This window comes from Pseudomonas chlororaphis, assembly GCF_001921865.1.
In the GTDB taxonomy this organism is placed as follows: Bacteria; Pseudomonadota; Gammaproteobacteria; order Pseudomonadales; family Pseudomonadaceae; genus Aquipseudomonas; species Aquipseudomonas chlororaphis_D.
Genome location: NZ_MSCT01000004.1, coordinates 171,658 through 223,034, shown reverse-complemented (window position 1 = coordinate 223,034; position 51,377 = coordinate 171,658). Strand labels below are relative to the sequence as shown.

Here is a 51,377-nt window from a genome sequence, read left to right as displayed (position 1 = left end):
CAATGGCGAATCCCATAAACACTGCGGCTGTCCGCAACTGTCCATTGGCTGCCATCGTCTTTGCGTGTGCGTCGTACGGACATCGAAGTCCCCTATAAAGAAGTCATAGAGCGCCACCCCGGTCCGGGGCTGGCGCAGTCTAAAGAATGAAAATGACGATTAGCCTGCAACGAGGCGATAGACCTCGTTTGCAACGCTGAGTTTAGAAACCGGTCATGAACAGGCTCTGTGAAAACCATGGCGACGACGGCAACCCTGAACGTTCGGGGCTGCATCAAGTCGGGGGTGGTCTTCACAGAGGCTGCTAGCCGCCGGACTTCTTCGCCTTGAAACCGTGCTTGACCAGCTCTGCCAAGAGTAGCTCGACATGATCACCCTGGATCTCGATGACGCCGTCTTTCAACGCGCCACCTGTGCCACAACGTTTCTTCAACGTGGTCGCCAGTTCCTTGAGCGCGTCCTCGGCCAACGGCACGCCGGTGATGGTCGTCACCGTCTTGCCACCACGGCCCTTGCTTTCGCGGCGCACGCGAGCGATGCCGTCGCCGGCAGGGATAACGGTTTGTTTGCAGATGCAGGCTGCCACCGGCTGGCTACAGTCCGGGCAATGTCGACCTGCGTCGGTGGAAAACACCAGGCCACCAAGGGCGGCGAAGGATGCGGCTTTTTTGGCCACCGGCAATCCTCTCGGGAGGACCAAAGACTGGTCGAAGCACATGGCCTGTGCCATCGACCGCGAAGCCCCACTCAGGCAGGGGCAGCGCTACTGGGCCGGTACACTTTGTAGGAGTGAGCTTGCTCGCGATGGACGTCAGCGATAACGCGTGCTTTCAGATAGCACCCATCATCCTTGCGTTCTTCGCGAGCAAGCTCGCTCCTACAAAAGCAAGCCGGCTCAGCTTGAAAAAGGTCGCGCAGTGTAACGGCAAAAAGCCGACTTGCTAAGAGCCAAACCGCGTCAATTTATGCAACTTTAACGACGTCGCGCCAGATAGCGTTGCAAGGCCGCCAGGGAGTCCGGGCAATAGGGCTTTTCGGTGATTTCGCGCATCACTTGGTCAATCGTGATGAAGCGCGCTTCCAGCACCTCTTCCGGCTGCAGGCGCAGGGGCCCGTCCCAGACCGCGGAAAAAGCCGAACACCAGAGGCGGTTGTCCGGATCCTCGAAAAAGAAATGGTCGTGGGCGGTCAACTCTACCCCGCTCACCCCCAGCTCCTCCTCCAGCTCGCGGGCCGCCGACTCGGCGTAACTCTCGGTAGCCTGCACCATCCCGCCGGCGGCCACGTCCCAGTAACCGGGGTAGATGGCCTTGCTCAGGGTGCGCCGGTGCACACACAGCTCGCCGGCGGAGTTGAACAGCAGGATATAGGTGCCGCGCCCGATCAGGCCGCGCTCGCGCAGCTCCGAACGGGCGATCGCGCCGAGCAGTTGGTCTTCGCCATCGACCCAGGCGATTTGTTCGGCATCGGAGGCCGCGCGGTGCGCGGCTTCATTGGAAGTGGCCACCATGAATCAACCCTGATTGAGCAACTGACGCAAATCGATGACCGCGGCGTTGGCCCGGGAAATATAGTTGGCCATGACCAGCGAGTGGTTGGCCAGCACGCCGAAACCGCTGCCGTTGAGGATCATCGGGCTCCACACCGGCTCCTGGGACGCTTCCAGCTCGCGGATGATTTGGCGCACGCTGACCGTGGCGTTCTTCTTGGCCAGCACGTCGGCGAAGTCGACCTCGATGGCGCGCAGCAGATGAGACAAGGCCCAGGCCTGGCCGCGGGCTTCGTAGAACACGTTGTCGATCTGCATCCACGGCGTTTCCACCACTTCTTCATCGACCTGCGGCGACTCGCCCGGCGCCGGGGTTTCGGTTTTCAGCGCGGTATTGAGCTTGACCCGGCCGACGCTGGCCGACAGGCGCTGGGACAACGAGCCCAGGCGGGTACCGACGTCGCCGAGCCAGTTGTTCAGGTTGTCGGCGCGGGCGTAGAACAGCGCGCTCTTCTGGTTCGGGTCGGACAGGCGCGCCTGGTAGCGGCTCAGGGAGTTGATGCCTTCCTGGTATTCAGACTCGCTGGACGGCAGCACCCAGCTCTTGTTGTCGAAGTTGAAGCGCGGTTCGGCCTTGGCCAGGTCGGCGTCTTCGGCGGACTGCGACTGGGAACGGGCGAAGTCCTTGCGCAAGGCGCGAGTCAGGTCGCGAACCTGCACCAGCACGCCGTATTCCCAGCTCGGCATGTTGTCCATCCACAGGCCCGGCGGGAAACGGTCGTTGGAGATATAGCCGCCCGGCTTGTTCAGCAGGGTGCCGGCCACGGTCTTGAGGGTTTCCACCGTGGTGTAGCCCACGACCATCTGCTTGCCTTCCTTCTCGGCGGCGATCTGCGCGTTTTGCTGGACCGGGAACAGCGCCGGCTCCTGGCTCCAGTACCAACCCAGGGCTCCAGCCACCAGCAGATACAACGCCAGCAGGGTACCCAGGGCACGGCTGAACAGCAGGCCGCCAAAGTAACTGCGGGTCGCCGACTTGGGTTCGGCGGCGCGATCCGGCGCGCGGTCTGCGCGGTTCTTCCAGTCCAGCATGGCTATATCCTTTCGATCACTTGGGTTCATCGGTTCGACCACAACCCGCCGCCATCGTGCCTCGGGCCAGGCGGATTAACGAGCTGTCCGCCCCACGGGCGCCACAGGCTGGCTGCACATCGAACGGCCACTATAAATGAAGCACAGTCTAGAGCCTATGCGACCAGTCGGTCGGGAACTGAATAAGGTCGCCTGGAAGATTGTTGACGTACGACACTCGTACATTTCATAAGAGGTGCTAGCATAGAGCCACCAGTCGATCTCAGCATGCACCCTAACTAGTAGTCAGGATATGACCGAGCCAGAAGACCCCAGCCGTGAGCGCCTCAAGCACCACTTTGCCCAGCGGGTCATTCATCAGGCCCGGCAGATCCTCGAGATCTGGCAGCGCTTGCAGCGCAGCGAATGGTCAACCGCCGACATGTCCGAACTCAGTGAGGCCAACCTGCGCCTGCTGCGTTTCGCCGAACGCTTCGAGCAACCCGAACATACCCAACTGGCCCGCAGCATCAGCGATTCGCTGAGCGCCGTGGACGCCAACCGCGGGCGCCTGAGCAGCGGCCTGATCACCGACCTCAACCGCCTGATGCAACGCCTGTCGCGCACCGGCCTGCGTCACGGCGACCAGCTGGAACAGACCTTCCTGCCGCCCCTGCGCAAGCCGATCTACGTGATGCTGCAAGATCACGATCGCGGCGAACGCCTGGCCAAGCAGCTGGAGTTCTTCGGCCTCAGTGCCCTGGCCCTGGACAGCATCGCCGCGTTCCGCTCCTCGATGGTCGAGCGCCTGCCCGCGGCGATCGTCATCGACGTCGATTTCTGCGGCAACGGCATGGGCCTGCGACTGGCCGCCGAAGCCCAGGAAGGCCTGGAGCAGAAACTGCCCTTGCTGTTCTTCAGCCTCCATGAAACCGACACCCCGACCCGCCTGGCCGCCGTGCGCGCTGGCGGCCAGGAGTTCCTCACCGGCACCCTGGAAGCCTCCAGCCTGCTGGAAAAAATCGAGATCCTGACCTGCGTCGCCCAGTACGAGCCTTATAAAGTGCTGATCATCGACGACTCCCGCGCCCAGGCCCTGCACACCGAACGCCTGCTCAACAGCGCCGGGATCATCACCCGCACCCTGATCGAGCCGATCCAGGCCATGGCCGAGCTCGCCGACTTCCAGCCGGACCTGATCATCCTCGACATGTATATGCCGGCCTGCACCGGCACCGAACTGGCCAAGGTGATCCGGCACAACGATCGTTATGTCAGCGTGCCGATCATCTACCTGTCGGCCGAAGATGACCTGGACAAGCAGCTGGACGCCATGAGCGAAGGCGGCGACGACTTCCTGACCAAACCGATCAAGCCACGCCACCTGATCACCACCGTGCGCAACCGGGCAGCGCGGGCGCGCAACCTCAAGGCGCGCATGGTCCGCGACAGCCTGACCGGGCTGTACAACCACACCCATATCCTGCAATTGCTCGAAGACTGCAGCTTTCGCGCGCGCCGCGAGAACAAGCCGCTGAGCTTCGCCATGCTCGACATCGACCACTTCAAGCGGGTCAACGACAGCCACGGCCACCCCATGGGCGACCGGGTGATCAAGAGCCTGGCGCTGTTTCTCAAGCAACGCCTGCGCAAGACCGACTTCATCGGCCGCTACGGCGGCGAGGAATTCGCCATTGTCATGCCCGACACCGACCTGGAATCGGCCTGTAAGGTGCTCGACGAAATCCGCCAGCGCTTTGCCGAAATCCACTACCCGGCCCAGCCGCATGACCTGTGGTGCACCTTCAGCGCCGGCGTGGTCGAACTGCGGGAAGACTCCGACAGCCTGATGATGGCCAGCCAGGCCGACGAAGCGCTTTACCGCGCCAAGGACGGCGGGCGTAACCGAGTCCAGGCGGCGCGCCATCAAAGCGCCACTTTTTCATCGGACCCCACCGATTCGGTCATAACCTTGTAATACAAACGCAATAAATTCAGGCGCTTACCATTCAAGTCGTTGGTAGACGCGATGCGCCTGAAGCTGCTGACCAATCTCAATACCCTGCTATTAGTTGCCGTGTGCCTGGCCTTGGGGGCGACGCTCTGGTGGTCGCAACGCGCCCTCGAACGCCCTTATCTATTGATGGAGCGCTACCTGGGCCTGTCCCAGCAGTTCCAGAACCAGGTGGCGCGCAACATCGATGACTATCTGGCCAGCGGCGACGCCCTGCGCCTGAGCAGCGCCAGCCAGGCCATCGAAACCCAGCAGGCCCAGCTCGGCGAATTGCCTGCGGAGCTGGCGCAAAGCCTGCGCCCGAGCCTGTCGGGCCTGGACGAGTTCAGCAAGACCGACCTGCTGGCCGCCGGCAAACTGGCCGGCGACCCGCAAGCCCTGCTGCTGCAAGCCGAGCGCGAGCTGGGCGCCAGCCTCGAACAACTGAGCCAGTACGCCACCGGCGCCGCCGGCAACCCGAATGCCGCGGCGTATCTGCCGTTGCTGCTGGGCGCCTCCCAGCACCTGGGCAAGCTGTCCCTGGCACGCGACAAGCTGGTGAGCAGCGGCCGCAGCGAACTGGCCGCCGATGTCGAGCGCGAAGTGGCCAACATGCGCGCCCAGGCCGAGCAGTTGGAAGCCCTGCCGCTCTTGGGCGTCGCCGCCAGCAACGCCTCGAATACCGACGACTTCGCCGCCATGATGGGCCTGGAAAACAGCGAAAAAACCACCGCCGAAGACGCCGGCATCGGCCTCAAGCGCGAGCTCAACAGCCTGCTCGGACGCTACCCCGCCGAGCTGAACCGCACCCGCGAACAGATCCAGAAACGCGCCGACCTCGGCACCGCCACCCACCTGAAAATCGCCGCCGTGCAGCAAGCCATCGCCGAACTGGAACCAACGGTGCGCGCCCAGCACGGGCAGATCCAGGGCGAAGTGCGGCTGATGCAGGGGCTGATGATCGGCCTGATCCTGCTGATCGCCTTGGTCATCGACACCCTGCAGCGCAGGCTGGCGCGGGTCTTGACCAACCTGGCACCGGCCCTGTCGACCTGGGCCGAGGGCGACTTCGGCCGCGACATTCAGTTGGGCCGGACCAACCGCGAACTGCATGACATCGAAGAGTCCCTGAACCGCCTGCGCGCCTACCTGGTGGACCTGGTGGGCACCATCCGGCAGAACGCCGAACAGGTCGCCGGCAGCAGCCGCGCCCTGGCCGACTTGAGCAGCGGCCTGCACAGCGGCGCCGAGCGCCAGGCCGGCGACACCGCGCAGATCCGCGATGCCCTCGGCGAGTTGGAGGCGACCATCCAGCAGGTCACCGGCGACGCCAGCCAGGCCGCCGACGCCAGCCGCAGCGCCGGGCTGGCGGTGCAACAGGGGCAGAAAGTAATCGGCCAGAGCCTGACCGGGCTGCACGCCCTGGTCGGCGAAGTGCAGGGCAACGCGCAGATGATCGAACAACTGGCCGAGGAATCGGCAACCATCGGCGGCGTGCTGACGGTGATCCGTTCGATTGCCGACCAGACCAACCTGCTGGCCCTGAACGCCGCCATCGAAGCCGCGCGAGCCGGCGAAATGGGCCGCGGTTTTGCCGTGGTCGCCGAAGAAGTCCGCTCCCTGGCCCAGCGCACCGCTGGCGCCACCGCCGAGATCCAGACCCTGATCGCCGGCCTGCAAAGCGCCGCGCGGCAATCGGTGGAGGGCATGCGCGCCCAGGTCGAACATGCCGAAGCCACCGCCGGCCAGGCCCAGGCCGCCGACGGCGCGCTGGATGAGATCGTCGGGGCGATCCGGACCATTTCCGACACCGCCATCCGCATCGCCGATGTCACCGCCCAGCAAAGCGGCGCGGTCAGCGAAATCCGCGACCACAGCGAACGCATCCATCAACTGGGCGGGGACAACCTGCAACGCATCGGCGAAGGCCGCGAACAAGGCGAGAACCTGCTGAGCCTCGGCGGCCAGTTGCACACCGCGGTCCAGGCCTTCCGCGTATAACCATCGCCCGACCCCGCCCCCAGGCTCGCTGGTCGCCACCGCCGGCGCTGATGTTTCTCGGCAAAGAACACGTAGAACGCAGCAATGTGCGGGTCATCGGCGAAATCGACGCGGCGAACTTCGCCGAACGCATTGCTTCGGCAAATGACCGGATTTAGTCACTTAGTCACACATTTAGGCTAAACATCGGTCATCGTGCTGCCTATTGCAGAGAACTGGACAGTCACAAAGGCTTTGCGGCATAGTCGCCGGGTTCTGATAACAGCACACTCGAATAACTGCGCGACAACAAGGAACAGCAGATGGCGACCCTACTGGTGCTTCACGGCCCCAACCTCAACCTGCTCGGCACCCGCGAACCGGGCGTCTACGGCGCGACCACCCTGGCCCAGATCAACCAGGACCTGGAACGCCAGGCACGCGAGGCCGGCCACCATTTGCTCTACCTGCAAAGCAACGCCGAGTATGAATTGATCGACCGTATCCATGCCGCCCGCGATGAAGGCGTGGACTTCATTCTGATCAATCCAGCAGCTTTTACGCATACAAGTGTCGCATTACGTGACGCGCTGCTGGCGGTGAGCATCCCATTCATCGAAGTGCATTTGTCCAACGTGCACAAACGCGAACCTTTCCGCCATCACTCCTACTTCTCCGACGTTGCGGTGGGAGTGATCTGCGGCCTTGGCGCCAGCGGTTACCGACTGGCCCTGGAGGCCGCCTTAGAACAGCTTGAACGACAAGCGACAGCTTGAACGACAAGTAATAAACGCCCCTGACCGACCCTTGGGAGTTGATGATTCATGGATATCCGTAAAGTTAAGAAACTGATCGAACTGCTGGAAGAGTCCGGCATCGACGAGCTCGAGATCAAGGAAGGCGAAGAGTCCGTACGCATCAGCCGTCACAGCAAGACTCCAGCCCAGCAATACTACGCACCGGCCCCGATGGCTGCTCCGGCCGCCGCACCTGCCGCTGCCGCTCCAGCCGCCGCTGCCGCCCCCGCAGCTCCGGCTGCCCCAGCGCTGAACGGCACCGTTGCCCGTTCGCCGATGGTCGGCACCTTCTATCGCAAATCCTCGCCAACCTCGCCAGCCTTCGTTGAAGTCGGCCAGAGCGTGAAGAAAGGCGACACCCTGTGCATCGTCGAAGCCATGAAGATGATGAACCACATCGAAGCTGAAACCAGCGGTGTGATCGAATCCATCCTCGTCGAAGACGGCCAGCCGGTTGAGTACGACCAACCGCTGTTCACCATCGTTTGAACCGCGGAGAGCCAACGATGTCTGCGAAGTTGGAAAAAGTTCTGATCGCCAACCGCGGTGAAATCGCCCTGCGGATCCTGCGTGCCTGCAAAGAGATGGGCATCAAGACCGTCGCCGTTTACTCCAAGGCCGACAAGGAACTGATGCACCTGGGTCTGGCAGACGAATCCGTCTGCATCGGCCCGGCTTCCGCCGCGCACTCCTACCTGCACATTCCGGCGATCATCGCGGCCGCCGAAGTGACTGGCGCCACCGCCATCCACCCAGGCTACGGCTTCCTCGCGGAAAACGCCGACTTCGCCGAACAGGTCGAGAACTCCGGCTTCGCCTTCATCGGCCCGAAAGCCGAGACCATTCGCCTGATGGGCGACAAGGTATCGGCCAAGCACGCCATGATCGCTGCCGGCGTACCGACGGTTCCAGGTTCCGACGGCCCGCTGCCGGAAGACGAAGAAACCGCCCTGCGCATCGGCCGTGAAGTCGGCTACCCGGTGATCATCAAGGCCGCTGGCGGCGGCGGTGGTCGCGGCATGCGTGTGGTGCACAAGGAAGAAGACCTGATCGCCTCGGCCAAGCTGACCCGCTCCGAAGCAGGCGCGGCGTTCGGCAACCCGATGGTCTATCTGGAGAAGTTCCTGACCAACCCACGCCACGTGGAAGTCCAGGTACTGTCCGACGGCCAGGGCAATGCGATCCACCTGGGCGACCGCGACTGCTCCCTGCAGCGTCGCCACCAGAAGGTGCTTGAAGAAGCGCCGGCCCCGGGCATCGACGAAACCGCTCGCCAGGAAGTCTTCGCCCGCTGCGTCAAGGCGTGCATCGACATCGGCTACCGCGGTGCCGGCACCTTCGAGTTCCTGTACGAGAACGGTCGTTTCTACTTCATCGAGATGAACACTCGCGTGCAGGTAGAACACCCGGTATCGGAAATGGTCACGGGCATCGACATCGTCAAGGAGATGCTGAGCATCGCCGCTGGCAACAAGCTGTCGTTCTCCCAGAAGGACGTGGTCATTCGCGGCCATTCCCTGGAATGCCGGATCAACGCCGAAGACCCGAAAACCTTCATGCCAAGCCCAGGCACGGTCAAGCATTTCCATGCTCCGGGCGGCAATGGCGTGCGCGTCGACTCGCACCTGTACAGCGGTTACGCGGTTCCGCCGAACTACGACTCGTTGATCGGCAAGCTGATCACTTACGGGGCCACCCGTGAGGAAGCCATGGCGCGCATGCGCAATGCGCTGGACGAAATCGTGGTCGACGGGATCAAGACCAACATCCCGCTGCACCGCGACCTGACCCGCGACGAAGGCTTCTGCAAGGGTGGTGTGAACATTCACTACCTGGAACACAAGCTGGCCGGTCAGCACTGATCGCACCGCCTGTATCGACAAGGCCGCTTTCGAGCGGCCTTGTCGTTTCTGGCGAAAACCTTGTAGGAGCGAGCTTGCTCGCGATAGCGATTATCGGGTAATGCCGGTAATGGCCGCTGCGCGGATCGCGAGCAAGCTCGCTCCTGCAGAGAGGCGGTGTCGGCACGCGGAAATGGCGCCTTCCATGTCGTCTTCTGCCTCCTGCTCGCGTAAACTTGCGCGCTTCTCGCAGCCCGCTAGGCTGCACACTACATATTTCAAAGGTGCCCGCCATGCCTTGGCTGCAAGTCCGTCTCGCCATCAGCCCAGAACAGGCCGAAACCTACGAAGACGCTTTTCTCGAAGTAGGCGCCGTATCGGTGACCTTCATGGACGCCGAAGACCAGCCGATCTTCGAGCCGGAACTCAACACCACCCCGCTGTGGAATCACACCCATCTGCTGGCCCTGTTCGAAGACGGCACCGAGGCCGCCAGCGTGCTGGCCCACCTCGAACTGCTGACCGGCAGCCCGCTGCCCGAACACCACAGCGAAGTGATCGAAGACCAGGACTGGGAACGCAGCTGGATGGACAACTTCCAGCCGATGCGCTTCGGCCAGCGCCTGTGGATCGTCCCGAGCTGGCACGCCGCCCCCGAGCCGGACGCGGTCAACCTGCTGCTCGACCCGGGCCTGGCCTTCGGCACCGGCACCCACCCGACCACCGCGCTGTGCCTGCAATGGCTCGACGGCCAGGACCTGAAAGACTGCAACGTGCTGGATTTCGGCTGCGGCTCGGGGATCCTGGCGATCGCCGCCCTGCTGCTGGGCGCCAAGCAGGCGGTGGGGACCGACATCGATGTGCAGGCCCTGGAAGCCTCCCGCGACAACGCCGGGCGCAACAATATCGCCGACGCGCTGTTCCCGCTCTACTTGCCGCAAGACCTGCCGCAGGTCCAGGCCGATGTCGTGGTCGCCAACATCCTCGCCGGCCCGCTGGTGTCCCTGGCGCCGCAGCTGTCCAGCCTGGTCAAGAGCGGCGGGCGCCTGGCGCTATCGGGCATCCTCGCCGAACAGGGCGAAGAAGTCGCCGCCGCCTATGCCCAGGACTTCGACCTGGATCCGATCGCCAATCTCGATGGCTGGGTACGCATCACCGGCCGTCGGCGCTAGAATGGCCGCCTGCATAAACCGGATCGCCGCATGACCGACAGTTTCGTCACCCAGTGCCCGCATTGCCAGACCAGCTTTCGCGTGAGCCACGCCCAACTGAGCGTGGCCCGTGGCGTGGTGCGGTGCGGTTCGTGCCTGCAGGTTTTCAACGCCGCTCGGCAGTTGCTCGAGCAACGCGCCAGCAAGGATGCGCCTCCCGCTCCGGCCAGTGCCGAGCCACCAGAGGCCGCCGAGCCTCAGGTTCCAGCGCAGCGCGCCATCAACCAGAAACAGTGGAACGCCGCCGAGCTGGACCTGGACAACCTCGACCTCGACGAGGAACTGGCCAAGCTCGAGCAACGGGAAATCCAGCCGACCAAGGCCTTCGGCCAGGAGCGCGCACCGCGGGAAGACAGCCTCAGCGCGCGCCGCGACCAGCCGGACGCCGATGAAGAACACTGGCCCGACGGCCTGTTCAGCCAGGCGCCAGGCGCCAGCGACGAACTCGATGAAAAACCCGGGCAGCCAGCCGCCGACCGGTCCGGGCGCACCGAACCCTCACTGTCGTTCAGCCTGGACGACCTGGAAGACGAACCCAAGGTGCCGTCCCTGCAGCTGGACGACCTGGAACCCATGCCTCAGCACGCTCCGCTGCGCGTCGACGAGCCCGACGACATCGAGCCGCCGGTCGCACCGGCACCGCGCAACAAGCGTGGGCGCAGCGAACCCGAAGCACCGGAGGCCGCGCTGCTGGAGCTGGAAGACGACCCGATCCAGCTGGACTGGCAAAAGCGCCGTTCGCCCTGGGGCCGCCGCCTGCTCTGGAGCCTGCTGATCCTGCTGGCCGCCGCCGGTCTGGCGGGCCAGTACATTGCCTATCACTTCGAGGAACTGGCCCGCCAGGACCAGTACCGCCCCTGGTTCCAGCAACTGTGCCCACAGCTCGGTTGCACCGTGCCGTCGAAGGTCGATATCGACCGCATCAAAAGCAGCAACCTGGTGGTGCGCAGCCACCCGGACTTCAGCGGCGCACTGGTGGTGGACGCAATCATCTATAACCGCGCGCCGTTCTCCCAACCCTTCCCGCTGCTGGAGTTGCGCTTCGCCGACCTCAACGGCCAACTGATCGCCAGCCGTCGCTTCAAGCCCGGCGAATACGTGAAAGGCGAACTCGAAGGCGTGTCGGAGATGCCGCCGCAGACGCCGATCCATATCGCGCTGGACATCCTCGATCCGGGCCCCAAGGCCGTCAACTACAGCCTGAGCTTCCACTCGCCCGAGTGAAGCGCCCCGCCCGACCAGAGGCCATGCTGGATTGACGGCGGTTTTCTGACTGCTGCGCGGTGGACCAAACCGTTGGCAATAACAGAATAACTGTTCAGATTTTATCCAATTCAGCCTTTATCCGGTCATCGAGAGCGGGTATCATGCCAACCCTTTTTCGAACTCTCATGATCCGGCCCCACAACAGGGAAGTCCTATGTCGGCGGTACGCATCGGCCCATATACATTGCACAACGGCTTGATTCTCGCCCCCATGGCGGGCGTCACCGACCAGCCCTTTCGTCAGCTTTGCAAGCGGTTGGGTGCAGGCCTTGTAGTCTCGGAAATGGTCACCAGCGACATGAGTTTGTGGAACAGCCGCAAATCGCGCCTGCGCATGATCCACGAGGGCGATCCCGAGCCGCGCTCGGTGCAGATCGCCGGTGGCGACGCGCAGATGCTGGCGGATGCCGCCCGTGCCAACGTCGAGTTGGGCGCGCAGATTATTGATATCAACATGGGTTGTCCGGCGAAGAAGGTCTGCAACAAGGCCGCCGGTTCCGCGTTACTGAAAGATGAAGATCTGGTGAACGAGATCCTGCAGGCCGTGGTGGCCGCAGTCGATGTACCGGTCACCCTGAAGATCCGTACCGGCTGGGACCGGGAAAACAAGAATGGCCTGACGGTGGCGAAGATCGCCGAGCAGGCTGGCATCACGGCGCTGGCGGTCCATGGTCGGACCCGGGCCGATCTGTACACCGGCGAGGCCGAGTACGACACCATCGCCGCGATCAAGCAGGCGGTGTCGATACCGGTCTTCGCCAACGGCGATATCGACTCACCCGCAAAGGCCCGCTACGTCCTCGACGCAACCGGCGCCGACGGGCTGTTGATCGGCCGGGCCGCCCAGGGGCGGCCATGGATTTTTCGCGAGATCGAGCATTTCCTGCGTACCGGACAAACCCTGCCGGCACCGGAGCTGCTCGAAGTGGAACGTATTCTGCTTGAGCACCTGGCCGCGCTGCATGCCTTTTATGGGGATGTCATGGGCGTACGCATTGCTCGCAAGCATGTGGGCTGGTACCTCGCAACCCTGCCGGGCGCCAGGGAGTTTCGCGCCCACTTCAATCGTTTGGACGATACGGAAGCACAGTGCGCCAACGTTCGTGAGTTCTTTGCCGAGCGTTACAAGAGCCTGGTGACAGGGGACGGAGAGGGGGTGGCCGCGTGACGATGATGACCGAGACTTTAGTGAGTGGAACAGCACCCGTGAGCGACAACGTGAATTTGAAACAGCACCTCAATACACCGAGCGAAGAAGGCCAGACCCTTCGCGGGAGTGTCGAGAAGGCGCTGCACAATTATTTCGCCCACCTTGAGGGCGCGGCCGTCACGGACGTGTACAACCTGGTGCTCTCCGAAGTCGAGGCTCCGTTGCTCGAAAGCGTGATGAACTACGTCAAGGGCAACCAGACCAAAGCCAGCGAGCTGCTCGGTCTGAACCGCGGCACCCTGCGCAAGAAACTCAAGCAGTACGATTTGCTGTAAGCATTCAATCAAACCAGAAAGGCGCCCCAGGGTCTGTACGAAAACTCGCCGAACGGCGATCAGGCAAGGCAAAACAGGCGAGGAAGCGGAGTTTAGTCCACTAAATGAGCATTCCGAGCCTGTTTTTAACGCAGCATGATCGTCGCGCAGGCAGTTTGCGTACAGAACCTAAAACTGGTCGCTTTTTTTGCTGACATCCTTTGCTTTTGATGGAAATTGAGATGACCGACCAGACTACCCGCCTGCCGATCCGCCGCGCCTTGATCAGTGTTTCCGACAAGACCGGGATCCTCGAATTCGCCAAGGAGCTGGAAGCCCTGGGCGTGGAGATCCTCTCCACCGGCGGGACCTTCAAACTGCTGCAGGACAACGGCGTGGCCGCAGTGGAAGTCGCGGATTACACCGGTTTCGCGGAAATGATGGACGGCCGGGTGAAGACCCTGCACCCGAAAATCCACGGCGGTATCCTCGGTCGTCGCGGTATCGACGACGCCATCATGAACGAGCACGGCATCAAGCCGATCGACCTGGTAGCGGTCAACCTCTACCCCTTCGAAGCCACCATCTCCAAACCGGGCTGCGACCTGCCGACCGCCATCGAGAACATCGACATCGGCGGCCCGACCATGGTCCGCTCGGCGGCCAAGAACCATAAAGACGTGGCCATCGTGGTCAACGCCAGCGACTACGGCCAGGTGCTGGAAAACCTCAAGGCCGGCGGCCTGACCTACGCCCAGCGTTTCGACCTGATGCTCAAGGCCTTCGAGCACACCGCGGCCTACGACGGCATGATCGCCAACTATATGGGCACCGTGAACCAGGCGGCCGAGACCTTGACCACCGAAGGCCGCAGCGAATTCCCGCGCACCTTCAACAGCCAGTTCGTCAAGGCCCAGGAAATGCGCTACGGCGAGAACCCGCACCAGAGCGCGGCGTTCTACGTGGAAGCCAAGCCTGCTGAAGTCGGCATCGCCACCGCCACTCAGCTGCAAGGCAAGGAACTGTCGTACAACAACGTGGCCGACACCGACGCCGCGCTGGAATGTGTGAAGAGCTTCGTCAAGCCGGCCTGCGTCATCGTCAAGCACGCCAACCCGTGCGGCGTGGCCGTGAGCCCGGACGCCGAAGGCGGCATCCGCCAGGCCTACGAACTGGCCTACGCCACCGACACCGAGTCGGCCTTCGGCGGCATCATCGCCTTCAACCGTGAACTGGACGCCGAGACCGCCAAGGCCATCGTCGAGCGTCAGTTCGTCGAGGTGATCATCGCGCCGTCGGTCAGCGAAGAAGCCCGCGCCATCGTCGCCGCCAAGGCCAACGTACGCCTGCTGGCCTGCGGCCAATGGTCGGCGGACCGCGTTCCGGCCTGGGACTACAAGCGCGTCAACGGCGGCCTGCTGGTGCAGAGCCGCGACATCGGCATGATCGGCAGCGAAGACCTGAAGGTGGTGACTAAGCGCGCCCCGACCGAACAGGAAATCAACGACCTGATCTTCGCCTGGAAAGTCGCCAAGTACGTCAAGTCCAACGCCATCGTCTACGCCAAGAACCGCCAGACCATTGGTGTCGGCGCCGGCCAGATGAGCCGCGTGAACTCCGCGCGCATTGCCGCGATCAAGGCTGAACACGCCGGCCTGCAAGTGCAGGGCGCGGTCATGGCGTCCGATGCGTTCTTCCCGTTCCGCGACGGCATCGACAACGCGGCCAAGGTCGGTATCACCGCGGTGATCCAGCCTGGCGGCTCGATGCGCGACAACGAAGTGATCGCCGCCGCCGACGAAGCGGGCATCGCCATGGTCTTCACCGGCATGCGCCACTTCCGCCACTAACAAGACGACGGTCGCACTGACGCCGGCATCTGCTGCGTTGGAGCCGACCTCGATGATGCTCATTGCCAGAAGGCAACTCCGCTCATCGAGGTCGGCTCCGCCTTGCATCTACCGGCGTCATTGCAACCTCCTAGGGCGTGAAGCGCTTTAGGTTTCAAACAGAATTTGCGTCATCCGAGGTTTTTGAAATGAATGTGTTGATCATTGGCAGCGGTGGCCGCGAACACGCCCTGGCGTGGAAAGTGGCTCAGGACCCACGGGTCGAGAAAGTCTTCGTTGCCCCGGGCAACGCCGGTACCGCCATCGAGGCCAAGTGCGAGAACGTCGCCATCGACGTCCTGGCCCTCGAACAGCTGGCAGACTTTGCCGAGAAGAACGTTGCCCTGACCATCGTCGGCCCGGAAGTGCCGCTGGTGGCGGGCGTGGTCGACCTATTCCGCTCCCGTGGCCTGGACTGCTTTGGTCCGACCGCCGGCGCCGCGCAGTTGGAAGGCTCGAAAGCCTTCACCAAGGATTTCCTCGCGCGTCACAAGATCCCGACCGCCGACTACCAGAACTTCACCGAGATCGAGCCAGCCCTGGCCTACCTGCGGGAAAAAGGCGCGCCGATCGTGATCAAGGCCGACGGCCTGGCCGCTGGTAAAGGCGTGATCGTCGCCATGACCCTGGCCGAAGCCGAGGACGCCGTACGCGACATGCTGGCCGGCAATGCCTTCGGCGACGCCGGTTCGCGCGTGGTGATCGAAGAGTTCCTCGACGGCGAGGAAGCCAGCTTCATCGTCATGGTCGACGGCAAGAACGTGCTGCCGATGGCCACCAGCCAGGACCACAAACGCGTCGGCGACGGCGACAGCGGCCCGAATACCGGCGGCATGGGCGCCTACTCCCCGGCCCCGGTGGTCACCGCCGACGTGCACCAGCGCGTGATGGACCTGGTGATCTGGCCGACCGTGCGCGGCATGGCCGAGGAAGGCAACGTCTACACGGGCTTCCTCTACGCGGGCCTGATGATCGACAAGGCCGGCAATCCGAAAGTCATCGAATTCAACTGCCGCTTCGGCGACCCGGAAACCCAGCCGGTGATGCTGCGCCTGCAGTCGAGCCTGGTGCTGCTGGTGGAAGCCGCGCTGGCCCAGGCCCTGGACAAGGTCGAGGCACAGTGGGACCCACGCCCGAGCCTGGGCATCGTCCTGGCCGCCGGCGGCTACCCTGGCGACTATGCCAAAGGTGCCGTGATCGAAGGCCTGGACGCGGCCGCCAGCCTGGAAGGCAAAGTCTTCCACGCCGGCACCGCGCTCAAGGACGGCCAAGTGGTAACCTCCGGTGGCCGTGTGCTCTGCGCCACCGCCCTGGGCGACAGCGTGGGTGCCGCGCAGCAGCAGGCTTACCAACTGGCAGCTAAGATCGACTGGCAAGGCTGCTTCTACCGCAAAGATATCGGTTACCGGGCCATTGCCCGCGAACGTGGCGAAAATCAGGAGTAATCCTGTCTTCCCGTCAGGCAGGGGCCCCAGGCCCTTGCCGGACGGCTCCAGCGCCGCGCATAGTTACAATCTGGCATCAACCTACGAAGGGATTTCGCCGTGCGCTGGCTCAGGACTGCCATAGGTTTCACCGTCACTCTGCTGACCCTGCTCTGCCTCGTTCCGGCCTATGCCGCGCAGGGCAGTAACTGGGCCGTTTTGCTCGATGATCAAGCCGACCTGCAACTGAGCGATATCCGCTCCCCCCGCTACACCAACCAATTCAGCCCGACCGAACTGGAGCGCATCACCGCCGCCGAGCCCGGGGGCGCGTTATGGCTGCGTTTCAAACTGCAACCGGGCACGCACGAACAACTGCTGCGGATCTTCGCCCCCGACCTGTCACGTCTAGACATGTATGTGCTCGAAGGCGAAAACCTGGTCGAGCAACTGACCACCGGCACCCAGCAGGCCCAGGCCGAAAGGCCCCTGCCCAGCAGCGACTTCATGCTGCCGTTGCCACAAAGCCAGAAGACCCTGGATGTCTACCTGCGGCTGATTTCCGACCATCAACTGCGCCCTTACATCACCCTGCAAGCAGCGGTCATGACCGCGGCCAACCAGGGCCAGAGCGTGCTCTACGGTCTGCTGTTCGGCTGCATGGGCATGCTGATGCTGCACAACCTCGTGCGCTACGCCTACACCCGTTCGCGCAGCAGCCTGTGGCTGGCCGCCTGCGAAGCGCTGGTGATGCTCAGCCTGGCGCTGATGCTCAATCTGTTCGGCCCCTGGCTGCCGGACTGGCACGCGATCCAGACCCCCGGCGCCTACCTGGCGCTGTTGCTGACCACCCCGTGCGGGCTGATGTTCGTCTACCGCTTCTTTGCGCCGCTGGGCCCGCACCCGCTGAACAAGCTGCTGCTGGTCAACATCCTGATGGTCAGCCTGTGCGCCCTGTTGCTGCTGTTCGTCGACTCGCTGCCGCTGAACCTCATCACCTACGGCCTGGTGGCCCTGGTCGGCCTGAGCATGCTGTTCATCGCCAGCTATCACTGGCAGAAAGGCTACCGCCCGGCGCGCTTCTTCGTCGCCGGCATGGCCATCTTCAACATCGGCGCGCTGATCGTACTGCCGGCGCTGCTGGGGCTGACCATGGTCGCGCCCCAGGGGCTGATCGTTACCCTGCTGGTGACCATGTGCCTGAGCGGGCTGGCGATGAGCGTCTCCCTCGGCGAACGCCAGCGCAGCATCACCGAGGACCAGTTCAGCGTCAGCCGCGACCTCGCCGCGAGCAACGCCGAGGTCAATGCCAAGGCCGAGTTCCTAGCCAAGATCAGCCACGAGATCCGCACCCCGATGAACGGCGTGCTGGGCATGACCGAGCTGCTGCTGGGCACGCCGCTGTCGGTCAAGCAGCGCGACTACGTGCAGACCATCCACAGCGCCGGCAACGAACTGCTGACCCTGATCAACGAGATCCTCGACATCTCCAAGCTCGAGTCCGGGCAGATCGAGCTGGACGACGTGCAGTTCGACCTCAACGCGCTGATCGAAGACTGCCTGAGTATTTTCCGCGCCAAGGCTGAACAACAGAACGTCGAGCTGATCAGCTTTATCCAGCCGCAGGTCCCGCGGGTCATCAGCGGCGACCCGACACGCCTGCGCCAGGCCATGCTCAGCCTGTTGGAAAACGCCCTGAAGAAGACCGACGAAGGCGAGATCCTGGTGGTGGTCGCGCTGGACGAACGCACCAGCAAGCCGCGCCTGCGCATCGCCGTGCAGGACAGCGGCCAGCCGATGGAAGCCGAAGAGCGCGAAGCCCTGCTGCACTCGGAACTGCACAGCAAGAATTTCCTCGCCAGCACCCGCCTGGGCGGCAACCTGGGCTTGGTCATCGCCCGCCAGCTGATCCTGCTGATGCACGGCGAATTCGGGATCAAGACCAGCGCCAACCAGGGCAGCACCCTGTGGCTGACCCTGCCGCTGGACCCGGAACGCCTGGAGCATCCGACCTCCGACCTCGACGGCCCGCTGCAAGGCGCGCGGGTGCTGGTGGTAGACGACAACGACACCTGCCGCAAGGTCCTGGTGCAGCAATGCAGCGCCTGGGGCCTGAACGTCAGCGCCGTGCCTTCGGGCAAGGAAGCCCTGGCCCTGCTGCGCACCAAGGCGCACCTGCGCGACTACTTCGATATCGTGCTGCTCGACCAGAACATGCCCGGCATGACCGGCATGCAACTGGCGGCCAAGATCAAGGAAGACCCAAGCCTGAACCACGACATCCTGTTGATCATGCTCACCGGCATCAGCAACGCGCCGAGCAAGGTCATCGCGCGCAACGCCGGGGTCAAGCGCATCCTCGCCAAGCCGGTGGCAGGCTATACCCTCAAGACCACCCTGGCCGACGAGCTGACCCAGCGCAACAAGGGCCAACTGGTCACCCAGCAGCCCCCCCATGCTCTGGCCGGGGTGCCTGCGCCGGTCAAGGTGCCGAGCGACTTCCGCATCCTGGTGGCCGAGGACAACAGCATCTCGACCAAGGTGATCCGCGGCATGCTCGGCAAGCTCAACCTGCAACCCGATACCGCGAGCAACGGCGAGGAAGCCCTGCAAGCGATGAAAGCCCAGCGCTACGACCTGGTGCTGATGGATTGCGAAATGCCGATCCTCGACGGCTTCTCCGCCACCCAGCAACTGCGGGCCTGGGAGGTCGGCAACCAGCGCGTGCGCACGCCGGTGGTGGCACTGACCGCGCACATCCTCACCGAACACAAGGAACGCGCGCGCCAGGCCGGCATGGACGGGCACATGGCCAAGCCGGTGGAGCTGTCGCAACTGCGCGAACTGATCGAACATTGGGTGGCGCAGCGCGACCAGCAGAACCGCACCACGGCTCAGCCCTCCTGAGCCGACAGCGCGGCAAACGCCTGTTAAACTCCGCTCGCCCTCCTTCGCTGTGAGTTTGCGCCATGCTCCATGTGCTGTTCAGCGTTTACCTGAAGATGCTGGTGCTCTACAGCCCCTTCTTCGTCCTGTCCTGCTTCATCAGCCTGACCCGCGGTTACTCCAGCAAGGAACGCCGGCGCCTGGCCTGGAACGTGGCCCTGGCGACCCTGGTTTCCAGTGTGCTGCTGTACCTGTTCGGACGGGTGATCTTCAGCGTATTCGGCATCACCGTAGACGCCTTCCGCATTGGCGCCGGCAGCGTACTGTTCATCTCGGCGCTGGGCATGGCCCAAGGCAAGTCGGCGATCCAGACCGACAACGTGCAGCAAGACGTGACCATCGTCCCGCTGACCATCCCCCTCACCGTCGGCCCCGGCACCATCGGCGCCCTGCTGGTAATGGGCGTCGGCCAACCGCACTGGGACGACAAACTCACCGCCATCCTCAGCATCGCCCTCGCCAGCTTCACCGTCGGCGTGGTGCTGTACCTGTCCAACCGCATCGAACGCCTCCTCGGCGAACAAGGCCTGCAAATCGTCAGCCGGCTGATGGGTTTGTTTGTTTGCGCGCTGGCGGCGCAGATCATCTTTACCGGGGTGAAGGGGTATTTGGTGCCCTAAGCGGCCAGGGACACCTCCAGCAATACTCAAATGGATTGATAGGCAACGGAATGCAAACGCGTCAAAGATTTCCAGGCACAGGCTGCGCCCTGGCTTTCCGTCAGCTCCTTGCACAACTGAGCGACCCGATCGGTCCAAGAGCGAGCTGCTGGCTGACCCTACTGTTACTTGCAACCCAGCCTGTCATGGCGAGCGACCCGACGCAGGTCAAGCAGCAGAACAAGCTTGACTACCTTAGCGGCTACAGCGAGCGCTTTGGCGACTTCCAGGTGTTTCGCGGCAAGTCATCCATCAACACCCTGGAAGTCACCTACAAAGGCAGGCCTTATCACCCGTTGAACGCCTGGCAGATCACCGATGTCCGGCCTACAGGCGCGACTCAGGGCGGGCAACCCGTACTACTGGCGACCACCATCGAATGGATGGGCGTCGGCACAGTGGTAATCGCGGTGCAGAACGACACACCGCTGGCCCGTATCCTCAGCCCCGTCAAAAGCAAGGAGGAGCCCGACTGGGGCCAACCCCAGCCCGGACGCGCTGACCTGCTGCTATTTCCCGAAGGTGCGCGCGCCTTCGTGCCCTCGACGGGGCAGGTCCTGTGGTTCGACGAACGACTTCCCGGATGGGGAGGCTCGCACTACGCCATGCTGGTATCCGTTTCCCCGGACAATCGCAGCGCGGCGTTCCTGGACAGGGAGGGCTTGCGGCTCAGCTCGGCGGACCACGGCGTCTACGCCCAATTGCCGATCGCCAAGGAGCTGAATGTGAGCCAGCTCAGGCCACTGCTCAAGGAAGCCAGCGCCCGCGCCCAAAAAGCCGTGGACGAAGGCCGGCGCATTGATCAGACGCGTCTGCAACATGCCCTTCAGGTTGATTGGTTCGCCAAGCAGTTCAGTTGGCAGCAGGTACAAGGGACGTGGCAACTCAAAGGCCTGGACCTGACCTCCAGCCCTCTCAAGACCGAGCATTGAGTGATGCCGACCTCTCGATTGCAACGCCTCCTGCAACTCACCGCCGCCGTGCTGCTGAGCGGTTGCGCCAGCCATGGTAGCGAGCACCCCAGCGATGTTCGCACCGAAGACGCCAAAGCCTCCGATGTGGTGCTGGAGCTTGAGGTCACCTTTGCCCTGGCACCGGACTACAAGCCGGACACGTCTGGGCCCCATGCACATAGCCGATACGTGAAGATCGAGGGTTACCCGAACATCGAGATCCCGTTTTACCAAAAGGGTATCGGCTTCGAGCTGGGCGTGCTCGGTGACCCTCGGGCGCTGCTGGCATTACCCTACCCTTCGCCCAAGACCGACTCATCCACCAACTCGCTGCGGGTCATGGGCCAGCGCCTGGACAGCACCCGCTATCGCTTTGTGGTACTGCCGTTGTCGGGTTGGCGCAGCCTCAACAGCTTCGAGGTGGCCTTTGCCCGTGGCGGCAGACGAGAGGCCATGACCTTCAGCTACACCACCAAAGCCGTCTGCGATAACAGCTTTGCGGTGACCACGCCAACTTATGGTTTTGCCATGTCGGTGGCGGCGCGCTTCCCCGGCGGCGCCCAAGGCTGCCTCAAGCCCTGCGATGCACGGCCTGGCTACCCCGGGCATTGCGCCTACTATTCTGGCTTCCTGCTGGTACCGAGCCTATAGGGACCTAGTCACCTGACTACCGACAGCCGAAGAGCCGCAAGACTGATCGAAAAACATCGCCAGCAACCAGCCGCTCCTCCTAGAGCGGCCAGCGCTATCCAGTGCCTTAACCGTCAATACGCCACTGCAACGCATCCAGCGCATCGCAGCCGTCTTGCAGCAAGAGGTGAGCGGCGTTGACGAAATGGCTGAGGTCGCGGTCGCTCACACCTTTGAGGCTCAGGCAATTGAGGCTGTGCAGCAGATCGCGGGAAGCTTTGATGCGCTGTACTGCGCCGCCGTGCAGATCGATGGCAGGCGCGTTGCGGTCGAGGTGGAACACCGGGGTGGGGGTAAGATTGCTTTGTAGTGGGATGAAGTCGGTCATTAGGAAGCTCCATGGTTAGCATTTCTGTATCCATAGATTTGCTTTCCGACCGGCTAAGATCGGCCGCCGATGCGTCGGCGACCGACCCACTATGGCTGTGCAAAAAATCAGCGACAACCCTCAATGTGTTGCCATTGCCTTCCGCAAACCAGACTGACGCCACTGGACCTGTAGCCGCTGCCGAGCCTGCGAGGCTGCGCACGACCGCGCAGCGGGCGCAAAGGCGAACACCCCATTTTCCCCGACAGATCACGTCGCCAGGTTTGGCGAGGACTGCGTCCTCGTACGCAGCCTCGCAGGCTCGGCAGCGGCTACAAATGCGCCGACCGGTAGGTCGCGCCAGCACCAGCTTTTGATCTTGATCTACCTGCCCCTTCGGCAGGCCGAGTGGAGGTGTTCATCAGGGGGATGGCGCGCAGCGCCCCTCGACGCAGTCGAGGACATCGCCGGCGGCGATGCACCCTGAGGGACGCCGGAGGGAGGGAACCCGAGCGCAGCGAGGGCCGTACGCGGGGGCAAGACCTTTTGGTTACTTTTGGGGCGTTTGCCAAAAGTGACCCGCCGTAAGGGCGGAACCATAAGCCGCCGTGACCGCAGGAATGGATATGTACACCGTCCAAAAAATGTGGCGACAGGGCAGACGCCATCGCGGGCAAGCCTCGCTCCTACAAGGTTTGACCTAAGGCTTCTGGCCGTACCACCTCGGCGTGTACACCCACTCCCCACCTTCAGCCCTGGGGAACACGCAGGTAGTGGATGAACCAACCAACACCATGGTCCGCATATCCACCTGCTCCGGCGTCAACTCGCCAAGGGTGATGACCCGCAACGTCTGCCCCGGCCGCCCAATATCCCGCCCCAACACCACCGGCGTCTGCGCGGTGCGATGCTGACGCACAATCTCCAACGCCCGCCCCAACTGCCACGGACGCGATCGCGAAATCGGGTTGTAAAACGCCAACGCCAGATCCGCCTGGGACGCCAAGTCCAAACGCTTCTCGATAATGTCCCAAGGCTTGAGGTTGTCCGACAGCGACAATACACAGAAGTCATGCCCCAACGGCGCACCGGCCTGCGCCGCAGTAGCCAGCGACGCCGAAACCCCCGGAAGAATCTCCAGCTCGACCCGATGCCACGCCGGCTCGCTGGACTCATGCAAGGCTTCGAGCACCGCCGCGGCCATGGCAAACACCCCCGGGTCACCGGACGACACCACCACCACCGAACGCCCCTGGGCCGCCAACTCGAACGCATGCCGGGCACGCTGCATCTCTTCGCGGTTATCGGTGCAGTGCATCACCTGGTCGGCGCGAAACGGCCCGGCCATCCGCACATAGGTCTCGTAGCCAAGAATGTCATTGGCCCACGCCAACTCGGCTTTCACCGCCGGCACCATCAGCTCCGCGGCGCCAGGGCCCAGCCCGATCACCGCTAGGCGCCCACGCGGACGACCAATCTGTTGCGGGTCCAGCGGCTGGCTGGCCACGGCAATGGCGATGTCCTCGCCCACGCAAAGCGGCGGCAACAGTTGCGGCACGGCCTGTTGCGCCAGTTCGGCCACGCTGCTGGCCGCCGGGGCGAAACGCAGGGGTACGCCCAGCTCCGCGGCGGCTTCGCGCAAGGCCGGGCTGGCCATTTCAGTGTCGGCGGCCAGCAGGCAGGCGACGGATTGGGCGGCGATTTTCTTCTGATGCAAGGCATCGCGCAACGCGTCGGCGCCGGCGATTTTGCCGTTGCAGGCAATCAGCACGCTGCGCGGGTAGATCAAGAGTTCGTTGGCGGATGGCTCGCACTCCGCGGAGCCGACGCGAATGGTCAGCCGAGCCTGCCGGTCTTCCGGCAATTTGGCCTCGGCCAGCCACGGCGCGGCGCCTTCGATACGCACGCTTTCCCCGCCCAGCAGGTCGGAGACGAAGCGCTTGCCCAGCTCCAGGTCGCCCAGGGCGTAACCGCTGGGCGGGTTGAGCAGGCAGGTGCCGAAACGCAGCTCGCCGCTGGTGGTGATGGCCGCCGCCACACCCAGGCCGGCGGCGATTTCCCGGGCCATGACATTCACCCCGCCCAGGCCGCCGAGCAACGGCACTACGGCGCTGCCGTCTTCGGCCACCACCAGCACCGGCGGCTCCGCGCCTTTTTCCAGCAGCAACGGCGCCAGGGTGCGGATGACGATGCCCGCAGCGCACAGGGCGACGATCGGCGTGTCCTGTTGATACAGCTGGCGCAGGGTCGCGCCGAATTCCTGGTACGAACGGTCGGCGCCCTCGACCCGGCCGGCCAGGCCGTGGATCAGTGCGTCCGGGTACAGCTGCTGCAGCTTGCGCGCGGTCGCCAGACTGCCTTGGCCAAGGATGACGATGGCCGGTGCGGAACGGGCCATCAACCTTGCCACCTTTCGCCGGGGACGATGATCAGCGAGAAGTACGGCGAGGACATCGGGTCCACCTCATCCAGCGGCACGATCTTCTGGTTGGCCATGGTCGCGCGCTCGACGTACAGCGCGCGCTCGGCCAGGCCCAGCTCGGCGAGCACCTGGCGCACCTTGGGGAAGTTGCGCCCCAGCTTCATCACCACCGCCGCGTCGGCGTCGGCCAGACGGCGCTTGAGCTCGTCGTGGGGCAGCACGCCGGACAGCACCGACAGGCTCTGGTTGCGGTACACCAGCGGCGCGCCCAGCACCGAGGCGCCGCCGAGCATCGAGCACACCCCCGGCACCACTTCGGCCTCGTAGCTTTCGGCCAGGCGGTCGTGCAAGTACATGTAGGAACCGTAGAAGAACGGGTCGCCTTCGCAGATCACCGCCACATCGCGACCGGCGTCCAGGTGCTCGGCCAGTTGCTCGCTGGCGCTGTCGTAGAAGTCGCTGATCACCTGCTCGTAGGACAGCGGCGCCGGCAGCGCCTCGGTGGTCACCGGGTAGACCAGCGGCAACAGCGTCTGCGCGTCCTGCAAGTGCGCTTCGATGATGCCGAAGGCATTGCCCTTTTTACCTTTGGCGACGAAGTACGCCACCACCGGCGACTCGCGCAGCAGGCGCAGGGCTTTCACGGTAATCAGCTCCGGGTCACCGGGGCCCACGCCGAGGCCGATCAAACGTCCAGGTTGCTGCATCATTCGATCTCCGTGGCCAGGGCGTTGACGGCGGCGGCGGCCATGGCGCTGCCGCCCAGGCGGCCTTGCATGATCACAAAAGGCACGCCGCGGCTGTCGGCGGCGAGCATCGCCTTGGACTCGGCCGCGCCGACGAAGCCCACCGGGAAGCCAAGGATCAGCGCCGGTTTCGGCGCGCCGGCGTCGAGCATTTCCAGCAGATAGAACAGCGCGGTCGGCGCGTTGCCGATCACCACCACGCTGCCTTCCAGGTACGGCCGCCACAGTTCCAGGGCCACCGCCGAGCGAGTGTTGCCCAGCTCGCGGGCGAGCTGCGGCACGCTGTCGTCGCGCAGGGTGCAGATCACCTGATTGTTCGCCGGCAGGCGTGCGCGGGTGATGCCTTCGGACACCATGCGCGCGTCGCAGAGGATCGGCGCGCCGGCCGCCAGCGCGGCGCGCCCGGCAGAGCCTGCGCCTTCGGAGAACTGCAAGCCATCGATGGCATCGACCATGCCGCAGGCATGGATCACCCGCACCGCAAGCTTTTCCAGGTCGGCGGGAATGCGCTCGAGCCGAGCCTCTTCGCGAATGATGGCGAAGGAGTTGCGATAGATCTCCTGACCGTCGCGGATGTAATCAATCATCGGTGTTGCTCCGTGGGCGGGCATCGAGCAATGCGCCGGCCGCTTCTAGGGAAAGGTTGCGCGCGTGCAGCGAGCCGAAACCCGGCTGCGCGGCATCGCGAAAATACAGGTCGTAACGACCGGGGCCGACGGCCAGCAGCGTGGCCGGGGCCACATGGGCAGCGGCGCAGGAACGCGAACAGCCGGACAGGTGCACGTCCAGGTAGCGCGCATGGCGCTGGAGCAAAGCCGCCAGTTGCAGGGCGTCGCCCTTGGTGTCGGCCAGGGCCTTGCCGCAGCCGCTGGAACCGGTGCAGGCGATCAGGTGGGCCAGGGCCTGGTCCGACGCCCAGAGAAAGCCCAGCTGCTGCAGGTGCTGCGTGACACCCGGTGCATCTTCGGCCCGCAGGTTCGGCAGCAGCAGGCTCTGCCAGGGCGTGAACCGCAGGCTGCCATCACCCCATTGTTCGGCCAGCTCTGCCGCGCCGCGCAGCATGGACGGATCGAGCCGCCCCAGGGGTGCGACGGCTCCGATATAGACCCGGGCGTTTTCCCGCTGTGGATAAGTGCCGATATGCAGCGCCTCGGCAGGGGCCGCGCGCTGCCAATCCCCGACGCTGATCACAGGCCCCGCCAGCCGCGCAGACAAGCGCGCCAGCAGTTCCTGAGCCGGATGCTCCGCCAGCAGCTGGCGCATGCGCGTCTGTTCGGGGCGGGCCAGGTCAAGAAACAGCTCCAGCACCGCCACCACCAGGGCATGCCCGTCCGCCAGCGCCACGCTGGCGAGCGGCGGGTCCCCCGGGCAGCCGGCCAGGCCGAACGCCAGCCACGGCTCGCCCGCGTCCTCGAAGGCCGAGAGCCACAGGTCATGGGGATGCTGGAGCATGGCCAGGGCTTCGCCGCCGTCGAGCTGCACGGCGAATTTGGGCGACAACTCATGAAAGCGCGGATGGCTTTGCAGGGTGACGAGAATCCGCGCGGCCAGGGGACGGGTGTCGACGATCATCTGCCGGTCGATCCCGGCCGTGGGGCTGAGCATCAGGTTGCGCACATCGTCGCCGGCCGCGGTGGTCGGGCCCAGGCCCGCCGCCAGCAGATCGGCGATCAGCGCCTGATGCTCGCTGCCGATCCCGCGGATCTGCAGATTGGCGCGGTTGGTCGCCTCGATCACCCCGCCGGCATGATGCTGGGCCGCATCGGCCACCGCGCGGGCCTGGGCGGCGCTGATAGCGCCGCCGGCCAGCTTGATCCGGCAAATGCCACCGTCCAGCGCCGGGACGATACGCAGCAACCCCGGACAGGCCGAGGGGCGTATGGCAGCGGACATCGGGCGTTCGTTCAAGGGGGCGACCGGCTGTGTGGGAAAGGCGCTTCGCGGGCGAAGGCGCGGTATTATGCCTGCTTTGTCCGAAGGCATGAAAAGCCTGCCTGTCGGAAGAACAGTTTTCGCGTTCGAGGAATAAAGATGTCGCCCTGGCTGACGGTAGTGGGAATCGGTGAAGACGGCTTCAAGGGCCTGGGCAAGAACGCCCGTCGCGCCCTGCTGGGCGCTTCGCGGATCGTCGGCGGCCAGCGGCAACTTGACCTGTTGCCCGTGTGCATTCGCGGCGAGCGGCAGCTGTGGCCGAGCCCGTTTTCGCTGGAGCCGGTGCTGGCCAAACGGGGCGAGCCGGTGTGCGTGCTGGCCAGCGGCGACCCGATGCTGTTCGGCGTCGGCGCCAGCCTGGCGCGCCAGGTGGCCCAGGCAGAAATGCAGGTACTGCCCGCGCCTTCTTCCTATTCGCTGGCAGCCGCGCGCCTGGGCTGGCCGTTGCAAGAAGTCGTGACGCTCTCGGTGGTCGCCCGCCCGGTGGCCGCCCTCGCCGCCCAGCTGTTCAGCGGCGTGCGCCTGCTGGTCCTGAGCAACGACGGCCTCAGCCCTTCGGCCATCGCCGCGCTGCTGCGCGAACGCGGCTTCGGCCCGAGCCGCCTCAGCGTGCTGGAGCACCTGGGCGGCGCGGCCGAACGGCGGATCGACGGCCACGCCCACGACTGGAGCGACCCGCTGGTCGCCGACCTCAACCTGGTGGCCGTCGAATGCCTGGCCGAACCCGCGACCCCACGCCTGTCGCGCCTGGCCGGCCTGCCCGACTCGGCGTTCCAGCACGACGGCCAACTGACCAAGCGCGACGTCCGCGCCATCACCCTGGCGCGCCTGGCGCCGGTGCCGGGCGAACTGCTGTGGGATGTCGGCGCCGGCAGCGGCTCGATCGGCATCGAATGGATGCGCGCGCACCCCAGCTGCCGGGCCCTGGCCATCGAGGCCGACGCCGGGCGCCAGCAACTGATCGAACATAACCGCGATGCCTTGGGCGTACCCGGCCTGCAGCTGATTCGCGGCCACGCGCCCCAGGCGCTGGACGGCCTGGAGGCGCCGGACGCGATCTTCATCGGCGGCGGCGTGACCCGCGAAGGCGTGCTCGACACCTGCTGGGCCCGGCTCAAGCCCGGCGGCCGGCTGGTGGCCAATGCCGTGACCCTGCAAAGCGAAATGGCCCTGATGGCCTGGCGCGACCGGCATGGCGGCGAGCTGACCCGTATCCATATCGCCCAGGCCCAGCCGCTGGGGGATTTCGACACCTGGCGCCAGGCACTGCCGATTACCGTGCTCGACCTCGTCAAACCGCTATGACCACCCTTCCCTGTCCTGTAGGAGCGAGCTTGCTCGTGACCCAGACAACGCGGTCCCTCTGGCGGACGCTATCGCGAGCACGCTCGCGCCTACAGGGGGCCGTGCATGCGTGAGGAAACCGCGGAGCAACCGGCTCCGCTGCGCAGCGGCCTGACCACCGGCAGTTGCGCCACCGCCACCAGCCTGGCGGCGGCGCGCCTGTTGCTGGGCGGCACCCGCGCCGATGCGGTGGAAATCGTCCTGCCCAAGGGCAAGCAGGTGCGGATGCGCCTGGAGTTCTGCCGCCTCACCGGCGACGGCGCCGAAGCCGGGACGATCAAGGACGCCGGTGACGACCCCGATGTGACCCACGGCGCCCTGCTCTATTCCCAGGTGCGCCTGAGCCCGGTCGGCGGCATCCGTTTCGTTGCCGGTAAAGGCGTGGGCACCGTGACCCGTCCGGGCCTGGTGCTGGGAGTCGGCGAGCCGGCGATCAATCCGGTGCCGCGACGGATGATCAGCGAGCACTTGGCGGCGCTGGCGCAAGAGAAGGGTTACCCGGGCGGTTTCGAGGTCACGGTCAACGTCGAGGACGGCGAAGCCCTGGCGCTGAAGACCATGAACCCGCGCCTGGGCATCCTGGGCGGCCTGTCGATCCTCGGCACCAGCGGCATCGTGCGGCCGTTTTCCTGCTCGGCCTATATCGCCTCGATCCACCAGGGCATCGATGTCGCCACGACCAACGGCTACCAGCACATCGCCGCCTGCACCGGCAACGCCAGCGAAGACACCATGCGCCGGGTCTACGACCTACCGGAAATCGCCCTGATCGAAATGGGCGATTTCGTCGGCGCCGTGCTCAAGCACCTGCGCAAGGTGCCGGTGGAAAAACTCAGCCTGTGCGGTGGCTTCGGCAAGATCAGCAAGCTCGCCGCCGGGCACATGGACCTGCACAGCCGTCACTCCAGCATCGACCTGCCGCAACTGGCCGAGTGGGCCGCCGCGGTCGGCGCCGACCCAGCGTTGCAAGCCGCCATCCGCGGCGCCAACACCAGCCAGCAAGCCCTGGCCATGGCCAGCGCCGCCGGCATCAAGCTGGGCGATGCGGTGTGCCGGCACGCCCTGGATTTTGCCCGCAGCGTGGTGCCGAAACAGGTCCAGGTCGAAGTCTTCGCCATCGATCGCCAAGGCGGCATCGTCGGCCATGCGGGGGTTGTTCGATGAAACGCATCCTGCTGTTGGGCGGGGTCACCGAGGCCCTGGCCATCGCCCGCACCCTGGGCCCGGAGCATATCTATAGCCTGGCGGGCATCGGCCGCGTGCCCGACGACCTCAGGTGCCAGGTGCGGGTCGGCGGCTATGGCGGCGCGGAGGGCCTGGCGCAGTTCGTTGGCGAGCAGGGCGTCGACCTGCTGCTGGACGCCACGCACCCCTACGCCGCGCAGATCAGCCAGAACGCTGCCCGCGCCGCGCGGCTGAGCGGCATCCCCTGCTGGGCCCTGCGCCGGCCGGCGTGGCAGCCGCAGGCTGGCGACGACTGGCGCGACATCCGCGACTGGGCCGGGCTGATCCAGGCGCTGAAGCCCTTCAAGCGCCCGCTGTTCACCCTGGGCCGCGAGCCTTTGCAGCACCTGCATGAGATCCCCGCCGAACAGTTCTGGACCTTGCGCGCCCTCGACGTGTACCCCGGCAACGCCCGCTGCGAAGTGATAGGCGCCCGCGGGCCCTTCCTGATCGACGACGAACGCCAGCTGTTCGAGCGCCGCCGGATCGATGTGCTGATCAGCAAGAACAGCGGCAGCAGCGCCACCGAACCCAAGCTGGAAGTAGCCCGCGAGCGCGGGGTACCGGTGCTGATCCTGCAGCGACCGCCCTTGCCGGCGGTCGATCGGGAGTTCCACCACCTGAACGAGCTGCTCCAGGCCCTGCACTGACCGGCTGAACGGCGTTTCTCCTGAGCAACGCGCAGGTCGATACATCGAGTAACCAAACCCTCAGGGGCCTTCCGCCGAACGGCAAAGCACAGCCCGAGCCTGCGCGGCACGGGGCTCTTGCGTATTGAAGAGCGAGGAAACACTTGCCGCATTGGCCACGGACAGGCTTTGCGTCACGATCACAGGCCTACCCACAAAGTAACTTATTTGTTACCTTCAAGGCCGACGATGATCACAGTCGAGGAATACCAGCAAGAGAACCAGCGCAGCCCCTTCGCTCGTTGGTTCGCCACGCTGGATACCCAGGCAGCCGTCAAGGTTTCCACCGCGCTGCTGCGTCTGGAAATGGGCAACACTTCCAACATCAAGTGGTTCGACGGCCTGGGCGAGTACCGCATCGATTGGGGCCCGGGCTACCGGATCTACCTGATCCAGGAAGGCAGGCACCTGGTGATCCTGTTGGGCGGTGGCGACAAGTCCACGCAGCAGGCGGATATCAGGCAGGCGAAACGACTGATCGCTGAATTCCATCACCGCAAGAAGGCCGAACTGAAAGCGAGGTAACCCCCATGGTACTGACTCGAAGTTTCAAACACAGCATTGCCGAACGTGCCGAGCGCGACCCGGCGTTTACCCAGGCGCTGCTGGACGAGGCTGCTACGCTGTTCCTCAACGGCGAGCCGGAGATGTCGCGGATCATCCTGCGCGACCTGGTCAATGCCACTGTCGGCTTCGAAGCCCTGGCCCGCGAGACCGCCAAGCCGAGCAAGAGCCTGCATCGCATGCTGTCCGCCAGCGGCAACCCGAGCATGGACAACCTGGCCGCGATCTTCGCCGCCATTCGCGCCCAGCTCGGCGTGGCCATGGAAGTCCGTGCCGTGCCGGCTCACTGAGGAAGGCAGACCAGGCAGCGCTGCGACACCACACCGCACAGCGCCTTTTTACTTATCCACGGCGATCAGGCTAAATACGCCCTGTTCGCTCAACCTGACGGATTGTCACCATGTCCCGACAACGGCTCGCATTTGCCTGGATCGCCTGCTTCGCAGTGCTGTTCAACATGCTTGCCATGCCGCTTTCGGGAGCCATGCAGCAGACGGATCGAGCACCCGCCGAGCAACTGCTGTGGGGCAGCTTCTGCTCATCCAGCGGCACCAAGCTGGTGGCGATTTCCCTGGGCAAGCTGGAACAGCAGGCCCCGCAGAACGACGATCACTCCAACATGCAGCACTGCTGGTGCTGCTCCGGCTCGGCGCCCCTGGTCGCCCTGCCCGGCCATGTGCCGCAGTTGTATTTCGCCCGTTTCGAGTCCAACCGCGGCGTCGCGCCGCCAGCACTGGCCCTGCCCACCCCGCGCCAGCAATGGCCGAGCCTCAACCCCCGAGCCTCACCTCTGGTGTGATTCCACCTCGCAAACGAACTGCGTGTTGAATCGTTCTGGAGAACTGCCATGTTGAAATCCGCCCCGGTCTTGCAAGCCCTGCTGCTGGCCGCCCTGCTGTTGCCCACAGGCTTTGCCGCCGCCCACGAATACAAGGCCGGCGAGTTGCAGATCGCCCACCCCTGGTCCCAGGAGCTGCCGCCCAATGCACCGACGGTGGCGGCCTATTTCGTCATCCACAACACCGGTGCGAATGCCGACCGCCTGCTGGGCGTCGACTCGCCCATCGCCGCCAAGGCCGAGTTGCATGAGCATGTGCAAGAGGGCGACCTGATGAAGATGCAGCAGGTGCCCAGCGTGGCCATCGCCCCTGGCGCCATGGTCACCTTCGCGCCCATGGCCTATCACGTGATGCTGCTGGAGCTTAAGGACCGCAGCCTGCTGCGCGACGGCAAGCGCTTCCCGCTGACCCTGCACTTCGAGAAATCCGGCGACGTGACGGTCGATGTCGCGGTGCAGAAAGAGGCGCCCGCGGGCACCCAGGAACACATGCACGCCCCATAAGCGCCGGCGGTCATTCCCGTGAACTCCTTGCGCTCGCCCGGCAACCGGCGATCCGCGCCGCGCCACCACACCTTGAAGGTACGGCGCGGCAGCTGGATCAGCCTGTTCGCCATGCTGATGATCTTTATCGGTCCGCTGATTTCCCAGGCGATGCCGATGGATCGGGCCATGCCGATGAACATGTCCATGTCGATGGACATGCGCATGGGCGAGCCCGGCTGCCACGGTGAAGCCCCACACGGCACAGAGCACGGCAAGCCCCAGGGCGAGCACCACGCGCTCTGGGAAAAATGCGGCTATTGCGGCCTGCTGTTCAACTGCCCGGCGCTGCCTGGCGGCCTGTCGTTCAGCGCGCTCGACAGCTCGCCATCGAGTCACTTCCTCACCCCCTCGCCGCGCCTGGGCCATGCCCGGCAAACGGTGTTCCCCGGCGCGCGTACCCGCGCCCCGCCCATCGCTTCGTAAACCCTCCCGCGACGCCACATCACCCGGCCAACTGTAGAAAAGACAGCCGCAGGCTGCTGGCCGTGTTGTTTACGAAATGATCGATGGAACCTTTATGTCCAGGTTTTCTGCTGACACTCGCCTGTGCCCTGCACAGGCATCCGCAACCTTCGCCCTGAACCCGTCGCGTGTGCGATTCAGCCACGCCTTCGCCGCCCTCTGCGGCGCCCTGCTCGCGCCGCTGGCCCTGGCGGCCGAACAGCCGGTCGACCACAGCCAGCACGGCGAAGAACTGAGCCCGACGGTGATCACCGCCATCGCCCCCAGCTCGCCGCTGACCGTGGTCACCAACCCCAAGGACCCGCGCCAGCCGGTGCCGGCCAGCGACGGCGGCGACTACTTGAAGACCATCCCCGGCTTCGCCCTGGTGCGCAACGGCGGCACCAACGGCGACCCGGTGCTGCGCGGCATGTTCGGTTCGCGCCTGAACATCCTCACCAACGGCAGCATGATGCTCGGCGCCTGCCCCGGCCGCATGGACGCGCCGACCTCCTATATCTCGCCGGAAACCTACGACAAGCTGACGGTGATCAAGGGCCCGCAAACCGTGCTCTGGGGCCCGGGCGCGTCCGCCGGGACCATCCTCTTCGACCGCGAGCCGGAAAACTTCGGCGAACTCGGCACCCGGGTCAACGCCAGCGTCCTGGCCGGTTCCAACGGCCGCTTCGACAAGGTGGTGGATGCTGCCGCCGGCGGACCGCTGGGGTATGTGCGGGTGATCGGCAACCAGGCCCATTCCGACGACTACAAGGACGGCAACAACGACACCGTGCCGTCGCGCTACGAGAAGTGGAACGGCGACGTGGCCCTGGGCTGGACCCCGGACGCCGACACCCTGCTGGAGCTCACCGCCGGCAAGGGCGACGGCGAAGCGCGTTACGCCGGGCGCGGCATGGACGGCTCGCAGTTCAAGCGCGAAAGCCTGGGGCTGCGTTTCGAGCGCTCGAATATCGGCGAGGTGCTGGATAAGGTCGAGGCGCAGGTCTACTACAACTACGCCGACCACGTGATGGACAACTACACCCTGCGCACGCCGTCCGGCACCGGGATGATGGCCGGCCCCATGGCCAGCAACGTCGACCGCCGCACCCTCGGCGCGCGGATCAAGGCCACCTGGCGCTGGGCCGACGTGCAGTTGATCGGCGGCCTCGACGCGCAGACCAACGAACATCGCCAGCGCAGCGGCATGGGCATCGACACCTACAAGGAGCAGCCGCGCACCAAAGATGCCGACTTCCACAATTACGGAGCCTTCGGTGAGTTGACCTGGTACGCCGCCGACCGCGAACGCTTGATCAGCGGCGCCCGGCTGGACCGCGCCTCGGCCAAGGATTATCGCCAGAGCATCGGCTCCGGGATGATGACCCGCCCCAACCCGACCGCCGGCGATACCCGCGCCGACACCCTGCCCAGCGGCTTCGTGCGCTACGAGCACGACCTGGCCGACATCCCGGCCACCGCCTACGTCGGCCTCGGCCACGCGCAACGTTTCCCGGACTACTGGGAGCTGTTCTCGCCGAACAGGGGCCCGAACGGTTCGGTCAACGCCTTCGATTCGATCAAGCCGGAAAAAACCACCCAGCTCGACTTCGGCCTGCAATACAAGACCGCCGACGTGGAAGCCTGGGCCTCGGGCTACATCGGCCAGGTCCGCGACTACATCCTGTTCAACTACCGCCCCGGCATGATGGGCATGACCTCGCAAGCCGAGAACATCGACGCGCGGATCATGGGCGGCGAACTCGGTGCGGCCTACAAGCTGACCGCCAACTGGAAGGCCGACGCCACCCTGGCCTACGCCTGGGGCAAGAACAGCAGCGACGGCACGCCGTTGCCACAGATGCCGCCGCTGGACGCGCGTTTCGGCCTGACCTACAGCGAGGACGACTGGAGCGCCGGCGCCCTGTGGCGGGTGGTGGCGGCACAGAACCGCATCGACGAAAACAAGGGCAACGTGGTCGGCAAGGACTTCGGCAAGAGCGGCGGCTTTGGCGTGTTCTCGCTCAACGGCGCCTACCGGATCAACAAGAACCTGAAGGTCAGCACCGGCGTCGACAACCTGTTCGGCAAGGCCTACGCAGAGCACCTGAACCTGGCCGGCAACGCCGGGTTCGGCTACCCGGCCAATGACCCGCAAGCCATCAACGAACCGGGGCGCACGCTCTGGACCAAGGTGGACTTGAGCTTCTAAACAGCATCGCGAGCAAGCTCGCTCCTACAGGACACACGAAACCCTGTAGGAGCAGCCGGTCGACGCTCGATTGCTCGCGATCCAGGCGGCAAAGCCGCCACGCGAACCGATAAAACAATAGCTGCATCGCCAATGTGGAGCGTGCCCTGATGAACCCACCCAAAGTGTCTTTCTATAACCTGGCCTGGCGTTGGCATTTCTACGCCGGGCTGTTCGTGGCCCCATTCATGGTGATGTTGTCCCTCACCGGGATCATCTACCTGTTCAAGCCGCAACTCGATCCGCTGATGTACGGCAACCTGCTGCACGTGCCGGCGGGCCATCACCTGCTCAGCGCCGACGAGCAACTCCGGCGCGTGCAGGCGGCGTACCCCCAAGGCCACGTCAAGCAGTACCTGCCGCCGCTCGAAGCCGGCCGCAGCGCGCAGTTCGTGGTGCAGAAGGAGGGCAGCGAACTCAATGTCTTCGTCGACCCGTACCGCGGCGACATCCTTGGCGAGCAGGACGCCAAGAACAATCTGCAAGCCATCGCCCGGGCCATTCACGGCGAGCTGATGATCGGCACCCTCGGCGACCGGCTGGTAGAACTGGCGGCAGGCTGGGGCATTGTCCTGGTGGTGTCCGGCCTGTACCTGTGGTGGCCGCGCGGCAAGTCGTCGGCCGGGGTATTGTGGCCGCGCTTCAGTAGCCGCGGCCGCGTGCTCTGGCGCGACCTGCATGCCGTGGTCGGTTTCTGGGGCGCGGCCTTCCTGCTGGTGATGCTGCTCAGCGGCATGACCTGGACCGGTTTCTGGGGCAAGCAGTACGCCGAGCTGTGGAACCGCTTCCCGGCGGCGATGTGGAACGACGTGCCCACCTCCGACCAGCAGGCCGGGACGCTCAACACCGCCAGCCGCCAGACCGTGCCCTGGGCCCTGGAAAACACGCCGATGCCGATGTCCGGCGACCACGCCGAACACATGGCCCACGGCGCCGCGCACGAAGGCCCGGCGGCCCCCGCGATCAGCCTGCAGAACGTGCAGGACATCGCCACCCAGCGCCGGGTCGAGCGCGGCTACAGCATCACCTTGCCGACCACCGCCAGTGGTGTGTTCACCATCGCCGTGTTCGCCGACGACCCGCGCAACGACGCCACCCTGCATGTCGACCAATACACCGGCAAGGTCCTGGCCGACGTGCGTTTCGAGCACTACAGCAACGTCGCCCGCGCCACCGAGATCGGGGTGATGCTGCACGAAGGCAAGATGTTCGGCCCGCTCAACCAGATCGCCGTGCTGCTGATCTGCCTGATGATCCTGCTGAGCGCCGTCAGCGGCCTGGTGATCTGGTGGAAGCGCCGCCCGCAGGGACGCCTGGGCGTGCCGCCGCTGCGCCACGACCTGCCGAAATGGAAAACCGCGATGGCGATCATGCTCGCGCTGGCGCTGATTTTCCCGCTGGTGGGGGCTTCGCTGGTGGCCGTGTGGCTACTGGACAAGCTGCTGCTGTCGCGCTGGAACCGCTCGGCTGAATCGGCTTCATCTTCATCATGAATCAGGCGAGATGCACGATGTAGAGCGATCTGTAGACTGCTGTCGCTTCAATTTCTCGCCTGCATAATGTTACTTTATAACAATTACAGGTAAGATCCCTACCCGCAGCCGCCCACGCTGCGGGTAACCCTCTCGAAGAAGCGATCGCAGCGCCCCGATGAACTGCCCCATGAAGAATAAGTACCTGGCGTCCAGCCTCTGCCTGCTGGCCCTGAACCCCTCCGCCCAGGCCGACAGCGCGCCCCTGACCCTGCCCACCGGCACCATCAGCGCGCCCGCCGTCGATAGCCAGGACATCAACCTGCACACCCCGACCACGGCCGGTTCGCGCCTGGGCCTGAGCGCCCTGCAAACCCCGGCCAGCACCGAGAGCCTGAGCGGTGAACGGATTCGCCAGCGCGGCGACCGCAGCGTGCAGGACGCGGTGTCGCGCAGCACCGGCATCAGCCGCACCGGCACCCCGGGCGATGGCGGCACCTCGCTGTCGGCCCGCGGTTTTACCGGCCAGGGTTCGGTGATGCAGCTGTACGACGGCAACCGCCTGTACAGCGGCATGGGCACCGTGACCTTCCCGGTGGACACCTGGTCGGTGGAACGGGTGGACGTGCTGCGCGGCCCGGCCTCGGTGCTGTACGGCGAAGGCGCCACCGGCGCGGTGGTCAACACGATTCCCAAAAAGCCCTTTGCCGGCGAGATCGAAAACCACCTGCGCCTGGGCTACGGCTCCTACGACCGCCAGCAGCAGGCCCTCGACAGCGGCGGCTCGCTGAGCGACACCCTGAGCTACCGCCTGAACCTCAACCGCTTGCGCAGCAACGGCTGGATCGACCGCGGCGACAGCGCCAGCGACTTCATCAGCGCGGCGTTGCGCTGGCAGGCCACGGACGACCTGGCGTTCACCCTCGCCCACGACTACGGCGACCAGCGGCCGATGAATGATTTCGGCACCCCGCTGATCAACGGCCGCTTCCACGAGGGCCTGCGGGACAAGAACTACAACATCGGCAACGACAAGCAGCACTACAACGACCAGTGGACGCGCCTGACCAGCGAGTGGCAGCTTTCCGACAGCGTCAGCGCCAACAACGAGCTGTACTACCTCAAGGCCCAGCGCCGCTGGCAGAACGCCGAAAACTTTAACTGGGACAGCGCCGGCCAACAGCTGCTGCGCAGCGGCAACTTCGCCATCAAGCACCAGCAGGAACAGGTCGGCGACCGCCAGACCTTCACCTTCAAGCACAGCCTGTTCGGCCTCGACAGCCAGACCGTGACCGGCGTCGACTACAACCGCATCCGCTTCCAGCTCAACAGCAACTCGCCGTTCATCGATGCGCTGCCGGGTGGCGAAGCCCTGGACCTGCAGCACCCGGACAAGGGCCGCTTCGACAGCGCCTCGGCCTATCGCGCGCAGTTCCAGAGCACCACCCAGCAGATGTCGGCCTTCGCCGAAAACCGCACCCAGCTCAGCGAGCGCTGGTCCCTGGTGACCGGCGTGCGCCGCGACTACGTACACCTAGACCGCGACAACCTGGTGGACGGCAGCCAGAGCGACAAGACCCTGACCGGCAATAACTGGAAGGCCGGGCTGGTGTTCGCCCTGACCCCGGACACCTCGCTCTACGGCCAGTACGCCACCAGCACCGACGGCGTCGGCGGCCTGATTTCCCTGAGCCCGAGCCAGCAGCAGTACGACCTGGCCACTGCCCGGCAGAGCGAGATCGGCCTCAAGCAAATGTTCTGGGACCAGCGCGGCGAGTGGACCCTGGCGGCCTATCACATCGTCAAGAAGAAGCTGTTGACCGACGACCCGGGCAACCCGACGCTCAAGCAGCAGGTCGGCCAGCAATCGTCCAGCGGCCTGGAAGCCAGCCTCGATGTGCAGCTGCCCCACGCCTGGCAACTGCAGGCCAACGCCGCCATCGTCAGGGCCCAGTACGACGACTTCGAAGAGCAGGTGGGCAACCAGTTCGTCTCGCGCAGCGGCAACCGCCCGGTGGACGTGCCGCGGCGTACCGCCAACCTGTGGCTGAACAAGGCCGTGACCGATAAGCTGCGCGCCGGCGCCGGGGTGCGTTATGTCGACGCCCGCTACGCCGACCTGGCCAACCGCAACGAGCTGCCCAGCTACACCGTGGTCGATGCCGTGCTGTCGTGGCAGGCCTTGCGCAATACCACCCTGGGCTTGCAGTTGAACAATCTGTTCGACCGGCAGTACGCGCAAAGCCAATACAATGAGGGCCAGCAATGGATCCTCGGCGAACCACGCTCGTTTTTCGTGACCGCCGACTACACCTTTTAACCACCTGTAGCCGCTGCCGCAGGCTGCGCTAAGGTCCGCAGGACCTTCAGGCCCTCAAGAGCGCGTCCGCTACGCGGCCGATCGCAGCCTGCGGCAGCGGCTACAAATCACATGGACACTGCATGACCTCGCTGACCCTCACCGACCTGACCTGGACACCCCTGGGCCAGGGCCGCTGCCATCACCAGTTCCAGCTGCGTGAGGCCAGCCTGCGGGTGGCGCCGGGTGAGTTCGTCGGCCTGATCGGCCCCAACGGCAGCGGCAAGACCAGCCTGCTGCGGTGCAGCTATCGCTTCAGCAAACCGCAACAGGGCGAAGTCCTGCTCGATCACTACAACGTCTGGAAACAACCGCCGCGCTGGTGTGCCCAACGCATCGCGGTGGTGTTGCAGGAGTTTCCCGACGCCTTCGGCCTGACCGTCGAAGAGGTGGTCGCCATGGGCCGCACGCCGCACAAGGGACTGTTCGACGGCGACAGCGCGCAAGACCGCGACATCGCCCGCCAGGCCCTGGAATCGGTGGGCCTGCTGGGCTTCCAGCAGCATGCCTTCGCCACCCTGTCCGGCGGCGAAAAACAGCGGGTAATCCTGGCCCGCGCCCTGGCCCAGCAACCGCAGTTGCTGATCCTCGACGAGCCGACCAACCACCTCGACCCGCGCTACCAGCTGGAACTGCTGCAACGGGTCAAGCGCCTGGGCATCGGCACCCTCGCCAGCATCCACGACCTGAATCTGGCCGCGGCCTTCTGCGACCGCCTGTACGTGCTCGACCACGGTCGCATCGTCGCCAGTGGCACCCCGGCCGAAGTCCTGACCCGCGAGCTGCTGCGACAGGTGTTCGGCGTCGAGGCCCTGGTCGACCAACACCCACTCTCCGGCTACCCACGAATCACCTGGATAACCCAACCATGACCCTGCGCGCGCTCTTTCGCTCCAGCCTGTGCCTCGCCCTGTCGCTGGCCGCCGGCCAGGCCTTCGCCGAAGCCACCCGTTACCCGCTGACCATCCACAGTTGCAACCGCGAGGTGACCTTCAAGGAGGCGCCGAAACACGCCCTGAGCCACGACATCAACATGACCCAGATGATGCTCGCCCTCGGCCTCAAGTCGCGCATGGTCGGCTACAGCGGCATCAGCGGCTGGAAGGCGGTGACCCCACAGATGCGCAGCATCCTCGACGGCCTGCCGGAACTGGCGGCCAAGTACCCCTCGGTGGAAACCCTGCTCGACGCCAACGTCGACTTCTTCTTCGCCGGCTGGGACTACGGCATGCGCGTCGGCGGCGACCTGACCCCACAGACCCTGGCGCCGCTGGGCATCAAGGTGCTGGAGCTCACCGAGTCCTGCGCGTTCGTGATGAAGCGCCCGCCGGCCAGTCTCGACGACACCTACAACGACCTGCGCAACCTGGGCAAGATCTTCGACGTGCAGGACCGCGCCAACCAGCTGATCGCCGACATGCAGCAACAGGTCGCCGCGATCCAGCAGGACCTGGCGCCGGAAAAACCGCGGGTGTTCCTCTACGACAGCGGCGAAGACCGCGCCATGACCTCCGGCCGCCTGGGCATGCCCCAGGCGCTGATCGCCGCCGCCGGCGGGCGCAATATCCTCGACGACGTCGAGGCCAGCTGGACCCGGGTCAACTGGGAGACCGTGGTCGAGCGCAACCCGCAGGTGATCGTGATCGTCGACTACAGCGAAATCAGCGCCGAGCAGAAACAGCGGTTCCTGATGGACAACCCGGCGCTGCAAGCGGTGGACGCGATCAGGAACCAGCGCTTTATCGTGATCCCCTACGTGCAGGCCACACCGGGCATCGACAACGTCGAAGCGGTACAAACCCTGGCCAAGGGTTTCCACGGCGCATGATCGATCGTCGTTATGCCGGGTTGCTGGCGGCCCTCGGCGTGTTGCTGCTGGCGTCCTGCGTGTTGTCGCTGGGTTTCGGTTCGGCGCGGGTGCCGGCGGACGTGGTATGGCGGATCCTGCTGCACAAGGTCTTTGGCCTGGGCGAGGTGGACTGGAGCGCCGGCCAGGAACACATCGTCTGGCTGATCCGCGTGCCGCGCATGCTCTTGGGCGCGCTGGTCGGCGCCGGGCTGGCGCTGATCGGCGCGGTGCTGCAAGCGGTGACGCGCAACCCGCTGGCCGACCCGCACCTGCTCGGCGTGACCTCCGGCGCCACCCTGGGGGCGGTGATCGTGGTGCTGCATGTGGGCGAAATCGTCGGTCTGCTGACCCTGCCCATCGCGGCCTTTATCGGTGCGCTGGCAAGCATGCTGCTGGTGCTCGGGATCGCCGCGCGCCATGGCCGGCTCGACAGCGACCGCCTGCTGCTGTGCGGGGTGGCGGTGTCGTTCGTGATGATGGCGGCGGCCAACCTGCTGCTGTTCATGGGCGACCACCGCGCCAGCTCGGCGGTGATGTTCTGGATGCTCGGCGGGCTGGGGCTGGCGCGCTGGGAGCTGCTCGCGGTGCCGGCGGCCAGCGTGCTGCTGGGCCTGGCCTTGCTGCTGGGCATGGCGCGGCCGTTGAACGCGCTGATGGCCGGCGAGCAGACCGCCGTGACCCTCGGCCTGAACGCGCGCAACGTGCGCCTGAAAGTGTTCCTGATCGCCTCGCTGATGACCGGGGTACTGGTGTCCATCAGCGGCTCCATCGGTTTCGTCGGGCTGATGGTGCCGCATATCGCCCGACGCCTGGTCGGTGCCGAGCATCGTCGATTGCTGCCGGTGTGCGTGCTGCTGGGCAGCGTATTCCTGGTCTGGGTGGATGTTGCCGCCCGCACCCTGATCGCCCCCGAAGACCTGCCCATCGGCGTCGCCACCGCGGCCATCGGCGGGCTGTTTTTCATCGGCCTGATGCGTCGGCGCTGAACGCTTCACACCTATTGACGGACGGCTCTCTGTAGCCGCTGCCGAAGGCTGCGATCGCGACCGAAGGGCGCGCAAGGTTTCAAGATCGCCGAAGGCCTTCGGCCTTATCGCAGCCTGCGGCAGCGGCTACACAAGCCAAGGCCGGCAGCACCAACCCGGCGCACCAGGGCGCACCACGGACTCTTCATGGCCCCGCAATGGTGCGCCGCCCCTGCTGCTCCGCGCCGTAAAAGCGACATTTCCATGCCCCGCGCCGACTCGGCACACCCCTTGCAAAACAGCCCTTCAGTAGTCCGCATCTGCCCACTTAGAAAACTCATAAGTTCATGGAGATCGCACAATGAAGCGTCGCAGCTTGATCAAGGCTTTCACACTCTCGGCAAGCATTGCCGCAATGGGCATGGCCTGGACCGTCCAGGCCGCCGAGACCATCAAGGTCGGCATCCTGCACTCGCTGTCGGGGACCATGGCGATCTCCGAAACCTCGCTCAAGGACATGGCGTTGATGACCATCGACGAGATCAACGCCAAGGGCGGCGTCAACGGTAAAAAACTCGAAGCAGTGGTGGTCGACCCGGCCTCCAACTGGCCGCTGTTCGCCGAGAAGGGCCGCCAGTTGCTGACCCAGGACAAGGTCGCGGTGGTGTTCGGCTGCTGGACCTCGGTGTCGCGCAAGTCGGTGCTGCCGGTGTTCGAGGAACTCAACGGCCTGCTGTTCTACCCGGTGCAATACGAAGGCGAAGAGATGTCGCCAAACGTCTTCTATACCGGCGCCGCGCCGAACCAGCAGGCGATCCCGGCGGTGGAATACCTGATGAGCGAAGACGGCGGCAGCGCCAAGCGCTTCTTCCTGCTCGGCACCGACTACGTCTACCCGCGCACCACCAACAAGATCCTGCGCTCGTTCCTGCATTCCAAGGGCGTGGCCGACAAGGACATCGAAGAGGTCTACACCCCGTTCGGCCACAGCGACTACCAGACCATCGTCGCCAACATCAAGAAGTTCTCCGCCGGCGGCAAGACCGCGGTCATCTCCACGGTCAACGGCGATTCCAACGTGCCCTTCTACAAGGAACTGGCCAACCAGGGCCTGAAAGCCACCGAGGTGCCGGTGGTGGCCTTCTCCGTGGGCGAGGAAGAACTGCGCGGCATCGACACCAAGCCGCTGGTGGGCAACCTCGCGGCCTGGAACTACTTCGAGTCGGTGGAGAACCCGGTGAACCAGAAGTTCGTCGCCGACTGGAAAGCCTACGCCAAGGCCAAGAACCTGCCGGGCGCGGATAAAGCCGTGACTAATGACCCGATGGAAGCCACCTACGTCGGCATCCACATGTGGGCCCAGGCGGTGGAAAAAGCCAAGTCCACCGACGTCGACAAGGTCCGCGAAGCGCTGGCCGGGCAGACCTTCGCCGCGCCGTCGGGCTACACCCTGACCATGGACAAGACCAACCATCACCTGCACAAGCCGGTGATGATCGGCGAGATCCAGCCCGACGGGCAGTTCAGCGTGGTCTGGCAGACCGAAGGCCCGATCCGCGCCCAGCCGTGGAGCCCGTTCATCCCGGGCAACGACAAGAAGCCGGATTACGCGGTGAAGAGCAACTAAGCACCGGATGGACGCCGGCCCTCCCAGGTCCGGCACAACCCCTGTAGCCGCTGCCGCAGGCTGCGATCGGCCTCGAAGAGGACGTGCTCTTGAGGCCCTCGGAAGGTCCTGCGGACCTTATCGCAGCCTGCGGCAGCGGCTACAGAACCCTGCACAGGTCCACGCCTGTCCGCGTAAGGCTAACGATATGCCCACTGCCTTTTACCGACTCATCCTCGCCTGCCTGCTGTTGCTGCCCTTGGTGGCCAGGGCCGGCGACGCCGAAGACTTCGTCGCGGCCAACCCTGCCCAGCAAGCCAGCCTCCTGGAAAGCTGGGCCGCACAGCCCGACCCGGCGCGCCTCGAACTGCTCGGCGCCTTGCAACAAGGCCAGTTGAACATCGCCGGCGAAGCCAAGACCCTGCGCCTGAACAACCGCCTGCGCGGCCTGATCGACACCGCCGTGGCCAGCCATCAACTGCTCGCCGCCGACGCCAGGATCCGCCTGGCCGCCGCCCGGCAATTGCAGAAAAGCGCCAAGCCGGCGCAGCTGAAATTCCTCGGCGCGCAACTGGCCGCCGAGCAGGACCCGGGCGTGCACGACGCCCTGAGCCTGGCCCTGGCCAACCTGCAACTGGCGGACGCCGACCCGGCCGTGCGCCTGGCTGCGGTGCGCCTGTTGGGCGAAACCGGCGACCCGCTGGCCCGCACCCGTCTCGAAGGCCTGCTCGAAGCCGGGGCCGAAACCGACGCCGCGGTACGCACCGCCGCCGAAACCAGCCTGGCCCAGGTCAAGCGCAAGCTGCTGGTGGGCGAGGTCCTCGGCCAGGCCTTCAGCGGCCTGTCCCTGGGCTCGATCCTGTTGCTCGCGGCGCTGGGCCTGGCGATCACCTTCGGCCTGCTCGGGGTGATCAACATGGCCCACGGCGAGATGCTGATGCTCGGCGCCTACGCCACCTACGTGGTGCAGTTGCTGTTCCAGCGCTATGCCCCGCAAGCCATCGAGTTCTACCCGCTGCTCGCCCTGCCGGTGGCGTTCTGCGTCACCGCCGGCATCGGCATGGCCCTGGAACGCACGGTGATCCGCCACCTGTACGGCCGGCCGCTGGAAACCCTGCTGGCCACCTGGGGCATCAGCCTGATGCTGATCCAGCTGGTGCGCCTGGTGTTCGGCGCGCAGAACGTCGAGGTGTCGAACCCGGCCTGGCTCTCGGGGGGCATCCAGGTGCTGCCCAACCTGGTGCTGCCGTACAACCGCATCGTGATCATCGCCTTCGCGCTGTTCGTGGTGGTCCTCACCTGGCTGCTGCTGAACAAGACCCGCCTGGGCCTGAACGTGCGCGCCGTCACCCAGAACCGCAACATGGCCGCCTGCTGCGGCGTGCCGACCGGCCGGGTGGACATGCTCGCCTTCGGCCTCGGCTCCGGTATCGCGGGCCTGGGCGGCGTGGCCCTGAGCCAGATCGGCAACGTCGGCCCGGACCTGGGCCAGAGCTACATCATCGACTCGTTCCTGGTGGTGGTGCTCGGCGGCGTCGGCCAGTTGGCCGGCAGCGTGTTCGCCGCGTTCGGCCTCGGCATCGCCAACAAGATTCTCGAACCACAGATCGGCGCCGTGCTCGGCAAGATCCTGATCCTCGCGCTGATCATTCTGTTTATCCAGAAACGTCCGCAGGGACTCTTCGCTCTCAAGGGACGGGTGATCGACTGATGAACCAGCCTCTATTGATAACCGCAACGCAAAAGGCCGGCCCCAAACTCACGGTCACCGTCGGCGCCCTGATCCTCGCCGTACTGCTGGCCCTGCCGCTGCTCTCGCTGCTGGCGGCGGACAACCCGCTGCACGTCTCGGCGTACACCCTGACCCTGGTGGGCAAGATCCTCTGCTACGCCATCGTCGCCCTAGCCCTGGACCTGGTCTGGGGCTACGCCGGGCTGCTGTCCCTGGGCCACGGGCTGTTCTTCGCCATCGGCGGCTATGCCATGGGCATGTACCTGATGCGCCAGGCCTCGGGCGATGCCCTGCCGGCGTTCATGACCTTCCTCTCGTGGAGCGAACTGCCCTGGTACTGGACCGGCACCGAGCATTTTCTCTGGGCCCTGTGCCTGGTGGTGCTGGCGCCGGGGTTGCTGGCCCTGGCGTTCGGCTTCTTCGCCTTCCGCTCGCGGATCAAGGGCGTGTATTTCTCGATCATGACCCAGGCCCTGACCTTTGCCGGCATGCTGCTGTTCTTTCGCAACGAGACGGGTTTTGGCGGCAACAACGGCTTCACCAACTTTCGCAGCATCCTCGGTTTCGGCATCACCGAGCCTGGGACCCGCGCGGTACTGTTCCTGGCCACCGTGCTGTTGCTGGTGGCCAGCCTGTACAGCGGCTGGCGCCTGGCGCGGAGCAAGTTCGGCCGGGTCCTGACCGCGCTGCGCGACGCCGAGAACCGCCTGATGTTCTGCGGCTACGACCCGCGCGGCTTCAAGCTGTTCGTCTGGGTCCTGAGCGCAGTGCTGTGCGGCCTGGCGGGGGCCTTGTACGTGCCGCAGGTGGGCATCATCAACCCCAGCGAAATGTCGCCGACCAACTCCATCGAGGCCGCCGTGTGGGTCGCCCTGGGCGGACGCGGCACGCTGATCGGCCCGCTGCTCGGCGCCGGCGTGGTCAACGGCATGAAGAGCTGGTTCACCGTGGCCTTTCCCGAGTACTGGCTGTTCTTCCTCGGCGCGCTGTTCATCGTCGTGACCCTGTACCTGCCTAAAGGCGTGATCGGCTTGCTGAAAAAGAGGGGCGAATCATGAGAATCACACCGACGGCGGACTTCATGCTCGAACCCATCCTCGATCCCAATAAGGATGCGGGCGCCAGCCGCGACGCCATCGGCCTCGGCCAGGCCGCCGGCAAGGGCCTCAATACCCGCCACGGCACCATCCTGACCCTGGAAGACATCAGCGTCAGCTTCGACGGTTTCAAGGCCCTCAACGACCTGAACCTCTACATCGGCGTCGGCGAGTTGCGCTGCATCATCGGCCCCAACGGCGCCGGCAAGACCACCCTGATGGACGTGATCACCGGCAAGACCCGGCCCACCCACGGCAAGGCCTGGTTCGGCGAAACCCTGGACCTGACGCAGATGAGCGAGGTGCGGATCGCCCAGGCCGGGATCGGCCGCAAGTTCCAGAAACCCACGGTGTTCGAGGCCCTGAGCGTGTTCGAGAACCTGGAGCTGGCGCAGAAGACCGACAAGTCGGTGTGGGCCTGCCTGCGGGCGAAACTCTCCGGCGAGCAGAAAGACCGCATCGGCGAGGTGCTGGAGACCATTCGCCTGACGGCTTCGGTGGAGCGCCAGGCCGGCCTGCTGTCCCACGGCCAGAAGCAGTTCCTGGAGATCGGCATGCTGCTGATGCAGGACCCGCAACTGTTGCTGCTCGACGAGCCGGTGGCGGGCATGACCGACGCCGAGACCGAATTCACCGCCGAACTGTTCAAGCGCCTGGCGGGCAAGCATTCGCTGATGGTGGTGGAGCACGACATGGGCTTCGTCGGCGCGATCGCCGACCACGTCACCGTGCTGCACCAGGGCAGCGTGCTGGCTGAAGGGTCATTGGAACACGTGCAGGAAAACCAACGGGTGATCGAGGTCTACCTCGGCCGCTGACCTCACGAACACCACATCCCTGTAGCCGCTGCCGAAGGCTGCGCAAGGTCCGCAGGACCTCCTGCGATCTAAGAGCGGCGCCCGCTGCGCGGTCGTGCGCAGCCTTCGGCAGCGGCTACAAGGTCCGGCACAAGACAGAAGGAATTCGACATGCTGCAAGTCGACACGCTGCACCAGTACTACGGCGGTAGCCATATCCTGCGCGGGCTGAGCTTCGAGGCGAAGATCGGCGAAGTCACCTGCCTGCTCGGGCGCAACGGGGTGGGCAAGACCACCCTGCTCAAGTGCCTGATGGGCCTGCTGCCGGCCAAGGACGGCGCGGTGCGCTGGGAAGGCCAGGCCATCACCGGCTACAAGCCGCACCAGCGGGTGCATGCCGGCATCGCCTACGTGCCCCAGGGCCGGGAGATCTTCGGCCGCCTGACGGTGGAGGAAAACCTGCTGATGGGGCTGTCGCGCTTCCCCGGCTCCGAGGCCAGGGAAGTGCCGGCCTTCATCTACGAGTTGTTCCCGGTGCTGCTGCAAATGAAGCAGCGGCGCGGCGGCGACCTGTCGGGCGGCCAGCAGCAACAACTGGCCATCGGCCGGGCCCTGGCCAGTCGGCCACGGCTGCTGATCCTCGACGAGCCCACCGAAGGCATCCAACCCTCGGTGATCAAGGAAATCGGCGCGGTGATCAAACAGCTCGCGGCCCGCGGCGACATGGCGATCCTGCTGGTGGAACAGTTCTACGACTTCGCTGCCGAGCTGGCCGACCAGTACCTGGTGATGTCCCGCGGCGAAATCGTCCAGCAGGGCCGCGGCGAAAATATGGAGGCCGAGGGTGTGCGCGGCTTAGTCACGATCTAAGTTAGGATCTAACCTGTAGCATCCAGACCATAAACACGAACCATGAACCAACCTGCCCACACTGCCCTGTTCACCCCCAGCTGGCACGCCGAACTGGAGCTCGGTTATGCCCGCCGCGGCGACTGCACGCGCCCGGTGCTGCGCCGGCACCAGGGGCCGCTGCGGGTGCAGAAGCACCTGTACGCCGAAGGCCCCGAGGTCTGCCAGCACATCATCGTGCACCCGCCCGGCGGGATTGCCGGCGGCGACCGCCTGGCGATCAGCGCCAGCGTCGACAGCGGGGCCTGGGCCCAACTGACCAGCCCCGGCGCGGCCAAGTGGTATCGCGCCACCGGCCCCGCCTATCAGACCCTGGCGCTGCGCGTCGCCGCCGGTGCCACACTGGAATGGCTGCCCCAGGAAACTATCGTGTTCAGCGCCGCCCAGGCCGAGCTGGGCACGCGCATCGAACTGCAAGGCAATGCGCGGCTGTTCTACTGGGACGTGGTCGCCCTGGGCCGGCCCGCCAGCGGCGAGCGTTTCGAGCGCGGGCATTTCCAGGCGCACCTGGATATCCGCCGCGACGGCCAGTTGCTCTGGCACGAACGCCAGCGCATTGTCGGCGGCGACGGTTTGCTCGATTCGCCGATCGGCCTGGGCGGCCAGCCGGTGTTCGCCACCTTGCTGGTGACCGGCGAGGTCGACCCGGAGCTGCTGGAGCGTTGCCGCTCGTTGCCGCACCCGGTGCGCGGCGACCTGACGCAACTGCCCGGCCTGCTGGTGGCCCGCTGCCTGGCCAGCGAAGCGCTGCAAGCCCGCGCCTGGCTGATCGAGCTGTGGCGCTTGCTGCGCCCCGCCCTGCTGGGCCGCGAAGCCGTGCCGCCGAGGATCTGGAGCACATGAACAGCACTGGCAGGACCGCACCACGAACCTGTAGCCGCTGCCGCAGGCTGCGTAAGGTCCGCAGGACCTCCTGCGATCTCAAGGGCGGCGCCCGCTGCGCGGTCGTGCGCAGCCTGCGGCAGCGGCTACAAAGACCTGCCCGCCCATTTTTCAATGGCCTCACAACGGATTGCCAACGATGGACCTGACCCCACGCGAAAAAGACAAACTGCTGATCTTCACCGCCGGCCTGGTGGCCGAACGGCGCCTGGCGCGCGGTGTGAAGCTCAATTACCCGGAGGCCATGGCCTACATTTCCGCGGCGTTGCTCGAAGGCGCCCGCGACGGCCAGACCGTGGCCGAGCTGATGCATTACGGCACCACCCTGCTCAGCCGCGAGCAGGTGATGGAAGGCATCCCGGAAATGATCCCGGAGATCCAGGTGGAAGCGACCTTCCCCGACGGCACCAAGCTGGTCACCGTCCACCAACCGATCGCCTGAGGCCGCACCATGACGTACTCCCTGCGCGATGCCGTGCACGCCGACCTGCCGGCGATCCGCGACATCTACAACGACGCCGTGCTCAATACCACGGCGATCTGGAACGAACAGCCCGTGGACCTGGGCAACCGCCAGGCCTGGTTCAGCGCCCGCCAGGCCCAGGGTTATCCGATCCTGGTGGCGGTCGACGCCGACCAAGGTGTGCTCGGCTATGCCTCGTTCGGCGACTGGCGGCCCTTCGAGGGCTTTCGCCATACCGTCGAGCATTCGGTCTATATCCGTAGCGACCAGCGCGGCAACGGCCTCGGCCCGCGCCTGATGCAAGCGCTGATCGAACGCGCCGGCGCCTGCGACAAACACGTGATGGTCGCGGCCATCGAAAGCGGCAACGCCGCTTCGATCCGCCTGCACGAACGCCTGGGTTTCGTCACCACCGGACAGATGCCGCAAGTGGGCACCAAGTTCGGTCGCTGGCTGGACCTGACGTTCATGCAGCTGACCCTCGATCCGGGGGCGCTGCCGCCCACCGTCCACAAGGAGTGAACACCGATGAACGCTGCCCACTTGCGTCGAGTCCATGCGGAGAGCTTTGCCCACTATCGTCAGGGCTTGATTGATCTGTTGTTCGACGCCGTGGAGCACGGCGCCTCGGTCGGTTTCCTGGCCGACCTCGACCAGGAACAAGCCCGCGCCTATGTCGCCAGCGTCCAGGCCAGCGTGGCGGACGGCAGCCTGTTGCTGTGGGTGGTGGTGCAGGACGAAAAGGTCCTGGCCAGCGTGCAACTGGCGCTGTGCCAGAAGCCCAACGGCCTCAACCGCGCCGAGGTGCAGAAGCTGCAAGTACGCCACGACGCCCGCCGCCGCGGCATGGGCCAGCAACTGATGAACGCCGTGGAACACGCGGCGCGCCAGCACAAGCGCGGCCTGCTGTACCTGGACACCGAAGCCGGCTCGGACGCCGAAGCCTTCTACCGCTCGCTGGGCTACACCCGCGTCGGCGAACTGCCCAACTACTGCCAAAGCCCGGACGGCACCTACAGCCCGACCGCCATTTACTTCAAGACTCTGGGGCAACCCGTATGATTCCAGGCGAATACCAGATCCAGCCCGGCGACATCGAACTCAACGCCGGCCGCCGCACCCTCAGCCTGAGCGTCGCCAACAGCGGCGACCGGCCGATCCAGGTGGGCTCGCACTATCACTTCTTCGAAACCAACGACGCCCTGACTTTTGATAGACCGAGCACGCGAGGCATGCGCCTGAATATCCCGGCCGGCACCGCCGTGCGCTTCGAACCGGGACAGACCCGGGAAGTCGAGCTTGTCGACCTGGCTGGGCATCGCAGGGTGTTCGGGTTTGCCGGGCGGGTCATGGGCGACCTTTGAGGTGTATGGCCTGTTCTGACGCTATCGCGGGCAAGCCTCGCTCCTACAGGGAAATGCGATCACCTGTAGGAGCGAGGCTTGCCCGCGAATAGCGAGCTACGCGAGCGGTCTCAAATCCAATTGAATCCCAAGGCAAGCACATGAAGATTTCAAGACAAGCCTACGCCGACATGTTCGGCCCCACCGTCGGCGACAAGGTGCGCCTGGCCGACACCGAGCTGTGGATCGAAGTCGAGAAGGACTTCACCACCTACGGCGAAGAAGTGAAGTTCGGCGGCGGCAAGGTGATCCGCGACGGCATGGGCCAGGGCCAGTTGCTGGCGGCCGAGGTGGTCGACACCCTGATCACCAACGCGCTGATCGTCGATCACTGGGGCATCGTCAAGGCCGACGTCGGCCTCAAGGACGGGCGCATCGCCGCCATCGGCAAGGCCGGCAACCCGGACATCCAGCCCGACGTGACCATCGCCGTCGGCGCCAGCACCGAAGTGATCGCCGGCGAGGGCATGATCCTCACCGCCGGCGGCATCGACACCCATATCCACTTCATCTGCCCGCAGCAGATCGAAGAAGCGCTGATGAGCGGCGTCACCACCATGATCGGCGGCGGCACCGGGCCGGCCACCGGCACCAACGCCACCACCTGCACCTCGGGGCCGTGGCACATGGCGCGCATGCTCCAGGCCGCGGACGCGTTCCCGATGAACATCGGCTTCACCGGCAAGGGCAACGCCAGCCTGCCCGAACCCTTGATCGAACAAGTCAGGGCCGGGGCCATAGGCTTGAAGCTGCACGAAGACTGGGGCACCACCCCGGCCAGCATCGACAATTGCCTGAGCGTCGCCGACCAGTACGACGTGCAGGTGGCGATCCACACCGACACCCTCAACGAGTCCGGCTTCGTC

General features: G+C 65.2%; 49 protein-coding genes (1 of these 49 running past the window's edge). 40 read left to right on the top strand and 9 right to left on the bottom strand.

What is annotated here, in order from left to right:
* From BTN82_RS31770 to BTN82_RS02940, 4 genes are all read right to left on the bottom strand, one after another.
* Positions 1–83 (bottom strand): hypothetical protein (locus BTN82_RS31770; protein ID WP_410002781.1); only part of this gene is annotated, 83 nt, incomplete at its 3' end.
* A gap of 221 nt (positions 84–304) precedes the next feature.
* Positions 305–676, bottom strand: a complete 372-nt coding sequence (locus BTN82_RS02950) for a translation initiation factor Sui1 (RefSeq protein ID WP_015634001.1) — start codon at positions 674–676, stop codon at positions 305–307.
* A gap of 297 nt (positions 677–973) precedes the next feature.
* Positions 974–1,510: an NUDIX hydrolase gene (locus BTN82_RS02945; protein WP_075117689.1), complete on the bottom strand. Its 537-nt coding sequence runs from the start codon at positions 1,508–1,510 to the stop codon at positions 974–976.
* Positions 1,511–1,513: 3 nt separating this feature from the next.
* Positions 1,514–2,581: a DUF2333 family protein gene (locus tag BTN82_RS02940; protein ID WP_075117688.1), complete on the bottom strand. Its 1,068-nt coding sequence runs from the start codon at positions 2,579–2,581 to the stop codon at positions 1,514–1,516.
* 292 nt (positions 2,582–2,873) lie between these two features.
* Between BTN82_RS02940 and BTN82_RS02935 the strand changes: the two genes are divergently transcribed.
* The 15 genes from BTN82_RS02935 (at position 2,874) to BTN82_RS02865 (ending at position 21,634) form a co-directional block, all read left to right on the top strand.
* Entirely contained in the window at positions 2,874–4,538 is a 1,665-nt protein-coding gene (locus BTN82_RS02935) for a PleD family two-component system response regulator (RefSeq protein WP_075117687.1), read from the top strand.
* A gap of 51 nt (positions 4,539–4,589) precedes the next feature.
* A complete protein-coding gene (locus tag BTN82_RS02930; protein WP_075117686.1) occupies positions 4,590–6,554 on the top strand; it encodes a methyl-accepting chemotaxis protein in 1,965 nt (654 codons plus the stop codon).
* A gap of 302 nt (positions 6,555–6,856) precedes the next feature.
* Positions 6,857–7,309, top strand: coding sequence for a type II 3-dehydroquinate dehydratase (gene aroQ, locus BTN82_RS02925; RefSeq protein WP_075117685.1), 453 nt, complete (start codon positions 6,857–6,859; stop codon positions 7,307–7,309).
* 48 nt (positions 7,310–7,357) lie between these two features.
* Positions 7,358–7,819, top strand: coding sequence for an acetyl-CoA carboxylase biotin carboxyl carrier protein (gene accB / locus BTN82_RS02920; protein ID WP_009046774.1), 462 nt, complete (start codon positions 7,358–7,360; stop codon positions 7,817–7,819).
* 17 nt (positions 7,820–7,836) lie between these two features.
* Positions 7,837–9,192, top strand: a complete 1,356-nt coding sequence (accC, locus tag BTN82_RS02915) for an acetyl-CoA carboxylase biotin carboxylase subunit (protein WP_075117684.1) — start codon at positions 7,837–7,839, stop codon at positions 9,190–9,192.
* A gap of 272 nt (positions 9,193–9,464) precedes the next feature.
* Positions 9,465–10,343: a 50S ribosomal protein L11 methyltransferase gene (gene prmA, locus BTN82_RS02910; RefSeq protein WP_075117683.1), complete on the top strand. Its 879-nt coding sequence runs from the start codon at positions 9,465–9,467 to the stop codon at positions 10,341–10,343.
* Between the two features lie 30 nt (positions 10,344–10,373).
* Positions 10,374–11,606 (top strand): DUF3426 domain-containing protein, encoded by a 1,233-nt coding sequence (locus BTN82_RS02905; RefSeq protein ID WP_075117682.1) that lies wholly within the window; start codon positions 10,374–10,376, stop codon positions 11,604–11,606.
* A 196-nt stretch (positions 11,607–11,802) separates the two neighbouring features.
* Positions 11,803–12,816 carry a tRNA dihydrouridine synthase DusB gene (dusB, locus tag BTN82_RS02900; protein WP_075117681.1) on the top strand — a complete coding sequence of 338 codons (1,014 nt, stop codon included), beginning with the start codon at positions 11,803–11,805 and terminating at the stop codon, positions 12,814–12,816.
* 2 nt (positions 12,817–12,818) lie between these two features.
* On the top strand, positions 12,819–13,133 hold the full coding sequence (fis, locus tag BTN82_RS02895) for a DNA-binding transcriptional regulator Fis (RefSeq protein WP_186828349.1): 315 nt from the start codon (positions 12,819–12,821) through the stop codon (positions 13,131–13,133).
* 221 nt (positions 13,134–13,354) lie between these two features.
* Entirely contained in the window at positions 13,355–14,962 is a 1,608-nt protein-coding gene (purH, locus tag BTN82_RS02890; RefSeq protein ID WP_075117680.1) for a bifunctional phosphoribosylaminoimidazolecarboxamide formyltransferase/IMP cyclohydrolase, read from the top strand.
* Between the two features lie 188 nt (positions 14,963–15,150).
* On the top strand, positions 15,151–16,446 hold the full coding sequence (gene purD, locus BTN82_RS02885) for a phosphoribosylamine--glycine ligase (protein ID WP_075117679.1): 1,296 nt from the start codon (positions 15,151–15,153) through the stop codon (positions 16,444–16,446).
* A gap of 99 nt (positions 16,447–16,545) precedes the next feature.
* Positions 16,546–19,332 (top strand): hybrid sensor histidine kinase/response regulator, encoded by a 2,787-nt coding sequence (locus BTN82_RS02880; protein WP_075117678.1) that lies wholly within the window; start codon positions 16,546–16,548, stop codon positions 19,330–19,332.
* Between the two features lie 62 nt (positions 19,333–19,394).
* Complete coding sequence (locus BTN82_RS02875; protein ID WP_075117677.1) at positions 19,395–19,991, top strand: MarC family protein; 597 nt, start codon at positions 19,395–19,397, stop codon at positions 19,989–19,991.
* Positions 19,992–20,176: 185 nt separating this feature from the next.
* The gene (locus BTN82_RS02870; RefSeq protein ID WP_261792927.1) at positions 20,177–20,962 is read left to right on the top strand and encodes a hypothetical protein; all 786 of its coding nucleotides are present in this window, start codon (positions 20,177–20,179) and stop codon (positions 20,960–20,962) included.
* A 3-nt stretch (positions 20,963–20,965) separates the two neighbouring features.
* Positions 20,966–21,634, top strand: coding sequence for a hypothetical protein (locus tag BTN82_RS02865; RefSeq protein ID WP_075117675.1), 669 nt, complete (start codon positions 20,966–20,968; stop codon positions 21,632–21,634).
* A gap of 106 nt (positions 21,635–21,740) precedes the next feature.
* Here the strand turns inward: BTN82_RS02865 and BTN82_RS02860 are convergent, their stop codons facing one another.
* The 5 genes from BTN82_RS02860 to cobG form a co-directional block, all read right to left on the bottom strand.
* Positions 21,741–22,001: a hypothetical protein gene (locus BTN82_RS02860; protein WP_075117674.1), complete on the bottom strand. Its 261-nt coding sequence runs from the start codon at positions 21,999–22,001 to the stop codon at positions 21,741–21,743.
* 679 nt (positions 22,002–22,680) lie between these two features.
* Positions 22,681–24,378 carry a precorrin-3B C(17)-methyltransferase gene (gene cobJ / locus BTN82_RS02855; protein WP_075117673.1) on the bottom strand — a complete coding sequence of 566 codons (1,698 nt, stop codon included), beginning with the start codon at positions 24,376–24,378 and terminating at the stop codon, positions 22,681–22,683.
* On the bottom strand, positions 24,378–25,109 hold the full coding sequence (locus tag BTN82_RS02850) for a precorrin-2 C(20)-methyltransferase (protein WP_075117672.1): 732 nt from the start codon (positions 25,107–25,109) through the stop codon (positions 24,378–24,380). Before BTN82_RS02850 ends, cobJ begins: the two co-directional genes overlap by 1 nt.
* Positions 25,109–25,735, bottom strand: a complete 627-nt coding sequence (locus BTN82_RS02845) for a precorrin-8X methylmutase (RefSeq protein ID WP_075117671.1) — start codon at positions 25,733–25,735, stop codon at positions 25,109–25,111. Before BTN82_RS02845 ends, BTN82_RS02850 begins: the two co-directional genes overlap by 1 nt.
* On the bottom strand, positions 25,728–27,041 hold the full coding sequence (cobG, locus tag BTN82_RS02840) for a precorrin-3B synthase (RefSeq protein ID WP_075117670.1): 1,314 nt from the start codon (positions 27,039–27,041) through the stop codon (positions 25,728–25,730). The genes BTN82_RS02845 and cobG overlap by 8 nt, the downstream gene beginning before the upstream one ends.
* Positions 27,042–27,179: 138 nt before the next feature.
* Between cobG and cbiE the strand changes: the two genes are divergently transcribed.
* The 25 genes from cbiE to ureC all read left to right on the top strand — a co-directional run.
* Positions 27,180–28,385 (top strand): precorrin-6y C5,15-methyltransferase (decarboxylating) subunit CbiE, encoded by a 1,206-nt coding sequence (gene cbiE / locus BTN82_RS02835; protein ID WP_075117669.1) that lies wholly within the window; start codon positions 27,180–27,182, stop codon positions 28,383–28,385.
* 105 nt (positions 28,386–28,490) lie between these two features.
* Positions 28,491–29,588 (top strand): cobalt-precorrin-5B (C(1))-methyltransferase, encoded by a 1,098-nt coding sequence (locus BTN82_RS02830; protein ID WP_075117668.1) that lies wholly within the window; start codon positions 28,491–28,493, stop codon positions 29,586–29,588.
* Complete coding sequence (locus BTN82_RS02825) at positions 29,585–30,298, top strand: cobalt-precorrin-6A reductase (RefSeq protein WP_075117667.1); 714 nt, start codon at positions 29,585–29,587, stop codon at positions 30,296–30,298. The genes BTN82_RS02830 and BTN82_RS02825 overlap by 4 nt, the downstream gene beginning before the upstream one ends.
* 228 nt (positions 30,299–30,526) lie before the next feature.
* On the top strand, positions 30,527–30,862 hold the full coding sequence (locus BTN82_RS02820) for a type II toxin-antitoxin system RelE/ParE family toxin (RefSeq protein WP_075117666.1): 336 nt from the start codon (positions 30,527–30,529) through the stop codon (positions 30,860–30,862).
* A 5-nt stretch (positions 30,863–30,867) separates the two neighbouring features.
* Positions 30,868–31,191, top strand: a complete 324-nt coding sequence (locus BTN82_RS02815; RefSeq protein ID WP_075117665.1) for a DNA-binding protein — start codon at positions 30,868–30,870, stop codon at positions 31,189–31,191.
* A 110-nt stretch (positions 31,192–31,301) separates the two neighbouring features.
* Entirely contained in the window at positions 31,302–31,700 is a 399-nt protein-coding gene (locus tag BTN82_RS02810) for a DUF2946 domain-containing protein (RefSeq protein WP_075117664.1), read from the top strand.
* 48 nt (positions 31,701–31,748) lie between these two features.
* Complete coding sequence (locus BTN82_RS02805) at positions 31,749–32,243, top strand: copper chaperone PCu(A)C (RefSeq protein ID WP_075117663.1); 495 nt, start codon at positions 31,749–31,751, stop codon at positions 32,241–32,243.
* Positions 32,244–32,270: 27 nt separating this feature from the next.
* Positions 32,271–32,708: a DUF2946 domain-containing protein gene (locus BTN82_RS02800; protein ID WP_261792928.1), complete on the top strand. Its 438-nt coding sequence runs from the start codon at positions 32,271–32,273 to the stop codon at positions 32,706–32,708.
* Positions 32,709–32,802: 94 nt separating this feature from the next.
* On the top strand, positions 32,803–34,938 hold the full coding sequence (locus tag BTN82_RS02795; protein ID WP_075117662.1) for a TonB-dependent copper receptor: 2,136 nt from the start codon (positions 32,803–32,805) through the stop codon (positions 34,936–34,938).
* A 149-nt stretch (positions 34,939–35,087) separates the two neighbouring features.
* A complete protein-coding gene (locus BTN82_RS02790; RefSeq protein WP_075117661.1) occupies positions 35,088–36,470 on the top strand; it encodes a PepSY-associated TM helix domain-containing protein in 1,383 nt (460 codons plus the stop codon).
* A gap of 169 nt (positions 36,471–36,639) precedes the next feature.
* Complete coding sequence (locus BTN82_RS02785) at positions 36,640–38,769, top strand: TonB-dependent receptor (RefSeq protein WP_261792926.1); 2,130 nt, start codon at positions 36,640–36,642, stop codon at positions 38,767–38,769.
* 122 nt (positions 38,770–38,891) lie between these two features.
* On the top strand, positions 38,892–39,680 hold the full coding sequence (locus BTN82_RS02780) for an ABC transporter ATP-binding protein (protein WP_075117659.1): 789 nt from the start codon (positions 38,892–38,894) through the stop codon (positions 39,678–39,680).
* Complete coding sequence (locus tag BTN82_RS02775; protein WP_075117658.1) at positions 39,677–40,636, top strand: ABC transporter substrate-binding protein; 960 nt, start codon at positions 39,677–39,679, stop codon at positions 40,634–40,636. The genes BTN82_RS02780 and BTN82_RS02775 overlap by 4 nt, the downstream gene beginning before the upstream one ends.
* Complete coding sequence (locus BTN82_RS02770) at positions 40,633–41,643, top strand: FecCD family ABC transporter permease (protein ID WP_075117657.1); 1,011 nt, start codon at positions 40,633–40,635, stop codon at positions 41,641–41,643. Before BTN82_RS02775 ends, BTN82_RS02770 begins: the two co-directional genes overlap by 4 nt.
* Positions 41,644–41,983: 340 nt before the next feature.
* Complete coding sequence (gene urtA, locus BTN82_RS02765) at positions 41,984–43,249, top strand: urea ABC transporter substrate-binding protein (RefSeq protein ID WP_075117656.1); 1,266 nt, start codon at positions 41,984–41,986, stop codon at positions 43,247–43,249.
* Between the two features lie 187 nt (positions 43,250–43,436).
* Entirely contained in the window at positions 43,437–44,939 is a 1,503-nt protein-coding gene (gene urtB / locus BTN82_RS02760) for an urea ABC transporter permease subunit UrtB (RefSeq protein WP_075117655.1), read from the top strand.
* Positions 44,939–46,018 carry an urea ABC transporter permease subunit UrtC gene (gene urtC, locus BTN82_RS02755; protein ID WP_075117654.1) on the top strand — a complete coding sequence of 360 codons (1,080 nt, stop codon included), beginning with the start codon at positions 44,939–44,941 and terminating at the stop codon, positions 46,016–46,018. The genes urtB and urtC overlap by 1 nt, the downstream gene beginning before the upstream one ends.
* Positions 46,015–46,875 (top strand): urea ABC transporter ATP-binding protein UrtD, encoded by an 861-nt coding sequence (gene urtD, locus BTN82_RS02750; protein WP_075117653.1) that lies wholly within the window; start codon positions 46,015–46,017, stop codon positions 46,873–46,875. Before urtC ends, urtD begins: the two co-directional genes overlap by 4 nt.
* 150 nt (positions 46,876–47,025) lie before the next feature.
* The gene (gene urtE, locus BTN82_RS02745) at positions 47,026–47,724 is read left to right on the top strand and encodes an urea ABC transporter ATP-binding subunit UrtE (protein ID WP_075117652.1); all 699 of its coding nucleotides are present in this window, start codon (positions 47,026–47,028) and stop codon (positions 47,722–47,724) included.
* Between the two features lie 42 nt (positions 47,725–47,766).
* Positions 47,767–48,606, top strand: coding sequence for an urease accessory protein UreD (locus BTN82_RS02740; RefSeq protein ID WP_075117651.1), 840 nt, complete (start codon positions 47,767–47,769; stop codon positions 48,604–48,606).
* Between the two features lie 178 nt (positions 48,607–48,784).
* Positions 48,785–49,087: an urease subunit gamma gene (gene ureA / locus BTN82_RS02735; protein ID WP_007937143.1), complete on the top strand. Its 303-nt coding sequence runs from the start codon at positions 48,785–48,787 to the stop codon at positions 49,085–49,087.
* A gap of 9 nt (positions 49,088–49,096) precedes the next feature.
* Positions 49,097–49,630: a GNAT family N-acetyltransferase gene (locus tag BTN82_RS02730; protein ID WP_075117650.1), complete on the top strand. Its 534-nt coding sequence runs from the start codon at positions 49,097–49,099 to the stop codon at positions 49,628–49,630.
* Between the two features lie 6 nt (positions 49,631–49,636).
* The gene (locus BTN82_RS02725; RefSeq protein ID WP_075117649.1) at positions 49,637–50,170 is read left to right on the top strand and encodes a GNAT family N-acetyltransferase; all 534 of its coding nucleotides are present in this window, start codon (positions 49,637–49,639) and stop codon (positions 50,168–50,170) included.
* Positions 50,167–50,472: an urease subunit beta gene (locus BTN82_RS02720; RefSeq protein ID WP_075117648.1), complete on the top strand. Its 306-nt coding sequence runs from the start codon at positions 50,167–50,169 to the stop codon at positions 50,470–50,472. Before BTN82_RS02725 ends, BTN82_RS02720 begins: the two co-directional genes overlap by 4 nt.
* A 140-nt stretch (positions 50,473–50,612) precedes the next feature.
* Positions 50,613–51,377: the 5' portion of an urease subunit alpha gene (ureC, locus tag BTN82_RS02715; protein ID WP_075117647.1), read on the top strand. The gene runs 936 nt beyond the window's last position; only the first 765 of its 1,701 coding nucleotides appear in the window; it begins with the start codon at positions 50,613–50,615; the stop codon falls past the right edge of the window.

What these genes read in the sequence shown, in the direction of transcription:
- BTN82_RS02740 (WP_075117651.1), top strand. Translation starts at nt 47,767, where the DNA reads ATGAACCAACCTGCCCACACTGCCCTGTTCACCCCCAGCTGGCACGCC.
- fis (WP_186828349.1), top strand. Translation starts at nt 12,819, where the DNA reads ATGATGACCGAGACTTTAGTGAGTGGAACAGCACCCGTGAGCGACAAC.
- BTN82_RS02860 (WP_075117674.1), bottom strand. Translation starts at nt 22,001, where the DNA reads ATGACCGACTTCATCCCACTACAAAGCAATCTTACCCCCACCCCGGTG.
- BTN82_RS02830 (WP_075117668.1), top strand. Translation starts at nt 28,491, where the DNA reads ATGCGTGAGGAAACCGCGGAGCAACCGGCTCCGCTGCGCAGCGGCCTG.
- BTN82_RS02785 (WP_261792926.1), top strand. Translation starts at nt 36,640, where the DNA reads ATGAAGAATAAGTACCTGGCGTCCAGCCTCTGCCTGCTGGCCCTGAAC.
- cbiE (WP_075117669.1), top strand. Translation starts at nt 27,180, where the DNA reads ATGTCGCCCTGGCTGACGGTAGTGGGAATCGGTGAAGACGGCTTCAAG.
- aroQ (WP_075117685.1), top strand. Translation starts at nt 6,857, where the DNA reads ATGGCGACCCTACTGGTGCTTCACGGCCCCAACCTCAACCTGCTCGGC.
- BTN82_RS02825 (WP_075117667.1), top strand. Translation starts at nt 29,585, where the DNA reads ATGAAACGCATCCTGCTGTTGGGCGGGGTCACCGAGGCCCTGGCCATC.
- BTN82_RS02720 (WP_075117648.1), top strand. Translation starts at nt 50,167, where the DNA reads ATGATTCCAGGCGAATACCAGATCCAGCCCGGCGACATCGAACTCAAC.
- BTN82_RS02775 (WP_075117658.1), top strand. Translation starts at nt 39,677, where the DNA reads ATGACCCTGCGCGCGCTCTTTCGCTCCAGCCTGTGCCTCGCCCTGTCG.
- accB (WP_009046774.1), top strand. Translation starts at nt 7,358, where the DNA reads ATGGATATCCGTAAAGTTAAGAAACTGATCGAACTGCTGGAAGAGTCC.
- urtA (WP_075117656.1), top strand. Translation starts at nt 41,984, where the DNA reads ATGAAGCGTCGCAGCTTGATCAAGGCTTTCACACTCTCGGCAAGCATT.
- BTN82_RS02870 (WP_261792927.1), top strand. Translation starts at nt 20,177, where the DNA reads ATGGCGAGCGACCCGACGCAGGTCAAGCAGCAGAACAAGCTTGACTAC.
- accC (WP_075117684.1), top strand. Translation starts at nt 7,837, where the DNA reads ATGTCTGCGAAGTTGGAAAAAGTTCTGATCGCCAACCGCGGTGAAATC.
- BTN82_RS02810 (WP_075117664.1), top strand. Translation starts at nt 31,302, where the DNA reads ATGTCCCGACAACGGCTCGCATTTGCCTGGATCGCCTGCTTCGCAGTG.
- prmA (WP_075117683.1), top strand. Translation starts at nt 9,465, where the DNA reads ATGCCTTGGCTGCAAGTCCGTCTCGCCATCAGCCCAGAACAGGCCGAA.
- BTN82_RS02805 (WP_075117663.1), top strand. Translation starts at nt 31,749, where the DNA reads ATGTTGAAATCCGCCCCGGTCTTGCAAGCCCTGCTGCTGGCCGCCCTG.
- BTN82_RS02945 (WP_075117689.1), bottom strand. Translation starts at nt 1,510, where the DNA reads ATGGTGGCCACTTCCAATGAAGCCGCGCACCGCGCGGCCTCCGATGCC.
- BTN82_RS02820 (WP_075117666.1), top strand. Translation starts at nt 30,527, where the DNA reads ATGATCACAGTCGAGGAATACCAGCAAGAGAACCAGCGCAGCCCCTTC.
- urtB (WP_075117655.1), top strand. Translation starts at nt 43,437, where the DNA reads ATGCCCACTGCCTTTTACCGACTCATCCTCGCCTGCCTGCTGTTGCTG.
- BTN82_RS02905 (WP_075117682.1), top strand. Translation starts at nt 10,374, where the DNA reads ATGACCGACAGTTTCGTCACCCAGTGCCCGCATTGCCAGACCAGCTTT.
- BTN82_RS02875 (WP_075117677.1), top strand. Translation starts at nt 19,395, where the DNA reads ATGCTCCATGTGCTGTTCAGCGTTTACCTGAAGATGCTGGTGCTCTAC.
- BTN82_RS02940 (WP_075117688.1), bottom strand. Translation starts at nt 2,581, where the DNA reads ATGCTGGACTGGAAGAACCGCGCAGACCGCGCGCCGGATCGCGCCGCC.
- purD (WP_075117679.1), top strand. Translation starts at nt 15,151, where the DNA reads ATGAATGTGTTGATCATTGGCAGCGGTGGCCGCGAACACGCCCTGGCG.
- purH (WP_075117680.1), top strand. Translation starts at nt 13,355, where the DNA reads ATGACCGACCAGACTACCCGCCTGCCGATCCGCCGCGCCTTGATCAGT.
- BTN82_RS02850 (WP_075117672.1), bottom strand. Translation starts at nt 25,109, where the DNA reads ATGCAGCAACCTGGACGTTTGATCGGCCTCGGCGTGGGCCCCGGTGAC.
- urtE (WP_075117652.1), top strand. Translation starts at nt 47,026, where the DNA reads ATGCTGCAAGTCGACACGCTGCACCAGTACTACGGCGGTAGCCATATC.
- dusB (WP_075117681.1), top strand. Translation starts at nt 11,803, where the DNA reads ATGTCGGCGGTACGCATCGGCCCATATACATTGCACAACGGCTTGATT.
- BTN82_RS02795 (WP_075117662.1), top strand. Translation starts at nt 32,803, where the DNA reads ATGTCCAGGTTTTCTGCTGACACTCGCCTGTGCCCTGCACAGGCATCC.
- BTN82_RS02815 (WP_075117665.1), top strand. Translation starts at nt 30,868, where the DNA reads ATGGTACTGACTCGAAGTTTCAAACACAGCATTGCCGAACGTGCCGAG.
- BTN82_RS02780 (WP_075117659.1), top strand. Translation starts at nt 38,892, where the DNA reads ATGACCTCGCTGACCCTCACCGACCTGACCTGGACACCCCTGGGCCAG.
- BTN82_RS02935 (WP_075117687.1), top strand. Translation starts at nt 2,874, where the DNA reads ATGACCGAGCCAGAAGACCCCAGCCGTGAGCGCCTCAAGCACCACTTT.
- BTN82_RS02730 (WP_075117650.1), top strand. Translation starts at nt 49,097, where the DNA reads ATGACGTACTCCCTGCGCGATGCCGTGCACGCCGACCTGCCGGCGATC.
- BTN82_RS02930 (WP_075117686.1), top strand. Translation starts at nt 4,590, where the DNA reads ATGCGCCTGAAGCTGCTGACCAATCTCAATACCCTGCTATTAGTTGCC.
- ureA (WP_007937143.1), top strand. Translation starts at nt 48,785, where the DNA reads ATGGACCTGACCCCACGCGAAAAAGACAAACTGCTGATCTTCACCGCC.
- BTN82_RS02725 (WP_075117649.1), top strand. Translation starts at nt 49,637, where the DNA reads ATGAACGCTGCCCACTTGCGTCGAGTCCATGCGGAGAGCTTTGCCCAC.
- BTN82_RS02865 (WP_075117675.1), top strand. Translation starts at nt 20,966, where the DNA reads ATGCCGACCTCTCGATTGCAACGCCTCCTGCAACTCACCGCCGCCGTG.
- cobG (WP_075117670.1), bottom strand. Translation starts at nt 27,041, where the DNA reads ATGTCCGCTGCCATACGCCCCTCGGCCTGTCCGGGGTTGCTGCGTATC.
- cobJ (WP_075117673.1), bottom strand. Translation starts at nt 24,378, where the DNA reads ATGGCCCGTTCCGCACCGGCCATCGTCATCCTTGGCCAAGGCAGTCTG.
- urtC (WP_075117654.1), top strand. Translation starts at nt 44,939, where the DNA reads ATGAACCAGCCTCTATTGATAACCGCAACGCAAAAGGCCGGCCCCAAA.
- BTN82_RS02845 (WP_075117671.1), bottom strand. Translation starts at nt 25,735, where the DNA reads ATGATTGATTACATCCGCGACGGTCAGGAGATCTATCGCAACTCCTTC.
- BTN82_RS02790 (WP_075117661.1), top strand. Translation starts at nt 35,088, where the DNA reads ATGAACCCACCCAAAGTGTCTTTCTATAACCTGGCCTGGCGTTGGCAT.
- BTN82_RS02770 (WP_075117657.1), top strand. Translation starts at nt 40,633, where the DNA reads ATGATCGATCGTCGTTATGCCGGGTTGCTGGCGGCCCTCGGCGTGTTG.
- urtD (WP_075117653.1), top strand. Translation starts at nt 46,015, where the DNA reads ATGAGAATCACACCGACGGCGGACTTCATGCTCGAACCCATCCTCGAT.